We start from the raw sequence: 57,671 nt of genomic DNA on the forward strand, positions 1-57,671 counted from the left end.
TTCGCCGTATTAGCCACCATCCATGTGCTGCGCTCGCTGTTCACCTACTACGTGACCCAGGCCTTCAGCATCCGCTGGCGCGTGTGGCTGACCGAACGCCTGACCGCCGACTGGATGCAGGGCGATGCCTACTACCGCGGGCGCTTCCTTGCCGAGCCGGTGGACAACCCCGACCAACGTATCGAACTGGACGTCAACGCCTTCGTCACCGGCTCCGTGTCCCTGGCCCTGGGTGCGGTCAGCGCGCTGGTTTCCCTGGTCGCCTTCACCGCCATTTTGTGGGGGCTCTCCGCACCGTTGACGCTGGCGGGCATGGAGATTCCCCGGGCGATGGTGTTTGCCGTGTACCTCTATGTCATCGTCGCGACCTGGATCGCCTTCCGCCTCGGGCGCCCGTTGATCCGCCTGAACTTCCTCAATGAAAAACTCACCGCCAACTTCCGTTATGCCCTGATGCGCCTGCGTGAGAATGCCGAGAACATCGCCTTCTACCAAGGGGCCCAGGTGGAGCGGGGCACGCTGTTGGGGCGTTTCGGCGCGTTGATCGTCAACGTCTGGGCGCTGGTCTTTCGGAGCCTGAAGTTCAACGGTTTCAACCTGGGAATCAGCCAGGTCGCGGTGGTGTTCCCGTTCATCCTGCAGGCGCCGCGCTTCTTCAGCGGCGCGATCAAGCTCGGTGACGTCATGCAGACGTCCCAGGCGTTCGGCCAGGTACAGGATTCGCTGTCGTTCTTCCGTGAGTCCTATGACACCTTCGCCCAGTACCGCGCCACCCTGGACCGTCTGACCGGCTTCATCGACGCCAACCAGCAGGCCGGCGCGTTGCCGCGGGTGATCACCGAAGACCAGGCCCGGGCGCTGGATATCCGTGGCCTGCAGGTACTGCGCCCCGATGGCCATCCGCTGATCGCCAACCTCGAACTGCGCCTGCAGGCCGGCCAGGCTCTGTTGATCAAGGGGCCCTCCGGCAGTGGCAAGACCACATTGTTGCGAGCGCTGGCAGGCCTGTGGCCCTATGCCGAGGGCCAGGTCGCGCGGCCGTTGGGCAACCGTGCGCTGTTCCTCTCCCAGCGCCCGTACCTGCCCCTGGGCGACCTGCGCACCGCCATCGCCTACCCGGCGGCCGGTGCTGCCGAGGACGACCCACGCATGCAGCAGGCCTTGCGTCAGGTCAACCTGGCCCACCTGGCCGAGCGCCTGGAGGTCAGTTGCGACTGGTCGCACATCCTGTCGGTCGGTGAGCAACAGCGCCTGGCCTTCGCCCGGCTGTTGTTCAACCGGCCGCAGGTGGTGTTCCTCGACGAGTCCACCTCGGCCATGGATGAGGGGCTTGAACATGCGCTCTATTCACTGCTGCGCAACGAAATGCCCGACACCTTGCTGGTGAGCGTCGGCCACCGCAGCACACTGGCCGCGTTCCACACCCACAGGCTGGAAGTCGATGGCCAGGGTGGCTGGTCGTTGTTCGAGCAGCAAGCGGCCGAGGGCACGCTGGCCTAGTTCTGTCAGCGGTCGATGGCGCCGCGCAACAGGGCCACCCCGGCGAGGGTGGCCGCGGCGAAGAGGGCGCCCAGCAGGAACGTGGCTTGGTAGCCGGCGGCATCCCAGAGCAGGCCGGCCACCACGCTGGCGACCAGCAGCGCCACCCCGGACAGCAGGTTGAACATCCCGAACGCGGTGCCGCGCAAGTCTGCCGGTGCGCTGTCGGCGATCAGCGCGCTGAAGATACCCTGGGTAAAGCCCATGTGCAGCCCCCACGACACCACGCCCAACCCCAGGCCCAGCCAACCCGGTGCCCATGCCAGGGCCAGGTCGGCCGCCACCAGCAGCCCCAGGCCGATCATCAGCATCGCCCGGCGCCCGACCCGGTCCGACAAGGCGCCGGCGGGGTAGGCCGAGAGTGAATAGGCCAGCGACATCAGCACCAGCACAGCGGGCGCCCACAAGGCCGGTAGGCCCATGGCCTGGCCTCGCAGCAGCAGGAAGGCTTCACTGAAGCGTGCCAGGGTGAACACCGTCGCCAGGATGATCAGCCGCCAGTAACGCCCGCCCAGGCGGGCCAGTTCCTTGACCGCCAGGGGTGCGCGCACCGGGGCCGGCCTGCTGGAGGCCTCGGGTTCGCGAACGAAGGCGATGAGCACGAACAAGGCCAGGAAGGCTGGCAGCACGGCTATCCAGAACACTGCCTGGAAATGGCTGGCCGTCAGCCACATCAACAGGATCGCCAGCAACGGCCCGAGAAAGGCGCCCACGGTATCCAGCGCTTGGCGCAGGCCAAAGGCCGCACCCCGCAGCCCGGGTGGTGTGACATCGGCGATCAGTGCATCCCGCGGTGCCCCGCGGATGCCCTTGCCGATCCGGTCGACGAAGCGCGCTCCGACCAGCCACTCCAACCCCGACGCCAGAGGGAACACCGGCTTGGTCAGCGCCGCCAGGCCATAGCCCAGCACCGTGAGCAGCTTGCGCTTGCCCAGCCGGTCGCTCAGCGCGCCGGAAAACACTTTGCTGATCGATGCCGTCGCCTCGGCCACCCCTTCGATGAAACCGACCGCCACCACCGAGGTACCCAATACCGTGACCATGTAGAGCGGTAACAGCGCGTGGATCATCTCCGAGGAAATGTCCATGAACATCGACACGAACCCCAGGGCCCAGACGCTACGGGGGATGGCCTGGAGCGTCTGGCGAGAGGGCGAGGAAGAGGCGTGGTCAGCATTGCTCATCGAGGTCCTCGCAAGCTTGTCATGTCCGACGACGTAATGCTCTTCACTTTAGGACATGAACATGTCGCAGTGCCGACCCGCTGGTTCACGTCGAGCTTGCGATCTACTCAGTCGAGACTGCCGATACGTTCCAGTTCCTGCCCCAGCCGTTCACGGTCCAACTGCTCGAACGGCAGGGCGAAGAAGGCCCTGCAGCGGGTTTCGATGTGCGCCAGGGTGGCATGGAACGCGGCCTGCACCTGTTCTTCGTCACCTTGCAGGTCCGATGGGTCCGTAAGCCCCCAATGCGCCTTGAGCGCGGGGCCGAAGTACACCGGGCAGGCTTCACCCGCCGCCTTGTCGCACACGGTGATGACGATGTCCGGCGGGTTGGCTTCGAAGGCATCGTTGCCCTTGCTGTGCAGCCCTGCGGTGGCGATGCCGGCCTGTTCCAGGGTGTGGAGGCTGCGCGGCAGTACCTGGCCGCGGGGGAAGCTGCCCGAGCTCACGGCTTCGAAGCCTGCCGGGGCCAAGTGATTGAACATCGCTTCCGAGAGGATGCTGCGGCAGCTATTGGCGGTACACATGAACAGGACGCGCATGGTGAAGCTCCAAGGTCAGAGGCTCAGGCGAAGGGCCAGGGCACAGAGGGTGACGAGCAGCACGGGCAAGGTCAGCAGGATGCCGACCTTGAAGTAGTAGCCCCAGGTGATGCGCACGCCCTTGCGCGCCAGCACATGCAGCCACAGCAAGGTGGCCAGGCTGCCGATCGGCGTGATCTTCGGGCCCAGGTCGCAACCGATGACATTGGCGTACACCATCGCCTCGCGTACCACGCCTTGCGCTTCGCTGGCGTGAATGGACAAGGCGCCGATCAGCACGCTGGGCATGTTGTTCATCACCGAGGACAGCAAGGCCGAAATCAATCCGGTACCCAGTGTCGCGGCCCACAGGCCCTGGGCGGCCAGGCGGTCGAGCAGGGCGGTGAGCGAATCGGTCAACCCGGCATTGCGCAGGCCGTAGACCACCAGGTACATACCCAGGGAAAAGACCACGATCTGCCAGGGCGCTTCGCGCAATACGCGGCGGGTAGCGATCACATGGCCACGGGCGGCGACGGCGAACAGTACCGCCGCGCAGGCGGCGGCCACGGCGCTGATGGGGACGCCCAATGGCTCGAGGACGAACAGCCCTGCCAGCAATGCCACCAGCACCAGCCAGCCAACGCGGAAGGTAGCGCGGTCACGGATGGCCATGGCCGGGCTCTTCAGGTCATGGGCTTCATAGCGCCGCGGAATGTCACGGCGAAAATACAGGTAGAGGACGATCAAGGTGGCCGCAACGGCGGCCAGGTTGACCGGCAGCATCACCGCTGCGTACTGGTTGAAGCCCAGCCCGAAATAGTCGGCCGAGACGATGTTCACCAGGTTCGACACCACCAGTGGCAGGCTCGCGGTGTCGGCGATGAAACCTGCAGCCATCACGAACGCCAGGGTGGCCGCCGGAGAAAAGCGCAGTGCCAGCAGCATCGACATGACGATCGGGGTGAGGATCAACGCTGCGCCGTCGTTGGCGAACAGTGCCGACACCGCCGCCCCGAGCAGCACGATGAAGGCGAACAGGCGTCGCCCATCACCCCGTGCCCAGCGGGCCACGTGCAGGGCGGCCCATTCGAAGAACCCTGCCTCGTCCAGCAACAGGCTGACGATGATGATGGCGATGAAGGTGGCGGTGGCATTCCAGATGATCGCCCATACCGTGGGGATGTCGTGCAGCGACACCGCACCGACGAGCAAGGCGAGCAGGGCACCCAGGCTGGCGCTCCAGCCTACGCCCAGGCCGCGGGGTTGCCAGATGACCAGGACCAGGGTGAACAGGAAGACAGCGGCGGCAGGCAGCATCGATCAGCTCCTCAGCAGCAGGCGGCGCGCACGGGGCGGCCATCCATGGTGTGCAGGCGGGCGCTGTCGGCCTTGAGCCATGGGGCATTGGCCGACAGGGTCGTGGTCAGCACCACGCCGGTCCAGGCCGGCAGCTCGGGGTTGAGCCGGTAATACACCCACTGGCCCTGGCGGCGGTCGAGCAACACGCCGGCATTGCGCAGCTGGGCCAGGTGGCGGCTGATCTTCGGCTGGCTGTCGGCCAGGGCGCACATCAATTCGCAGACGCACAGTTCGCCGTGTTCGAGGATGAGCAGCAGCGCTCGGAGCCTGGTTTCATCGGCCAGGGATTTGAAGAAATCGGTTGGGGTGAGCATGGGAGGGTCCTGGCAAGTGGCGCTGCGAATATACGCAAATTCATATATATGGCAAATCGAATGTTTGGATGTCCTGTAGGAGCGGGTTCACAAGTTCCTCCGCCTATCTGTAAATTTCGTAAATAAGATTTAAACACATTTGAGAATCATTATATTCACGATCCCTGTCCGCCCCCGTAATCGTGCGGGGGCCGGGTTATGCCTTTGGCCCATGAACCGCAGGAGATCTGTCGATGCAACCCAGAACCTCACCCAACAGCCTGGCCCTGGCCTTCGTCGCCCTGACGTCGCCGGCCGTGGTGGCGACTGCGGCCCAGGCCGAGCAGAAGCAGGCCGCCGAGGTGCTGGAGGTGCCGGTCGACGGCAACGCGCTGGTGATCCAGGACACCCTGGTTACCGCCGAGCGTGAAGCTCGCCAGGCCCTGGGCACATCGATCATCACTGAAGAGGACATCAAGCGTCATCCGCCGGCCAATGACCTGTCCGAACTCATCCGCCGCGAACCTGGGGTCAACCTGACCGGCAACAGCGCCAGCGGCGCACGGGGCAACAACCGTCAGATCGACCTGCGCGGCATGGGCCCGGAGAACACCCTGATCCTCATCGACGGCAAGCCGTCGAGCGCGCGCAACTCGGTGCGCTACGGCTGGAACGGTGACCGTGATACCCGTGGCGAGACCAATTGGGTGCCGGCCGAGGCGGTCGAGCGTATCGAGATCCTGCGCGGCCCGGCTGCCGCGCGTTACGGTTCCGGCGCCATGGGTGGGGTGGTGAACATCATCACCAAGCGGCCTACCGACGAACTCAAGGGCAGCGTCAGCCTGTTCACCCAGTTGCCCGAGGACAGCGCCGAGGGGGCCAGCCGGCGGGCCAACTTCAACCTCAGTGGCGGCCTGACCGAGAACCTGGGCTTTCGCCTCTACGGCGGCCTGGCCAAGACCGATGCCGACGACCTGGACATCAACGCCGGGCATGCCAACAGCGCCCTGGTGGCCGGTCGCGAGGGTGTGCGCAACAAGGACATCAACGGCCTGTTGAGCTGGAAGCTCAACGACGAGCACCGCCTGGAACTCAACGCCGGCTACAGCCGTCAGGGCAACATCTTTGCCGGCGACACTATGAACAGCAATGGTGGCGGCGACCCGGAATTCGTCGCCGACCTGTATGGCCATGAAACCAACGTCATGCAGCGCAGCACCTACGACCTGACCCATCTGGGCGACTTCACCTGGGGCACCAGCAAGACCGTGCTGGCCTACGAATACGTGCGCAACTGGCGGTTGAACGAAGGCCTGGCCGGGCGCACCGAAGGCGCGCCGAACGACGAGGGGGCCGCGATGTCGCGCCTGCGCAACACGCGCCTGAACAGCGAAGTGAACCTGCCGTTCGCCCTGGGCAGCACCGAGCATGTGCTGACCCTGGGCGGTGAGTACCTCTACGAGTCGCTCAACGACCAAGGCTCGTTCCGCCCGCAAAGCTCCGACCCCACCGGTGACGGTGACGACACGATCATCGGCTTCGACCGCAGCAACACCAAGATGACCGCGCGCAGCTACGCGCTGTTCGTCGAGGACAACATCGTCGTGGGCGATACCACCATCACCCCGGGCCTACGCTTCGACCACCACGAGACCTTCGGCGACAACTTCAGCCCGAGCCTGAACCTGTCGCACAAGATCACCGATGCCCTGAGCGTCAAGGGCGGCATCGCCCGTGCCTACAAGACGCCCAACCTGTACCAGTCCAACCCCAGCTACCTGCTCTACAGCCGTGGCAACGGTTGCAGCGTGCAACAGACCAACAACGGTGGCTGCTACCTGCAGGGCAACGCCGACCTCAAGCCGGAGATCAGCGTCAACAAGGAAATCGGCCTGCTGTACGACCGTGGCACCTGGCGCACCAGCGCGACCTATTTCCGTAACGATTACAAGAACAAGATCATCGGGGGGACCGATGTGGTCTATGACATCAATGGCGGGCGCCGCGTGACCCAGTGGGAGAACGCCGGCAAGGCGCGGGTCGAAGGCATCGAGGGCAACTTCTTCATGGCGCTGACCCCGACCCTGGACTGGAACACCAACCTGACCTGGATGCTCGACAACGACAACCGCGAAACCGGCGAGCCGCTGTCGGTGATCCCCGAATACACCGTCAACACCACCCTCGACTGGCGTGCCACCGACAAGCTGTCGTTCCAGGTGGCCGGGACCTATTTCGGCAAGCAGAAGTCGCCGACCTACAACTACCGCACCCAGCAGGACTACGACAAAGCCGCCCAGCAGGACGTTGAGGCGTATGGCTTGGTGGATGTGAGTGCCGGCTATACGTTCAACGCCAACTATGACGTGCGGGTAGGGGTGAACAACCTCTTCGACAAGCAGATCTTGCGCGGCGGCAACGCCAGCAGCTCGGGGGCCAACACCTACAACCAGCCGGGGCGTGCGGTGTTCGCGGCACTGAATATTTCGTTCTGATGTGAACAGGGGGCCGCGGTGCGGCCCGATCGCGGGGCAAGCCAGCTCTCATAGAACAACGCATAACTCATTGATTTGACAAGGCCTGTAGGAGCGGGCTTGTCCCGCGATCAAGGGCGAAGCCCTTGCCATACAGCCGCGGCGGCTGGGCCGGCCCAATCGCGGGACAAGCCCGCTCCTACAGAAGAAGGCGGCGCTAGCCACTTGTTCTCTGCGCGACAGCGCAGCCCAAAGGGCTGAGTGATCTCCTACAGGGATTGTGCAATACCTGTGGGGGCGGGCTGCGCAGCAATCCCCGTACCCAAGGAGCCCACGATGAGCATCCTCCCCACCAGCCTGGCCATCCTCTCGCGCAGCGCCGCCGCATTGGTCGGCGGCTATGCCTTCACCTACGCCTTCACCGCCTGCCTGGCCCGCCTGTTGCCACTGGCCCCGGCCGACGCAGTGACCGTCGCCACGCTACCGGCCTTCATTTTCTATACCGCCGCCATTCTCTGGGCTTTTGCCAGCGGTGACGCCTTGCGTGCCTGGCTGCCCTTGGCCTTCGCCGCGCCACTGGCACTGGCAGGCTTCTGGCCCCAGGCAATGAGGTGGCTGGCATGAAGAACAGCTTCACCCAATCGATGGCCTGGTTGCATACCTGGGCCGGGTTGATTTTCGGCTGGTTGCTGTTCGCCATCTTCGTCACCGGCACCTTGGCGGTATTCGACAAGGAACTCAGCCACTGGATGCAGCCGGAGATTCCGGCCAGCGAAGTCGCCCAGGCCGACGCCGCCCACCGCGCCATCGCCTATCTGCAGGCCCATGAGCCCACCGCCGGCAACTGGGGTATCAGCCTGCCCACCGAGCGCTCGCCGGGGCTGCGGGTTTCCACCGGCGACCGTCGCCATGGCGTCGGCGTGCAACTGGACCCGCAGACCGGCGAGCCGATCCAAGTGCGTGACAGCGTCGGCGGCAATTTTTTCTTCCGCTTTCATTTCACCTTGGACCTGCCGCGCAACTGGGGCATCTTCGTGGTCGGCGCCTTGGCCTTGGTGATGCTGGCGGCGCTGGTCACCGGTATCGTGATCCACAAGAAGCTCTTCAAGGAGTTCTTCACTTTCCGCCCGGCCAAGGGGCAGCGCTCCTGGCTGGATTTTCACAACGCAAGTGCGGTGCTGTTGCTGCCGTTCCACCTGATGATCACTTATACCGGGCTGGTGATCTTCATGCTCATCTACATCCCGGCCGGGGTCGACGCACTGTTCGACGGCGACACCCGGGCGTATTTCCAGGCCCAGGGCAATGTGCGACCGGAGACGCCGCGCCCGTTGGCCCGGCAGCCTGGTGTACTGGTCGACGTGGCGCCTTTGCTGGCCGACGCCCAGGCCCGTCTGGGGCCCATCGGCGGTCTGAACATTCGTAACCCCAATACGGCCGCGGCGCGCATCGAGATCCGCCCGGAGCTCGGCAACCGTATCGCCCTGACCAAAGGGCATGCCATGGTCTTCGACGGTGTGACCGGCGAATTGCTCGGCGATGTACCCGAGCTGCGCCCGGCACCGCTGACCCAGCGGGTGATGGCAGGCCTGCATTTTGCCCAGTTCGGGGGCTATCCCATGCGTTGGTTGTACTTCGTCTGTGGGCTGGTGAGCTGCGCGATGATCGCCAGCGGGCTGGTGCTGTTCTGCGTCAAGCGCGGGCGCAAGTACGCCAACACGACCGCAGGGGCGTGGCCGCATCGCTGGTACCGGCTGGCCGAGGTGTGCAACGTCGGGTTCGTCAGTGGCCTGCTGCTGGCCTGTGCCGGCCTGCTGTGGGCCAGCCGACTGCTGCCGATGGAGTTGGCGCACCGCGAAGCCTGGGAGGTGCGGGTGTTCTTCGGCAGTTGGTTGCTGGCACTGTTGCACGCAGGCGTGCGACCCGCCAGGCGCGCATGGGTCGAGCAATTGGGCCTGGCTTCGTTGCTGTGCGTCGGGCTTGGCGTATTGGGGGCGGCCAGCGGTGCGGGCAGCAACCTGCGGCTGGGCGTCGAAGCCACCGGCCTTGTTCTGGGCCTGGGGCTGGCCATGGCGGCCTGGCGGGTGGCCTGCGCCGAAGGGGCGCCGGCGAAGCGCCGTACAGCGCGCGGCGTGGAGGCCAACGGATGACGATGATGATGGTGGGCGGCCTGTTGTGGGCCTACGCGGGCATGGTCGGCCTGTGCCAAGGGTTGGAGCGGCACTACAAGCAGGTCTGGGGCAGAGCATGCCCGTCGCTGCTGCGCCGCTCACTGCGAGGCGGTGGCTGGGCAGCGCTGGCCATCAGCCTGCTGCTGTGCGCCGAAGCCTGGGGGTGGGCCATGGGGCCGGTGGCCTGGTTCGGGATGATCTCGCTGGCGGCGGTGGTGCTGGTGCTGCTGCTGCCGTACTGGCCGCGGCTGGCAATCGGGTTGGTGGGGTTGCTGCCGCTCTGGACGGTGTCGATACTCTGAGCACCGCCCCAACGACGAGACCACCTGTGAAAGCCGTTCGCCTGACCCTCATCTGCCATGCCTTGACCCAGAGCCAAAAGGTCGGACGCTTCTCCACTGTCGACGAGGCCATCCTGCCCGTAGGCCAGTGGCCTGCCGCAACCGAGCCGGGTATCCGCATCCTGAGCGCGCCTGAACCACGTGCGCGCCAGACGGCCCTTGGCCTGGGGGCGAAAGTGGATATCGAACCGGCCCTGGCGGATAACGACCTGGGCGCCTGGCAGGGGCTGGCGCTCAAGCCGTTGCAGGCCGAGGCCCCTGAGGCGCTGGGGCAATGGCTCGAGGACCCGCACAGCGCACCCCATGGCGGCGAGACCATCGCCCAGCTCTGCCAGCGGGTTGCGGCTTGGCTGGAAGCATTCGACAGGCCGGGGGAGACGTGGGCGGTGACCCATCCGCAGGTGATACGGGCGGCGTTGGTTCATGTACTGCATAGCCCGTTGGCGGGGTTCCAGCGTATCGATGTGCCGCCGTTGTCGCGGCTGCATTTGAGCCGGGCGGGGCAGTGGCGGTTGCGGTTGGGTTGAGCAACCCGGCGCGCGCAGCGCTCCCGGCTCAGAACGCCAGCTTGTAGCCGATCAGTAACAGCATCGTCGCCAGGCAAGGGCGCAGCACGCGGTCGGAGATGCGCCCGGTGAGGTGGCTGCCCAGGTAGATCCCAGGCAGCGAGCCGAGCAGCAGGTAGCCCAGCAGCGACCAGTCCATGTTCCCCATGCCGGCATGGCCCAGGCCTGCCACCAGGGTCAGGGGCACGGCATGGGCGATCTCGGTGCCCACCAGGCGACGGGTGACGAGGAACGGGTAGAGCAGGAACAGCGCCACGGTGCCCAGGGCGCCGGCGCCGATGGAGGTCAGGGTGACCATTACGCCGAGCATTACACCGGTGAGCACCGTGAGGATGTTCAGGGCGCGGTCGCTGAGATGATAGTGGTCGCCCGCGTGGCGGTTGGCAAACGCCTGCAGGCGGGATTTGAACAAGATCGCCAGGGCGGTGAGGATCAGCACCACGGCCAGGCCCTGCTTGATCACCGCATTGAGCGCCGAGGTATCGGTGTGCAGGGTGCTGAGGAACCACAAGGTCGATGCCGCCGCGGGCACGCTGCCCAGGCTCAGCAGGCCGGTGATCTTCCAGTCGATGTTCTTGTTGCGCCCGTGCACCCAGACGCCACTGGCTTTGGTGATGGCGGCATAGAGCAGGTCGGTGCCCACGGCAGTGGCGGGGTTGATGCCAAACCAGAGCAGGATGGGGGTCATGAGCGAGCCGCCGCCCACGCCGGTCATGCCGACGATGAACCCAACAACCAGCCCCGCGATGGTGAAACCGAAAGAACCTACATCCATACGCTACTCGACGCCCAACTTGCCCGTGATCGGATGGCTGCCAGCATAAAGGTTTTTTTATAACCGAATAGACTTGTTCGTTATTAGGTTATAACCGTCTGCTTTCTGTCTTCGTCTGGATGGATAAGGTGGTGAAGCGGTGGGGGGCGCAGCGGCCCTCAACGGTCGGTCATCACCACCATGACGTGGGCATCCCCGCCATCTTCACTTTCGGACAGGTAGATATGCCCCACCTGGCTGTCGAAATAGGCGGTCTCCTGCGGCCCGATGCTGACCGCCTCGCCGGTCTCGAACAGGATCCGTACGCGCCCGCTCAATACCAGGGCGAACTCCTGGCCGGGATGGCGGATGAAGTCGTCGAACTGGCCGCGTTCGCGGGCGATGATGCGAGCATAGGCGGGCGTCATGCAGCGCTCGGGAAAGGCGCCGGCGAGAGGGTGGTAGTCATAGGTGCCGGTGGAATAGCCGGCCGAATCAGGCAGTGAATCGACCACCACCGTGGCCGGCACGGGCGCGGTCACCGGCCCGCTGGGACGAAACAGCAGGGCAATGTCCACGTTCAAGGCGCGCGCGGCGGCGGCCAGTTTTTCATAGCTCACCGAAACCTGGGCCAGCTCCATCTTCGACAAGGTCGACACCGGCACGCCGCTGAGAGCGGACAGCTCCTTGAGTGTCATCTGCCGGGCCTTGCGCACCTGGCGCAAGCGCGCGCCGACCTCGGCTCGGTCGAGCAGGGGCCGGGCACCGGGTTGGGCATTGGCGCGGGTACGGTCGTCGGGCATCGGCTCTCTCTTGGGCAGCGTTTGGTCGGGCATCTTACCTTGGACACTTGCGCGAGCTGAAATTCTCATATATTAGAATTCTCATAAATGATAATTGGCGCGACAGGAGCGTGCATGGCTCAGATCTACGACACCCTCATCATCGGTGCTGGCATCGCCGGTGCTTCCCTGGGCTACCGCCTGGCCGGGCAGCGCCAGGTGTTGATGCTCGAACGTGAGGCCCAGCCTGGCTACCACTCGACCGGGCGTTCGGCGGCCATGTTCATGGAGGCCTATGGCACGCCGCAGATCCAGGCACTGACCCGCGCCAGCCGTGCCTTCTACGAGCAGCCGCCGGCAGGCTTCTGCGAGCATCCGCTGCTGGAGCCGCGGGGCTGCCTGTATGTCGCCAACACCGAGCAGCGCGACATGCTCGAGGCCACCTATGCGCAGAACCTGGCCAACGGCACCGACGTGCGCCTGCTCGACCGTGACGCCGCCCTGGCCCTGGTGCCCAGCCTGCGCAGCGAGGCCTTGTGCGGTGCAGTGCACGAGCAGGGGGCGATGGATTTGGACGTGCATGCCCTGCACCAGGGCTTCTTGCGCGGCTATCGCGCCGCAGGCGGCGAGCTGCGCTGCAACGCAGCACTCACCCAGGCTTATTACCTGGACGATCTATGGCAGGTATCCCTCGCCGATGGCCGCCATGTACAGGCACGGCAGCTGGTCAATGCCGCAGGCGCCTGGGCCGACCAGGTGGCCGAGCAATGCGGTGTGGCCAAGATTGGCCTGCAGCCGTGCCGACGCAGTGCGTTCACCTTCCCGGGCCCGGCGGAGGAAGATTTCAGCCGCTGGCCCGCGGTCATCGGCGTGGATGAAAGCTTCTATTTCAAGCCCGATGCCGGCCAACTGCTCGGTTCTCCGGCCAATGCTGACCCGGTCGAGCCCCAGGATGCCGCACCTGAGGAGCTGGATGTGGCCCTGGGCATCTATAACATCGAAGCCATGACCACCTTGCAGATTCGTCGTCCGAGCCACAGCTGGGCCGGGCTGCGCTCGTTCGTCGCCGATGGCGACCTGGTCATTGGGTTCGACCCGGGCACGCCAACGTTCTTCTGGCTGGCGGCCCAGGGGGGCTACGGCATCCAGTCCGCCGCCGGGGCATCGCGCCTGGCCGCGGATCTGCTGCTTGGCCAGCCGCTGTGCCCGAGCCTGACGGCCCAGGGCGTCTCCCCTGAACACTTGTCCCCAGCACGTTTGCTGCAACCTTGAGAGGTATTACCCATGAGCAATGACATCCAGCGTTTCCCCAGCAGCCTGCCGTTCCCGTTCTCCCGGGCGGTGAAGGCGGGCGGCTTCCTGTTCCTGTCGGGCCAGGTGCCGATGAGTGCATCCGGCGAAGTGGTGCGCGGTGACATCCAGGCGCAAACCCGGGCGGCCTGCGAGCGCATCGGCGAAAGCCTGGCGGCGTGCGGTGCGCGTTTCGACCAGGTGGTGAAGGTCACGGTCTGGCTGTCGGACATGGCCCATTTCGCCGGTTTCAACGAGGTCTACAAGGCATTCTTCGGTGAGGCGTTGCCGGTGCGTTCGACGGTGGCCTCGGCACTGGCTCTGGATGTGGACGTGGAAATCGAGGTGCAGGCGTTCGTTGGACACGACTGACGCGAACTTGCCGCTCCCACACGGTGAGGGCGGTGGGGTGGCTTAAAACAACAATAATCCAGAGGTGCACATGAAAGAGCAGCTGAAGATCGCCGGGGCTTTCGTCGGCGTGATCGTGGGGGCGGGCTTCGCGTCCGGGCGGGAGCTGTTGCTGTTCTTCGTCGATTTCGGTGTCTGGGGCCTGGTCGGTGCCCTGGTCAGCGCCGCGCTATTCACCTTCCTGGGCATGGCCCTGGCGGGCTTGGGCAACCGCCAGCACGCCACGTCGCACAAGGACGTGATCCAGGCCATCTGCGGCCGTCACCTGGGCCTGTTCGTCGACTGGTTGATCACCTTCTTCATGTTCGCTGTCACCGTGGTCATGCTCGCTGGCGGCGGCGCGTTGCTGGAGCAGCAGTTCGGCGTGCCGGCGCTGGCCGGTAGCGTGCTGGTGACCGTGATGGTGGTGGCTATCGTGTGCCTGGATGTGCAGAAGGTGATCGTCGCCATCGGTGCCGTCACGCCGATATTGATCCTGGTGGCCTCGGCCATCGCGCTGTATGCCGTGGCGAGCCGCGGGCAGAGCTTCGCCGAACTCGACCAGTTGGCCAGCCAGCAGGAGGCCGGTACTCGCCACTGGCTACTCGGCGCGTTCTTGTATGTGTCGTACAACATCGTGGCCGGTGCGCCGATCCTGGCCATTCTTGGCGGTTCGGCCAAGGGCGAGAGAACGGCGGTGTGGGGCGGCCTGATCGGTGGCGCGGCGCTGGGTGGGCTGATGCTGGTGATGAGCGCGGGGCTGTTGTCGCGGTTGGACAGCGTGGCCGAGCTGCCCATGCCGATGCTGTCGATCGCCAATGAAGTGTCGCCGCTGCTGGGTGTGGTGATGTGCCTGATCATCTTCGGGATGATCATCAATACGGCGGTGGGGACGCTGTTTTCCTTCCTGTCGCGCTTGCTGCCGGCGGGGACCCGGCAGTTCCGCTGGGGGTCGGTGGTGACCGGTGTGGTGGCGTTCGTCTGCAGCCTGGTGGGCTTCATCAGCCTGGTGGGGGAGGTGTACCCGTTCTTCGGTTACCTGGGCTTCGTGCTGATGGCGGCGGTATTGCTGGGGTGGCTGCGGCGGGGCAAGGTACGGAAGGTGGCAGTGGCCTGAGCGAGGGGGCTGCCTTGCAGCCCGCTCCTACACGCTTTAGATCCTGAAGCTGCCCACCAGCTGCTTCAAGCGCCCCGCCTGCTGGCTCAGGGCATCGCAATGGCGCAGGGTTTCGTTGAGGTTCTCCACCCCTTGCTGGTTGAGGCTGTTGATCTGGGTGATGTCCAGGTTCAGGCTCTCGACCACCGCGCTCTGCTCCTCGGTGGCGGTGGCCACCGACTGGTTCATGCCGTCGATCTCGCCGATGCGTTGGGTCACGCTGGCCAGCCGCTCGCCGGCCTGATTGGCCACCTGCACGGTCTGCTCGCTGGACACCTGGCTTTCGTTCATGGTGTACACCGCCTCGCGCGAACCCACCTGCAGGCTGGTGATCATACGGTGGATCTCCTCGGCCGACTCCTGGGTACGGTGGGCCAAGGTTGCGCACCTCGTCGGCCACCACCGCGAACCCACGCCCGGCCTCGCCGGCACGGGCCGCCTCGATGGCGGCGTTGAGCGCCAGCAGGTTGGTCTGCTGGGAGATGCCCTTGATCACGTCGAGGATCTTGCCGATCTCGTCGGTGCTGGCGTTGAGCGCCTCGATCTGCTCGCACGACTCGCTGATCTTCTGCGACAGCGCGGTCATGGCGTTGATCGCATCGTCCACCACCTGGCGACCGTCGTTGGCCTGGCCTGGTCGCTGGCGCCGCTGGCATGCTGCGAGGCGTCGGCGGCATTGCGGGCGATTTCCTGGGTGGCGGCGCCCAGCTGGTTGATCGCCGCGGCGACGCTGTTGGTGCGCATGCTCTGTTCCTCGGAGCCGATGATCGAGGCGTTGGAGGCGTGGACCACCTTCTCCGACAGGTCATGCACCAGGCGGGTGGCCGAGGACACCTCGCTGATCGAGGCGTGAATACGCTCGACGAAGCGGTTGAACGAGGTGGCCAGTTCGCCGAACTCGTCCTTGTGCTGCACCGCCAGGCGGCGGGTCAGGTCGCCTTCGCCTTCGGCGATGTCCTGCATGGCGCGGCCCATGGTGGTCAGCGGGCGCATCAGCACCGGGATCAGCAGGCCCAGCAGGCCGGCGATGGCGGCCACGGCGATGAGCATGGCGATGATCGCCGAGGTGCGGAACTGGCTCAGGCCCGCGTAGGCTTTGTCCTTGTCGATGGACAGGCCGATGTACCACTGGGCCGAGGGCAGGCCCTGCACGGGGGCGAAGGAAATGATGCGCTCCTGGCCGTTCAAGGTGACGTCCTGCATGCCGGGCTCGACCTTCAAGGCGGCATCGGGGTAGATGTCCTTGAGGTTCTTCATCACCTGGTCCTGGTCAGGGCTGACGATCACCTGGCCGTTGCGGTCGGCGAGGAAGGCGTGGCCGATGCCGCCGAAGTCCACGGCATTGATGATGTCCACCAGGGTATTGAGGCTCAGGTCGCCGCCGACCACGCCGAGCAGCTCACCGCTGGCCTTGGCCTTGACCGGGATGGCGATGGTCACCACCAAGCCGCCCACCGACGCCTGGTAGGGTGGGGTCAGCAAGGTCTTGTCGGCCGTTACGGCGGCGGTGTACCAGGGCCGCTGGCGCGGGTCGTAGCCGTCGGGCATCTTGGCGTCCGGCCGCTGGGTGAACACGCCGTTGTTCTGGCCGAAATAGGTGAACTGGAAGTTGTTGGTGTACGACGGCTGGTCGACCAGCCCGGGCAGGGTCTCACCGGCACCTTGCTGAGCAATGTCCTGGGCCAGGTTCTCGAGCACCAGGATGCGCCCGCTCATCCAGTTCTGCACGCTGCCGGCGGTCTGCGCCCCTGCCTGGCGTACGGAGGATTCGATGTTCTGGCGCGTGGTGGTGCGCTGCAGGTAGTCGTTGTAGAGGGTGAACAAGGCGAATGCCAGGACAACGACGCCGCAGGCACTGAGCAGGATCTTGTGGCGGAATTTCAGGTTCATGTTTCGAGACCTTGGGCCGGTGAGGGGAGGACGCCGCGCGCTCGTGGCACGCAGGGCGACACCTGTCACCACGTTATCGGCCGGGCCTTGGAAATATTAAGAACTAGGCGTGGTGGGCTGCCAGCAGCTCCACCAAGGTCCGGGCCGCCAGGTGCAGGGGCTGCTGCTTGAGCCAGAAGGCATGCACGGGCAGCTCCAGGGCGTTCTGGGTGTTGCGAAAGTCCAGGCGCACCAGGCGACCAGTGGCGATCAGCGGCGCCACTCGGGACAAGGGAAAGTTGCCCCAGCCCAGGCCGGCTTCGACCATCTGCAAGGCCAGGTCCAGGCTGTTGCTGCACCAATGGGTCGCAGCCACCAGCGGACGCGGGTCGGACAGCGGCAGGTCGATGCTGCGGACCAGGACCTGGCGCACGTTGAACAGGTCCTCCAGGTAGTGAATGCGCCCGCTCCCCAATGCCGGATGGTGCGGTGAAAGGGTGGCTACCAGCGACTCCATGGCGATGTGCTGGAAGCTGCGCCGAGGGTCCACATGCAAACCCGCGAAGGCCAGGCACAGGCTGACCCGACCGCTGTCGAGCAATTGCAGGGCTTCTTCCTGGGGGGCGCTGAGCAGCTCGATATCCAGCAGTGGGTGGCGTTCGCCGAGCACGGCAATGGCGGCGAGCAGTGGGGTCTGGTCGATATCCGGCACCACGGCGATGGCCAGGCGGCTTTCCAGGCCTTGGGACAGTTCCAGCGCATGCACCTGCAGCAGCCCCAGCTGCTCGGCGATCAGTCGGGCATGGGGCTCCAGGGCGCGCGCCTGGGGGGTTGGGCGCGCTTCGCGCGAGCCGCGTTCGAACAGCGGGTAGCCCAGCTCCGCCTCGAGGTTGGCGATGGCCATGCTCACTGCCGAAGGGACACGCCGCAGGGCCCGGGCGGCTGCGGAAAACGAGCCGCGGTCAAGCACGGCGAGAAACAGCTGGATATTGTCGCTGGAAAAGTTCATAGGTGGTCTCCTTTCAGTAAATCTGAAAGGTGTCGACTTTTTCTGTCAAGAAGAGTGATTCATCCTGGCCGCTTTCATGAAACATCCAGAGATAAAAGTTGTGCAAGGAATCAAACGCAAACTGGTCTATGTGACCTTCTATGAACTGATCGGCCTGTGCATGTCGACCTTGGGCCTGGCCTACCTGTCCGATACACAAGCCTCCCATACCGGGCCGCTGGCGGTGATGATCACCACCATCGCCATGCTTTGGAACCTGATCTACAACAGCCTGTTCGAATGGTGGGAAAGCCGCCAGACCAAGCGTGGCCGCAGTGTGGCCCGGCGCATCGGGCATGCCGTCGGCTTCCAGCTGACGTTGGTGGTGTACCTGATCCCGCTGATCGCCTGGTGGCTGGACATGACCTTGGTGGAAGCGTTCCTGGTGGACCTGGCGTTCATCATCCTGGTGCCGTGCTACACCTTCGTCTACAACTGGACGTTCGACCGGATCTTTGGGTTGCCGACATCGGCGTTGGCAACTGCCTGAAAGGCTGGCGCAGGACCTGTGGGCGCGGGCTTGCCCCGCGATGGTGTCAAGGCGGCAAGCGAATCAACAGCGGCTCCTGCACCTGCTCCCCGGGCTTTGGCTGGCTGCCCAGCAGGCTGTCCTCGACCTGCCCTGACAGGTAGTAGACACCGGACATCGCGCCGCTCTGGCGGTTCTCCATCAGGTCCCGCCATTCTTCGTTCAGCGCCACGTTGAGGATCACCCGCAGTTGCTCGACCATCTGTGGGTGTTCCTGGTCGTGGCTGACCATGCCGTACCCTGCCACCGCGACCGAAAGCAACGTCCCAGCCGCCTTGCCTACCGCCGCCGCGATCGCACTGGCGATGCCGCGCGGCGCCAGGGTAGCGCCGAGCTTTTCACTGGCCCGGTTGGCCACCGACGATAGCCCGGCCTGGGTCTGCCCGGGCGCTTTGGCGGCCTGTTGGTGCAGGTGCTGGCGCAAGGCCTGCCAGGCCGGTTGCTGGTCCAGGGACTTGGCCCTGAGCAATTGATAGAGTGTGGCGTCCCGGGCTGCTGGGGGCCCCAAGGCGATGATCCTGATGCGGTTCAGGCGCTGGCTGACCTGCTCGGGTGGGGCGTTGTAGCGCCGGATGATGGCGGGCAACTGCTGGCCGAACAGTTGCAGATACAGCTCGCTGGCCCGGTCACGGATGCCCTCGGGGTTGATCTGCTCGGCCACAGGTTCGATCACCCGCCGGTGATACTGTTCTTGCAGGTACAGCGCCAGGCGCCGTTCGGGCGGCTCGGCGCCATCGCCGCTGTTCATCTTGTACCAGGCCACCTTGAGTGCCAGCCATTGCTGGGTCCAGTAGCCGGTGAACCATGGGATGAAGTCGCTTTCGGTGCGCTGTTGCACCTGGTCCTTCCATACCCGCATGGAACGTCGGGCGTAGTCGTTGGCCGAGCCGGTGGCGGCTACCGATGCCTCGATCAGGTCCTGGTCGATGCGCTGCCAGGTGGCCGGGGTGAGTACCGCCGGTGGCGGCGGGGCAGGCGGGCGCTTGCCGGCGCACCCGGCCAGGGCCAGTAACAGGCAGAGCAGCAGAAGCAGGATGCGCCGGTTCACGCGGCTGGCCTTCCTGGGGTAGGGAGGAGATGGTTATCCGAGTATAGGCATGATGTTCGCGATGCTGTGGGAGCGGGTTTACCCGCGAAGAACGTCACGCGGTGTTCCCGGGTAAACCCGTTCCACAGTGCCTTATGCGCCTGTGCCTTGATCCAGGTCCAGCTTGGCTTCCAGATGATCCAGATGGTCATGCATCAGTGCCAGCGCCGCGTTCACGTCACCCTTTTCCACGGCATCGATGATCGCCGCGTGCTCCTGCCAGGCGCAGTGGTCGCAGCAGGGCGATTCGTAGCGGGCGATGATGAGCGAGGTCATCGGCACCAGGCCGTTGAGGAAGCGGGCCAGGGGCGCGTTGGCGGCCATCTGCGCGAGCTTGAGGTGGAACTCGCCACCCAGGCGGATCGCTGTGCAGCGCTCGCCACGCTCATGGTGAAGGCGCTCGCGCTCGACCAATTGGCGCAATTGGCGGATCTGCGCCGGGCGCGCGCGTTGGGTGGCCAGGCTGATCAGCGTGGTCTCGGCCAGGCGGCGGGCACTGAGCACCTGGCGGGCCTGTTGTGGGTCCGGGGTGGCCAGGTGTGCGGTGTGGCTGGGCTTTTGCACCACCACCTGCTGGTCGGACAGGCGCCCAAGGACCCGGCGGATCACCGTGCGGCTGACGCCAAAGGCATTGCCCAGGGCCTGCTCGGGCAGGGCGCTGCCCGGGGGCAGGCGTTGTTCGAGGATGGCATCGAACAGGCGTGGGTAGATCTGTTCGGCCGAAAGGCGGGTCTCGCCGTTGGCGAGCAGGGCTGGCAGGCGAGGGGAGGCGTGGGCACAGGCGGTCATGGTCGCGCTCCTTGGGTCATTGACCCGAATGCTCATCGGGAATGTTCAGTTCGATGCCCATGCGCTGGCCTTCCTCGAGGATATGCCGGCGCATCTGGGCACTGGCCTGGGCGCTGCTCTTGTCGCGGATGGCGCGGACCACCGCTTCGTTTTCCTTCAGTCGCGCGGCCAGGTGTTCGGGCGAATTGCGCAGCATCTCGGTGCTCTGCTTGAGGGCATTGCCGGTCTGTTGCACCACGCTCTGGAAGATCGGGTTGGTGGTCAGGCCGAACAGCGCTTCGTGGAAGGCGATGTAGGCATTGACCCCGGCTTCGCTGTCCCCGGCCTCCAGCGCTTCGCGCATGTCCATCAGGATCAGGCGCAACTGGCCGATGTCCTGGCTGTTGGCCGATTGTGCGACCAGCCCGACGATGAACGGCTCGAGGGTATAGCGCAGTTCGAGCACGTCGGCCAGGCTGGCCGCGGCGACGGCCTCGACGGCCGGTTCCTGGGGCGAGGCCTCGATATCGAGCACCAGCACGCCCTTGCCCGGCATCGAGCGCACCAGGCCCAGGGTTTCCAGTACGGTCACCGCTTCGCGCAGGCTGGGGCGGCTGATTCCAAGTTGTTCTGCCAGCTCACGCTGGCCGGGCAGCATTTCGCCGCTGCGCCACTGGCCGCTGGCCAGGGCCTGGCGGAGTTTCTCCACCACTGAGTTGACGACGGTTGATGAGCTGATCACGGTTCGCTCCATGGTTACAAATTACTGCAGTGCGGCCGACGCATTGCGCCGGCCGCGGGGTGTTCAGAATTCCTGCTGGTGGGCCTGTGGGGGTTGCTTGCGCGGCGTGCTGGTGAAGCCAGGCTTGCCGGACAGCACGTTATTCGCCCGTTCCATGTCGATATCCCGCTCCCAGCGGGCAATGGCCACGGTGGCGACGCAGTTGCCGATCAGGTTGGTCAGTGCCCGGCCGATGCCCATGAACCAGTCCACTGCCAGCACCAGCACCAGGCCTACCACCGGGATGGCCGGTACCGCCGTCAGGGTGGCGGCGAGGATCACCAGGGCAGAGCCGGGGATGCCGTGGGCACCCTTGGAGGTCACCAGCGACACCAGCAGGATGGTCAGCAGGTCGGTCATGGCCAGCGGTGTGCCGGTGGCATTGGCGATGAACACGATGGCCAGGGTCAGGTAGATCGAGAAGCCATCGAGGTTGAAGGAATAACCGGTGGGGATCACCAGGCCCACGGTGGAGCTGCCGATGCCCAGGTGCTCGAGCTTGCGCATGATCTGCGGCAGCACGGCGTCGGAGGAAGCGGTGCCCAGGACGATGGTCAGTTCTTCACGCAGATACTTGATGAACGGCAGCAGTTTCAGGCCTGACAGGCGCATGACGGTGCCAAGGATGATCAGCACGAAGCCTGCACAGGTCAGGTAGAAGAGCGCCACCAGGCCGCCCAGGTGCTGCAGCGACTCCAGGCCATATTTGCTGGTGGTGAAGGCGATGGCGCCGAACACGCCCAGCGGTGCCAGGCGCACGATCATGCCCATGATGCGGAACACCACGTGGCTGAGCTCGTTGATCAGCCGCGAGATGCCGGACGCCGACTCGCCCACCAGGTTCAGGGCGCTGCCGAACAGCACCGAGAACAGCAGGACTTGGAGGATATTATTGTCGGCAAAGGCCCCGATCACCGAGGTAGGGATCAGGTCCATGAAGAATGCCGTGGCACCATGGATATGCTGGCCGCGCTCGGCCAGGCTGCTGGCATCGGCGCTGGAAAGCTGGTCCAGGTGGATGTTGGCGCCGCTGCCGATACCGCTGGTGAAGGCGAATACCAGGCCGATCACCAGCGCGATGGTGGTCAGGATTTCGAAGTAGATCACGGACTTCAGGCCGATGCGCCCGACTTTCTTCAGGTCGCCGGCACCGGAAATGCCACTGACCACCACACAGAACACGATCAGGCCGATGAGCATCTTGATCAGCTTGATGAACCCGTCACCCAGGGGTTTGAGCTGCAGAGACACTTCGGGAAAGCTGAGGCCGCAGGCGATGCCGAGGGCAAGGCCCAGCACCACTTGGAGGAAGATCGAACGCGAGCACCATTTGAGCATGGGAGGGATCTCTGGTCGGTGTCCTTGCTTCGGTGCCGGCGACGGCGAAAGAGCGCAGGACTTAATTATTGTGGTCTTACCGGTTTGTTCAGCGCCCGCTCATAAAACTCCGATTCTTACCCTTTTGCAAGCATTTTTGGCCTTACCGGTCTGACCAGTTGCGGCGGTCACCTCCCTCTGGTTGCAACCTTCTCCTGGAAAGCAATTTAACCCACTGATTTCAAACGACTCCATGGGAGCGGGTAAACCCGCTCCCACAGGGGCGCACGCCCGGCGGGCATTTCACTGGCGTGGCAGATAGGTCTGGGTCATGCCCTCGGTGAGCTGTGCAACCAGGTTTGCGTAGGCTTCGTTTCGCGTCTGCAGGAGCAGCTCGCTGGCCCGAAGATAAAACGCGCCTTCGTCTCGATAGCGGCCGGACACCAGGTCGATCCGCAGCAGCGTGCCATCGCGTCGCCAGGCGATGTCGGGCCGTTCCTGCGCCAGGGCATCGATGAACGCCGGCGGCACTGCGGGGCCGTCATAGGCGACCTGATCCCCTGCTTCGCTGAGCGTATCGAAGTAGACGCTGGCACCATTCCAGGCCTCGCTGAGGCCGGTGAATGCCTGCGGGTGCAGGCGGCGCAGCCAGGTCTCCCAGAACGGTTGTTCGATGGCCCATTGCACGACGGCCGGCTGGCTGGCAAGGCCTTCGACGCCCAGGGCCAGCCGTTCCAGGGTGGCTGGGCTCAAGCGGGCGAGATAGTCGAAACTGATCTCGCTGGGTTGCGGTGGCAACCCCAGGCGTTGTAGCAGCCGCATGCGTGCGTGCAGGGCCATCTCCATCTCATCGAGCAAGAAGGTCGGCTCGCTGAGCAGCTCGTCGCTGATATCGTCATCGGGGTGCAGCGCAGGCGCCTCATCGGCGGGTGTACTGTTTATCAGTGCACGGCGCCTGGCGACACGTGCGTCATAGAGGGTGGCGATACGCTCATCGAGCAGGTGCTGGCGCAACAGCGAACTGACGACCGCCACGGCCACCGATTCGCTGTTCTGATCCGCCGCGGCCAGCAGTACCTGCTGCCACACCAGGACTTCGACCTCGACCTGCTGAAACAGCAGGGTGGTCTGGTCGACGCAACCTTGGGCCGCCTCGTTGAGCACGTCGATGATGCGTTGCTGCACCTGGGCTTGCCCCCAACGTTCGTTGGCGCCTGCCTGGCCGGGTGTGGTCAGTTGTTCGAGGAGGGTCTGCATGCGCCGGCGCATGGCGCCCGGGCTGCTGTGGTACTGCTGGGTGTCCTCCATACGGTTGAATAGCTCGTACAGCGGTTGCCATTCAGGCGCTTCGAAGGTGTCGGAAATATGGTCGCGCAAAGCCTGTGGGAAATCGGCGAGCCAGCCGACCCCATGCGCTTGCGCAGCGGTGGGCAGCCCCGCGTCATTCAGGCTCTGCACGGTTTGTGCGTCGAGTGGGTTGTTCTGGAAGGAATAATAGATATCGCTGTCGGCCGCCCTGACGCTTGCGGCGAACGCGGTATCGCGCAGGTCCGGCACATGGTGCAGCTGGTTGTTGCTCAGATCGACCGCGCGCAATGCCAGGGGCTGCTGGTCCATGAGGGCAGTCAGGCCGGTCGGCCATTGGGCGATGCCGGTCTGCTCCAGGTCGAGCCGTTCCAGTCGCGTCCAGCCGGTGAGGTCGGGCTCCAGGTCCAGCGGGTTTTCATGCAGGAACAAGATGCGTAGACGGTCGAGGCCTGCCAGTGCGGCGCGGGAGGCTGGGGTCAGGGTAATGTCGTTCTGGCCCAGGCTCAGCTCGGTCAAGGCAGGCCAGCGCTGCAGCGCCTGGAAGTGCTCCTGCTCGAGAAACAGCTCGTTCATTTCAGCTTGCAGGCCGCTCAGCTCCGGGAGTTGCGCCATTCGCTCCAGGGCCGTGACCGGCAGGTCCGCAACCGCAGCGGTAAGATTGAGGCTGCGCAATCGCGTCAAGCGGCACAAGGTCGCCAGGTTGGATTCGCTGTTCATGTCCAGGTTGTTTTCCGACAGGTCCAGCGAGGTCAGCTCCGCCAGCTCGCCCAGCTGTGTTGGCAGCAGCGTCAGGCCATTTTCGATGAGCTCCAGTTCTCGCACCCCCGGAAAGGCCGCCAGGAATACGCCGAGGCTGTCGCTGCCTGTACGCCACAGACCGTGGAGGGAAAGCCTGCGTATATAGGGCAATTGCACCCCAAGGGCTGGCAGGGCACCGACATGTTCGCCATCCAGGCTCAGGATCACATGGTCCAGGCTGCCATCAGGGTCGGTGTTTTCCCGACGCCATGCCTGGCGCAGGCGTTCGGCCAGGGCTTGGCGTGCGGCGCGCCGCTGTTCGACGAGGTCGGCGGCTACCGCTTGGGTGTCCTGGGCCCATGCTTGCAGCGTTGCGTCGAGTTGCCGGTATTGTTGATGGAGCTCGTGCATCAGTTGGCTGAAGGCGGCAGGGTCGTTACCACTTTGCTGGCGCAGTCGGGCACGCAGGCTCTCGCGATCGTTATCCTGGCTGGCGGGAAACAACTGATCGAACATTTCGTCCGGGGTCTGCAAGCCCCGACCTCGGCCGCTCAGCGGGTAGCCGATACCCTGGTCGCCGGGCAGTCGCGTTGGCAAGCGGTACATCGGGCGCACTGGCAACAAGCCCAGGTCGCGGACCGTTTGTTCACGGTCTGCGCTCAACCGTGCGAGCAGTTGGTCGCGCAGTGTGTCGGGGTCATGGATGTTCAAGCCCAGCGCATCGCGTTCACTGTCGGGCAGGGCCTGGAGGATGCTCTGGAAAAGGCTCACCGGACTGGACAGGGTTTCGCCGACCTGGTCGAAGGGCTGGTAGCCGCTGCCTAGGCGCACAAGGGTCTTGGTCACGGTGCCCACTGGGCCTGTCTCGCCCAGCAACTGGCCGGTGAAGCGCTCGGCGCGCAATTGCAGGCGGACCTCGCCGGTCCAGCCTGGCAAGCGCTGGAGGGCCGCCAGGGCCAACAGGTCGCGGTCGGCCATGGCACCGTTGGCGTGATAGAACCCCAGCAAGGCGCGATTGATACGGGCGTCGCGCAGGTATAGCCGCGCCGTTTCACCTAGGGAAAGCGGCAGGCGGCCAGTGCGTTGCAGTTCCCGTAGGTCGCGAGGTTGTGCCCGATCGAGAATTTCTCGGCGGGCATGCCTGCCCAGTGTCGGGAAGTCCCGCGCCAGGAGCGCCTCGCCCGGGCGGACGGCAGGTGCTGCGTATTCCACGCCCAAGCCCTCGAGGCAGTCGAGCAGAGAAGCGGGGAGCGGCAGCCGATCGGTGAATACCCGGCGCAAGGTGGCGGCGTCGTAGCCACTGCAACGCATGGCCAGGGCCAGGGTAGTATCATCCAGACCGGCGCGAGCTGGGCCCAGGCGCCGGAGCAATTGTTCGGTTGACCATGTCAGGGGGCGTTCATGGTCCAACAGCCAGGGCCCGTCGCTCGCGCCCCGCAGCGTGGGCTGGTGACGGTGCCCGGCCGCCCGGGCCAAGCGCCACTGGCCATCGGGCCCAGGTTCGACCGGGTAGCTTTGGTTTTCCCGCGACAGCCAGTGACGCTCCTGCAAGGCATAAAGGCCGCCGCGTGGTGTAGCCATGGCCGAGCGAGGCCTGGCGAAGGGTTCGAGCCCGCCATGCCAGAGCCGCTGTTCATCGTTGTGGCCGATCTTGTACCAGTCATGCAACGCACCTTGTGGCAGGCTGAAATGGGTGGCGGCACTCAGCGCCGCCACTTGGGCCAGGTTCTCGAACACTTCGAACAGGTGGCCGATCGCGGCATCCGCATCCCCCTCGTTCGCGGCATGCACACCCTCGAGAAATTCGTCGACCAATTGCGCGCCGCCGACCACGATCATCAGCTCACCCAGCCCCGGCACGAACAGGCCGGCCACGTTCAGCACCGACAGGCCCATGCTTAGCCACCCTTCGATGTGGGCGAGCTGGGCCTCGGCATCCCGTTGCGCCACCGGCACGGCGATCGCGGCAGCATCGGCGAACAAGCGTTGGACGTGATTGCGCGCGCGCGCGGCGAAACAATCGTCCGGCCAGCGCGTGGACGCCAGGGGAAGCCGTGCATTCTTGTCCAGGGTCGCCTGCCAGAGGTCGCGAGGGCCGGGGAACAGGCGCTTGAACCAGCTGACGGTATCGCCTTCCTCGAGCACGGGTGGGGTGGTTTGCACGCTGGAGTAGGGGTAGTACGGGTACAACGTCTTGCGTAGCCGGGATACGAACGCGGGGCGCTGGGTTTGGCTGGCGTAGCGGCTGAAGAACGCCCGTTCGCTGTCTTTCCAGAGCAGCCGGGTCAAGGCTTTGCCGGCGGCCTTCAGCGAGGCGTATTGACGTAGCGGCTGGCGCGGATGCCCAGGCAGGTAGAGAAGGCAGGGCTCGATGTCGTCCAGTGGCTCGCGACGGATCAGCAGCGGGCCATCGAGCGGTATGTCGAACAGGCTCAGGTAGCTGCACTCCAGAGGCGCCGGCTTGCCGTCCTCATCGAGCAGGAATGGGTCGCCTGCCAAGGCGGCATGCGCCAATGCACGCCCATGGGCATCGATATGGCCTTGCAGTTCGGCGTGGCCTGCGTCGGCGGCGAAGGCGGCGCGGTCTTGCGCGCACAACAGCGTGCGAAAATCCGACGTGGCGACATGGTCCGAAAGGTGATTGCGGTAGCGCTGCCCCAGATCGAGGTTGCGTACGCCTTTCACGAACCGGGCGCTGTCCAGCTGCATTGGGGCTTGGTCGGTGCTGGAGAAATACAGCTCGACCTGCGCATCGGCGTCGAAATTCTGCAAGGCCGCCTCCAGCCACGATTGGCCGCGTTCGGCACGACCGGTGCGCAGCCATCCTTGGTCGACGGTTGGCAGCTCGCGGTCGTCGAACCAGTGGACCATCGCATCGTCCAGCAGCGGGCGACAGAACGCCTCGATCGGCTGCACCTGGGCCAATGCCGCTTGCACCCGTCGGGTGGCGCGATGGCTGTCGCGGATCAACCGTTCCAGTCGCTGGCGCTGCGCCGGGGTGGCTGCTTTCAGCCAGGTGGGCATTTGGGTGTGGATGAACGCGAGATGGGAAGTGCTCATGGCTGAACCTCTGGTGAAGGAACAGCGAGCCTAGTGAGGTGAGGCGTGCAGTGGGGCTAGATAGATACCGCAAGGGGCCTGCTGGGGCTGCTTTGCAGCCCATCGCGGCACAAGGCCGCCCCTGCAACAGGGCATGTAAGCCCATACAGGAGCGGCCCGGTCGCTTTACTTGTGCAGCGTTTCGGCCGCGTAGAGCGTGTTTTCCAGCAGGCAGGCCCGGGTCATCGGGCCAACGCCGCCTGGCACCGGCGTGATCCAGCCGGCACGGGGCAGGGCGGTTTCGAAGACCACATCGCCCACCAGCTTGCCGTCTTCCTGGCGGTTGATGCCGACGTCGATGACGATGGCGCCTTCCTTGACCCATTCACCCTTGACCAGGCCCGGCTTGCCGGCGGCGACCACCACCAGGTCGGCACGGCCCACATGGCCGGCCAGGTCCTGGGTGAAGCGGTGGCAGACGGTGACCGTGCAACCGGCCAACAGCAGTTCCATGGCCATCGGGCGGCCAACGATGTTGGAAGCGCCGACGATCACTGCGTTCATGCCGTACAGGTCCTGGCCGGTGCTTTCGAGCAGGGTCATGATGCCCTTCGGGGTGCACGGGCGCAGCAACGGGATGCGCTGGGCCAGGCGGCCGATGTTGTAGGGGTGGAAGCCGTCGACGTCTTTGTCCGGGCGAATGCGCTCGAGCAGCAGCGACGCATCCAGGTGCTCAGGTAGGGGCAGCTGCAGGAGAATGCCATCGACGGCCGGGTCGTCGTTGAGGCGGTCGATCAGGTCGGTCAGGGCTTGCTGCGTGGTCTCGCTGGGCAGGTCATAGGCCTGGGAAATGAAGCCGACCTCTTCGCAGTCCTTGCGCTTGTGCGAGACATAGACTTGGGAGGCGGGGTCGGTGCCGACCAGGATCACCGCCAGGCCCGGCGTACGCAGGCCTTGCTGGCGACGCTCCACGACACGTTGAGCGATCTGCTGGCGCAGGTTGGCGGCGATCGCCTTGCCATCGATTAGGTGTGCAGTCATAGACGCGTGATTAACCATCGAGAAGGGAACATAAATGAGGGCGCATTCTCGCACGACACGGCCCAAGGGCAAAGGCGGGTGGTCGGCCAAATCCCCTAACCCCTTAAATAAACTAAATTTTTTTGAAAAAAGTGTTGACGACCTGCCGGCTCGTCTATAACATTCGTCGCACTTGTCGGGCAGAGCCTAGCACTGGTTAGCAAGGTCAGGCAGAATGAGCGGATTTGCTAGCTTGTTCGGTACGGCTGAAAAGTTGATTTGCAATCGTAACAGAAAGCAGATTGAATATGCGCCCGTAGCTCAGCTGGATAGAGCATCCGCCTTCTAAGCGGATGGTCGCAGGTTCGAGTCCTGCCGGGTGCGCCATTAGGCAGCTTTGGCACAGCAAGTAACGTTGTACTGCAATATGGTGGGCGTAGCTCAGTTGGTAGAGCGCTGGATTGTGATTCCAGTTGTCGTGGGTTCGATTCCCATCGTCCACCCCATATTCTCGAAGGCGCCTTGATTGTATAATCTGGCGCCTTTGCTTTAACTGCTCCACGCGGACGTGGTGAAATTGGTAGACACACTGGATTTAGGTTCCAGCGGCGCAAGCTGTAAGAGTTCGAGTCTCTTCGTCCGCACCATGCATAGTTTCGCCCATTGCGCGAAACGCCCGGAAAAAGCCGCCTAGAGCGGCTTTTTTTGTGCGCGCGTATCGGCCTTCCTCCTCGCGCTGCCAGCTTCCGTGCAATCCACTGGTGGCGCCCTGATGAAAGCTGATAGATTTCAGTCGGTTGAAACACCGGCCAAGGGGTCGGCAGAGGAATCGTCATGATTGCAAAAGAAGCCCGCCAGGCCCTGGCATTGCAACGCTTCGCGCAAGCCAACCCGCAGTTGCTCGAAGACATTCGCGAGCTGGATGAACATGAGCAGGCCCAGCAGATCCAGTGGGCGTTCGAAGATGCGGCTGATGAGCAGGGTATCGAACCCTGGGAGCTGGCCTTGCAACTGATCGCGGAAAACCCCGAAGAGCTGCAGGCCATGCGTCTTGAGGTGCACCGTGAGGTTGCCGAGGCGCTGGGCATGAGCTGGGAGGCGTACTGCCAGTTCAACGAGGTCGCTGGCCGATAAGTGCCTGCTTTTATATAGCTGCATTTGTTTAACAAGTTTTTACAGCCAGCGCGAGGTGCATCCACTGTCGCGCGGTACCGAACCGTAAAGCGCCCCACGGCACGCCGCCTGGGCCTTTCAAGGAAATCGACCGGCGTGGTTTCCCGTCGTCCCGGGTGGGGTGACTTCTGGTGCGTGAGTCACTAGAATGCTTGCCCTTGATTCTGGAGTCGGGCAATCGCCGGCTAACGTCTGTGCAACGAGGAATATCCATGCAAGTTTCTGTTGAAAACACTTCCGCTCTCGAGCGTCGCATGACCATCGCCGTTCCGGCCGAGCGCGTCGAGAACGAAGTCAACAAGCGTCTGCAACAGACTGCCCGTCGCGCCAAGGTTCCAGGCTTCCGTCCTGGCAAAGTGCCGATGAGCGTGATCCGTCAGCGTTACGAAGACGCAGCCCGCCAGGAAGCCTTCGGTGACCTGGTCCAGGCTTCCTTCTACGAAGCCGTGGTCGAGCAGAAGCTGAACCCGGCCGGCGCCCCTGCCGTCGAGCCGAAGTCCTTCGAAAAGGGCAAGGACCTGGAGTTCGTCGCGATCTTCGAAGTCTTCCCGGAGTTCACCGTTGGCGGCCTGGAGTCGATCAATGTCGAGCGCCTGAGCGCCGAAGTGGCTGACGCCGACCTGGACAACATGCTGGAAGTGCTGCGCAAGCAGAACGTCCGCTTCGAGGCTGTCGAGCGCGCCGCGCAGAACGACGACCAGGTCAACATCGATTTCGTCGGCAAGATCGACGGTGAAGCCTTCGCCGGCGGTTCGGCCAAGGGCACCCAGCTGGTGCTGGGCTCCGGCCGCATGATCCCGGGCTTCGAAGACGGCCTGGTAGGCGCCAAGGCGGGCGAAGAGCGCGTTGTCAACGTGACCTTCCCCGAGGACTACCAGAACCTGGACCTGGCCGGCAAGGCCGCCGAGTTCACCATCACCGTCAACAGCGTCTCGGCCCCGCAGCTGCCTGAGCTGAACGAAGACTTCTTCGCCCAGTTCGGCATCAAGGAATCGACCCTGGAAGGCTTCCGCGCCGAAGTTCGCAAGAACATGGAGCGCGAGCTGCGCCAGGCCATCAAGGCCAAGGTCAAGAACCAGGTCATGGACGGTCTGCTGGCCGCCAACCCGGTCGACGTGCCGAAGGCCCTGCTGGAAAACGAAGTCAACCGTCTGCGCGTGCAGGCTGTCCAGCAGTTCGGTGGCAACATCAAGCCTGAGCAGCTGCCGGCCGAACTGTTCGAAGAGCAGGCCAAGCGCCGCGTGGTCCTGGGCTTGATCGTCGCCGAAGTGGTCAAGCAGTTCGAGCTCAAGCCGGACGAAGCCAAGGTCCGCGAAATGATCGAGGAAATGGCCTCGGCCTACCAGGAACCAGAACAGGTCATCGCCTGGTACTACAAGAACGACCAGCAGCTGAACGAAGTCCGTTCGGTTGTGCTGGAAGAACAAGTTGTAGATACTGTCCTGCAGAAAGCGACTGTGACCGACAAGTCGGTCTCGTACGAAGAAGCTGTCAAGCCAGCACAGGCACCTGCCGCCGCTGAGTGATAGGTCTTCTCTCGTAGGAAACCCCACAAGCCAGCCTTCGAGCTGGCTTGTGCGTATTCAAGCCATGACTATTTGGGAGTGAGTGCAGGACATGTCCCGCAATTCTTATATTCAGCAGAGCTCCGACATCCAGGCCGCGGGCGGTCTGGTCCCGATGGTTATCGAGCAGTCCGCCCGTGGCGAGCGCGCCTACGACATCTACTCCCGCCTGTTGAAGGAGCGAGTGATTTTCCTGGTTGGTCCCGTCGAGGACTACATGGCCAACCTGGTGGTGGCACAACTGCTGTTCCTTGAAGCGGAAAACCCGGACAAGGATATCCATCTGTACATCAACTCGCCGGGTGGTTCGGTGACTGCGGGCATGTCGATCTACGACACCATGCAGTTCATCAAGCCGGACGTCTCGACCATCTGCATCGGCCAGGCCTGCAGCATGGGCGCCTTCCTGCTCGCGGCCGGCGCCGCTGGCAAGCGCCACTGTCTGCCGAACTCGCGCGTGATGATCCACCAGCCATTGGGCGGCTTCCAGGGCCAGGCGACCGATATCGAGATCCATGCCCAGGAAATCCTCAACATCAAGGCGCGCCTGAACGAGCTCTTGGCCTACCACACCGGCCAGGACCTGGAAACCATCAAGCGCGACACCGAACGCGACAACTTCATGAGCGCTGCACGCGCGGCCGAGTACGGCCTGATCGACTCGGTCTACGACAAGCGGCAACTGGCGTCCTGAACCAAGGTGCCAGAGCGGGTGGGCGCCGAAAGCGCCTACCTGCGGACTTGAAAAAGCCCGCAATTGCCTTCATCTTGTGTTTCATGCCTACCGGATTGGATCGATCGAATGACTGACACCCGTAACGGCGAGGACAGCGGCAAATTGCTCTATTGCTCCTTCTGCGGCAAAAGCCAGCACGAAGTGCGCAAATTGATTGCCGGGCCCTCGGTATTTATCTGCGACGAGTGCGTCGACCTGTGCAACGACATCATCCGTGAGGAGGTGCAGGAAGCCCAGGCCGAAAGCAACGCGCACAAATTGCCATCGCCGAAAGAAATCAGCGGCATCCTGGACCAGTACGTCATTGGCCAGGAGCGCGCGAAGAAGGTGCTGTCCGTAGCGGTGTACAACCACTACAAGCGCCTGAACCAGCGTGACAAGAAGGGCGACGAAGTCGAACTCGGCAAGAGCAACATCCTGCTGATCGGGCCCACCGGCTCGGGCAAGACCCTGCTCGCCGAAACCCTCGCACGCCTGTTGAACGTACCGTTCACCATTGCCGACGCCACCACCCTGACCGAAGCCGGTTACGTGGGTGAGGATGTCGAGAACATCATCCAGAAACTGCTGCAAAAGTGCGACTACGACGTGGAAAAGGCCCAGATGGGCATCGTCTACATCGACGAGATCGACAAGATCTCGCGCAAGTCGGACAACCCCTCCATCACCCGTGACGTTTCGGGCGAAGGCGTGCAGCAGGCGCTGTTGAAGCTGATCGAAGGCACCGTGGCCTCCGTGCCGCCGCAGGGCGGGCGCAAGCATCCGCAACAGGAATTCCTGCAGGTCGATACCCGCAATATCCTGTTCATTTGCGGTGGTGCATTCTCGGGCCTGGAAAAGGTCATCCAGAACCGCTCCACCAAGGGTGGCATCGGTTTTGGTGCCGAAGTGCGCAGCAAGCAGGAAGGCAAGAAAGTCGGCGAGTCCCTGCGTGAGGTCGAACCGGACGATCTGGTCAAGTTCGGCCTGATTCCGGAGTTCGTCGGCCGCCTGCCGGTGTTGGCGACCCTCGACGAGCTGGACGAAGCGGCGCTGATGCAGATCCTCACCGAACCGAAGAACGCCTTGACCAAGCAGTATGCCAAGCTGTTCGAGATGGAAGACGTGGATCTGGAGTTCCGCAGCGACGCGCTCAAGGCCGTTGCACGCAAGGCCCTGGAGCGCAAGACCGGCGCCCGTGGCCTGCGCTCGATCCTCGAGGGCGTGCTGCTCGACACCATGTACGAGATCCCTTCGCAGAAGGATGTCAGCAAGGTGGTGATCGACGAGAGCGTCATCGATGGCACGTCGCAGCCGCTGCTGATCTACGAAAACAGCGAGCCGCAAGCCAAGGCCGCGCCTGACGCCTGAGTCGGGTAAGCCAAGCGCGCAAGAAAGGGGCCTACGGGCCCCTTTCTGCTTTTCCGATCTGAACGCTTGTATTTTTACAGACCTGCCCCCACATTAGGTCCAAGCATCATTTCCACCGGTTTCCGGCCATTAAGGGCCGCTGTAGAGGCGAAATCATGAAGACCACCCTCGACTTGCCTCTCTTGCCATTGCGCGATGTCGTTGTCTATCCGCACATGGTCATCCCACTGTTCGTGGGGCGCGAGAAGTCCATCGAAGCCCTCGAGGCCGCGATGACGGGCGAAAAGCAGATCCTGCTGCTGGCCCAGAAGAATCCTGCCGATGACGATCCGGGCGAAGATGCCCTGTATCGCGTCGGTACCGTTGCCACCGTCCTGCAATTGCTCAAGCTTCCCGATGGCACCGTCAAGGTGCTGGTCGAGGGCGAGCAGCGCGGTGCGGTAGAGCGTTTTACCGAGACCCAAGGGCACGTCCGTGCCGAAGTGTCCCTGATCGATGAAGCTGAAGCGGCCGAGCGCGAATCGGAAGTCTTCGTGCGCACGCTGCTGTCGCAGTTCGAACAGTACGTCCAGCTGGGCAAGAAGGTTCCGGCCGAAGTCTTGTCCTCGCTCAACAGCATCGAGGAGCCAGGGCGCCTGGTCGATACCATGGCGGCCCACATGGCGCTCAAGATCGAGCAGAAGCAGGAGATCCTCGAGATCGTCGACCTGCCGGCCCGGGTCGAGCATGTCCTGGCGCTGCTGGATGCCGAGATCGACCTGCTGCAGGTCGAGAAGCGTATCCGTGGCCGGGTCAAGAAGCAGATGGAGCGCAGCCAGCGCGAGTACTACCTGAATGAGCAGATGAAGGCCATTCAGAAGGAGCTCGGCGACGGCGACGAAGGCCATAACGAAGTCGAAGAGCTGAAAAAGCGCATCGAAGCCGCAGGCCTGCCCAAGGATGCCCTGGCCAAGGCCCAGGCCGAGCTGAACAAGCTCAAGCAGATGTCGCCGATGTCCGCCGAGGCAACGGTGGTGCGTTCCTACCTGGATTGGCTCGTGCAGGTGCCGTGGAAGGCCCAGAGCAAGGTACGCCTGGACCTGGCCAAGGCCGAGGAAATCCTGGATGCCGACCACTACGGCCTGGAAGAGGTCAAGGAACGTATCCTGGAATACCTCGCTGTCCAGAAACGCGTGAAGAAGATCCGTGGCCCGGTGCTGTGCCTGGTCGGCCCGCCTGGCGTCGGCAAGACCTCCCTGGCCGAGTCGATCGCGGCCGCGACCAACCGCAAATTCGTGCGCATGGCCCTTGGCGGTGTGCGTGACGAGGCCGAGATCCGCGGCCACCGCCGTACCTATATCGGCTCGATGCCGGGCCGCCTGATCCAGAAGATGACCAAGGTGGGCGTACGCAACCCGCTGTTCCTGCTCGACGAGATCGACAAGATGGGCAGCGACATGCGTGGCGACCCGGCCTCGGCATTGCTCGAGGTGCTCGACCCCGAGCAGAACCACAACTTCAACGACCACTACCTGGAGGTCGACTACGACCTTTCGGACGTGATGTTCCTGTGCACCTCGAACTCGATGAACATCCCGCCGGCGCTGCTTGACCGTATGGAGGTCATCCGTCTGCCGGGCTACACCGAGGACGAGAAGATCAACATCGCGGTCAAGTACCTCACGCCCAAGCAAGTGAAGGCCAACGGCCTGAAGAAGGGCGAGCTGGAGATCGACGTCACTGCGATCCGCGACATCATTCGCTACTACACCCGCGAGGCGGGGGTGCGTGGCCTGGAGCGCCAGATCGCCAAGGTCTGCCGCAAGGTGGTCAAGGAGCATACCGGCGAGAAGCAGCTCAAGGTCAAGGTGACCGGCGAGCAGCTCGAGCACCTGCTCGGCGTGCGCAAGTTCCGCTACGGCCTGGCCGAGCAGCAGGACCAGATCGGGCAGGTCACCGGCCTCGCCTGGACCCAGGTGGGCGGCGAGCTGCTGACCATCGAGGCGGTGGTCATCCCCGGCAAGGGCCAGCTGATCAAGACCGGCTCCCTGGGCGACGTCATGGTCGAATCGATCACCGCCGCGCAGACCGTGGTTCGCAGCCGTGCCCGCAGCCTGGGTATCGCTGCCGACTTCCACGAGAAGCATGATGTGCACATCCACATGCCCGAGGGCGCCACGCCCAAGGACGGCCCGAGCGCGGGCATCGGCATGTGCACCGCGCTGGTCTCGGCCCTGACCCAGATCCCGGTGCGCGCCGATGTGGCCATGACCGGCGAGATCACCCTGCGTGGCCAGGTGCTGGCCATCGGCGGCCTCAAGGAAAAACTCCTGGCGGCGCATCGGGGCGGGATCAAGACGGTGATCATTCCCGAGGAGAATGTCCGCGACCTGAAGGAGATTCCGGAAAATATCAAACAGGATCTTCAGATCAAACCGGTCAAATGGATTGACGAAGTCCTGCAAATTGCGCTGCAATACGCCCCGGAGCCCTTGCCAGATGTGGCTCCGGAGATTGTCGCGAAAGATGAAAAGCGCGACGGCGATGCTAAGGAAAGAATCAGCACGCACTAGTACGTATTTCGCTGGGGGGCTTTCCTTGACAGTTTTTTCGGGGCCTTGCTATAAAACGGCACGCCAGTGTCAATAGGCCGCCCAGTGCTCGTTTCATAAGCTTTTCATTACATACTTAGAAACAAACTCAATAGAGATATAAGGGGACTTAGAGTGAACAAGTCGGAACTGATTGACGCTATCGCCGCATCCGCTGACATTCCGAAAGCTGTAGCTGGCCGTGCGCTGGACGCAGTCATCGAATCCGTCACCGGCGCCCTGAAGCAAGGTGATGATGTTGTACTGGTTGGCTTCGGTACCTTCTCGGTCAAGGAGCGCGCTGAGCGCACCGGCCGCAACCCACAAACCGGCAAGGCGATCAAGATCGCTGCCGCCAAGGTTCCAGGTTTCAAGGCTGGCAAGGGCCTGAAAGACGCCGTCAACTAAGTCGTCTCTTTCAGCCGGGCTTGGCCATGCCAGGCCCGACCGCGTGACGGCGGGGCCGCAAACGTTCCCGCTGGCACGCTCGCTTTGAAAAGGCGCATCCCACAGGATGCGCCTTTCTTCTATCAGGACTCTACCCACGCTCCACGGTTGTCGACGCAGTGGTACAACCGTTTCTGGGGGACGCATGCTGCAGAATATCAGGGACAATTCACAAGGTTGGATTGCCAAGACCATCATCGGCCTTATCGTTGTGCTGATGGCGCTGACCGGCTTCGAGGCCATTTTCCAGGCCACCAGCCATAGCCAGGATGCTGCCAAGGTGAACGACGAGACCATCAGCCAGAACGAGCTGAGCCAGGCCGTCGACTTGCAGCGCCGTCAGCTGATGCAACAGCTGGGCAAGGATGTCGACCCAGCGCTGCTGGACGATAAAGTGCTGCGCGAAGCCGCGCTCAAGGGGTTGATCGAGCGCAAGCTGCTGTTGCAGGGCGCCAAGGATGCCAAATTCTCCTTCTCCGAGGCCGCATTGGATCAAATGATCCTGCAGATGCCGGAGTTCCAGGTTGACGGCAAGTTCAACGCCGAACGCTTCGACTCGGTCATTCGCCAGCTGGGCTATGGCCGGATGCAGTTCCGCGAAATGCTGACCGAGGAAATGCTCATCAGCCAGCTGCGCGCGGGCCTGGTCGGTAGCAGCTTCGTCACCGACAAGCAGGTCGAGTCCTTCGCCCGCCTGGAGAAGCAGACCCGCGACTTCGCCTCGCTGACCTTCAAGGCCGACCCGGCCGCGGTCAAGGTGAGCGACGAGGAGGTCAAGGCGCACTACGACCAGCACGCCAAGGAGTTCATGACGCCGGACCAGGTGGTCATCGACTATATCGAGCTGAAGAAGTCGGCGTTCTTCGACCAGGTCGAGGTCAACGAAGACGAACTCAAGGACCTCTACGAGAAGGAAGTCGCCAACCTGGCCGAGCAGCGCCATGCCGCGCACATCCTGATCGAGGTCAACGATAAGGTCTCCGACGACCAGGCCAAGGCCCGCATCGAAGAGATCCAGCAGCGCCTGGCCAAGGGGGAAGACTTCGCCGCCCTGGCCAAGGAGTTCTCCCAGGACCCGGGGTCGGCCAACAACGGCGGTGACCTTGGTTTCGCAGGCCCCGGTGTCTATGACCCGGCCTTCGAGGAGGCTCTGTACAAGCTGAACCAGGACCAGGTATCGGCACCGGTGCGCACCGAGTTCGGCTACCACCTGATCAAGCTGCTGGGCGTCCAGGCGCCGGAAGTGCCGACTTTCGCCAGCCTGAAGGACAAGCTGACCCGCGAGCTGAAGACCCAGCAGGTCGAACAGCGTTTCGTGGAAGTGACCAAGCAGCTCGAGGATGCCGCCTTCGAAGCCTCCGACCTGGCCCAGCCGGCCCAGGACCTGGGCCTGAAGGTACAGACCTCGGCAGCGTTCGGGCGCGAGGGCGGCGAAGGCATCACCGCCAACCGTTCGGTGGTCCAGGCCGCGTTCAGCGAAGAAGTGCTGGAAGAGGGCGCCAACAGCAACGCCATCGAGCTGGATCCGGAAACCGTGGTCGTGCTGCGGGTCAAGGAGCACCGCAAGCCATCGCAGTTGCCGCTGGAGGCCGTGGCCAGCAACATCCACGACCACCTGGCCAAGGAGAAGGCGATCGCCGAGCTCAAGGCCAAGGCCGACAAGCTGATCGCTGGCCTGCGTGATGGCTCGGTCGCCGCTGATGCGGCCCACGAGGGCCAGGCGTGGAAAGTCCAGGAAGCGGTCACTCGCGGCCAGGACGGTATCGACCCGGCCGAGCTGCAGGCGGTGTTCCGCCTGGGCAAGCCTGAGTCCAAGGACAAGCCGGTGTACGGCAGCGTGGTCCTGGGCGATGGCAGTCTGGTGGTGCTGCAGCTCAAGGGGGTCAACGAAGGCGCTGCGGCCACTGACGAGGAGAAGGCGTACATCCGTCGCTACCTCGCCTCCCGTGCCGGCGAGCAGGACTTCGCCGCCTACCGCAAGCAGCTGGAAGCCAACGCGGACGTCACTCGCTACTGAGTGCCCACCCCTCGCAACGAAACAGGCCGCCCGTGCGGCCTGTTTCGTTTTTGAGCTTCGCTCGAACCGGTAGGCGCGGGCGATTCGTGCATTGCAGCCTAGGCAGCACACCCAGGCGCCTAGCGCCGCTCGCCTTCATAGTTATCCAGCGTATCCCGCGCAATCTCCCGGCCCAGCGCAATCAGCTCCGGCGCCTTGTAGAACTCGAAGAACCGGCATACCCGCTTGGGCACGTTGATCAGCACATCCGGCGGATAGCCTGCGATCTTGTATTGGGCCAGGGACGTCTGCATCACCTCGAAGCTCTGGTTGATCAGGTCGAGCAACGAGGCAGGTCCGACGTTGTCGATGATGAACGAGCCCGTGGCCGACTTGGGCGCGCCCTCGCGCTCCGGCGCAGCGGCAGGTTGCTGGCTTTCCGGGTCGGCCGATTCACCCAGCCAGGGGTCATGGGATGCCAGGCCTTCGGAGGCGATCTCCTGCTCGATGCGTATCAATTGTTCGGCCGGCTTGCGGCGGAAGGGCATGCGCGAACCCAGCGAACTGATCAGGGCATCGAAGCGCATCTTGAACGCTGCCGGGCGCTCGATGACCGGCAACTGGTACTGCTTCTGGTTGGTGGCGTTGAGGTTCACTGCGATGATCAGGTCGCAGTGGCTGGAGACCACCGGGACGATCGGCAATGGGTTGAGAATGCCGCCATCGACCAGCATCCGGTTGCCCTGCATCACCGGCGTGAACAGGCTGGGAATCGCTGCCGAGGCGCGCATGGCCTGGTGCAGGCAGCCTTCCTGGAACCAGATCTCCTGCTGGTTGGTAAGGTCCGCCGCCACGGCCGTGTAGGGAATGGATAATTGCTCGATGTTCACCTCGCCGACGATTTTGCGGATCTGACCGAACACCTTGTCGCCGCGGATCGCGCCGAGACGAAAGCTCACATCCACCAGGCGCAGCACGTCCAGGTAGTCCAGGCTTTCGATCCAGCCGCGGTATTCGTCAAGCTTGCCGGCTGCGTAGATGCCACCGATCACCGCGCCCATCGAACAACCGGCGATGCAGGCGATGTCGTAGCCTCGTCGTTCGATCTCCTCGATCACGCCGATGTGCGCGTACCCCCGGGCACCGCCCGATCCTAGTACCAATGCCACGCGTTTGCTCATGATCGTCCCCTCACTGCTGTGCAACCATGGTCCAACAATGCACCCATTGCTGCATATGCTTCAATGTAGACCGCGCTGGGCTACGCTGAGCAGGGCACTTTTCGCTTGCCTGAGCGTCGAACGGCCACTCCATTCGTTTGTTCAATTTCGAGGTATTACCGATGAAAGCATGGATCTGCCTTCCCCTCCTGGCCCTGGCCCTGGCTGGCTGCGCAGGCAAGACGGCTTATCGTGACAGCTGTGCGAACCAGCTCGATGCCGCCTGGAAGGAACTGGACCTTGCCAAGGCCGAAGGCTTCGCCGGCACCGTCAGCTATTCCAAGGCCCTGTCGCTGCTGACCGGCGCCAAGACCCAGCAACAGTTCGAAGCCTTCGAAGGCTGCTCGCGCAAGGCCGAGAAGGCACGCTTCTACATTCGTGAGTCCCGCGCGGGGCGTTGATTCTGGAGTGACGTATGGCTGCCATGCTCGACCATGTGGTTGCCCAGGTGCTGGCCGTCCAGGTGCGCCTGCTGGCGTGCCGTGAGCGGTTGGCTGCGGATGTCGACAGCGAAGCGCTGCATGACCTGCGTATCAGCCTGAGGCGCCTGCGCAGCCTGCTGCGGCCCTTGCGCGGCCTGCCGGGCGTGGAGCAGCTCGAGGATGCGGCGAAGGCCTTGGGCACCTTGACGACCCCCCTGCGTGATCGTGAGGTGCTGGCGGCGCACCTGATCGGGCGGGGCCATGAACAGGCCGGGCGCCAACGCCTGCAGGGCAGGGCTGAGACCTTCGCCAGCGTGGCCGCCAGCCGCCAGCTCACCCGGGTGCTGGCCATCGTCGATAACTTCCCGTTGTTCCTGCGGGTCAGTGACCGCGAAGGCCTGGTGGACGAACTGGGCAAACGTATCGACAAGCGCCTGCGCAAGCAGTGGCGCAAGCTGGAAAAGGCCCTGGCCGACCCGGCCCACGACCGTCATCGCTTGCGCCTGCTGATCAAGCGGGCGCGTTACGGCGACGACGCTTACCCACAGCTAAGGCATGCCGGCAAGAAGCTGCAACGGCTGCTCAAGCAGGCCCAGGGCGACCTGGGCGACTGGCACGACCGCGTCCAGTGGTTGTTGCTGGCGCGCGAGCACGCCGACCTTGCGCCCTTCAAGGCGACCTGGACGCGCGAACTGCACGAGGCCGAGGGCAAGGCCGATATCACGCTGCAGGCCCTGCAGGTGGCCCTGGCGCGTCGTTAGCGCGCGTCATCGGTGATGCTTACGGCGTTCGCGCCAGGCACGCCACCAGGCACCACTGATAACGAAGCGCGGAAAGGTGATGAATTGCTCGGTCAGAAGACGCTGCAGGGCATCCTTGCGGTTGGCGAACGGCTCCGGTTGTTCGGCTTCCAGGCGATGCCCCTGGCGCTGCAGACCTAGGCCCGCGGCCAGGGCGATCACGCCGACGGCGACCTGGCTCAGGTCCAGGCCGAACAGGCCCGAGAGCACCAGCAGCGCCCCGAGGATGAACAACGGCACGGCGATCAGGTGCAGCACCAGGTTGGTCGGGTGCCGGTGGTTGTGGTGGTAGCCACGCCATTGCCAGGCGGGCAGGTTGGGCAGGCGTTTGCTCATGGGCATTTCCTCGTCAGTCATGCCCAAAGCTTAGTGCGCCCCCTTGGCGGGGGCCAATCGAAGCGGGTTATCGACCCTATAGCTTGAGCTGGCCGATGGCCTTGTTCAGCTGTGCGGCCAGGCTCGCCAGTTCGCTGCTGGTGGTGGCCGAGTCGACCGTCTGTTGAACGGTCTGTTCGGTGACATCGCGGATGCTGACCACCGCCCGGTTCATTTCCTCGGCGACCTGGCTCTGCTGTTGCGCGGCCACCGCGATCTGGGTGTTGCTCTCGCGCATCTGCGCCACGGCACTGGTGATCTCTGCCAGTGCTTCGCCGGCCTCCTGGGCCTGCTTGACGCAGTCATCGGCCTTGTACGAACTCTCCTGCATGAAGTCCACCGCATCCCGGGTGCCGGCCTGCAAGGCCGCGACCATGCCGGTGATTTCATCCGTGGAGCTTTGCACACGCCTGGCCAGGTTGCGCACCTCGTCTGCCACCACGGCGAAGCCACGGCCCAGGTCGCCGGCCCGGGCGGCCTCGATGGCTGCGTTCAAGGCCAGCAGGTTGGTCTGCTCGGCGATGCTGTGGATCACCCCGACCACGCCGTTGATGCGCTGGCTGTCCTCGGCCAGTTGGCGGATCATCTCGGCGGTCTGCTGGACTCCGCCGGACAATCCGGCGATCGAGCCCTGTACCCGGCTGACCACGGCCTGGCCGCTGCCGGCCAGGGTGTCGGCGCTCTGGGAGAGGTCGCGGGTGGCGCCGGCGTGCTGGGCGATATGGTGCACAGTGGCAGACATTTCATTGATGGCCGTGGCTGCCTGGTCGGTTTCGCTCTGCTGGCCGATCATGCCGTGGCGCACCTCATCCATGCTCGCGGCCAGGCGCGCGGCGCCGGCGTCCAGCTGCGCCGCCGTGTGCGCCACGGTGCTGACGATGCGGTGGTAGGTGGTTTGCATGGCATTGAAGGCGCCTGCCATCTGGCCGACTTCATCGCCGCAGGACAGCGGCACGCGAGCGGCCAGGTCGCCGGTCTTCTCCACGTGGAGCATCACGTCCTTGAGGGTGTTCAGCTGGCTGAGCAAGAAGCGGATGAGCAACTGCGAGGCACAGAGCATCGCCAGCATCAGGATCAGCACGCATAGGGCATAGCGACTGAAGCGCTCGAAGAATACCTGGCGCAGGCTCGGCGCCTGGGCCAATACGGCGACTTGCTGGTCGCCATGGCGCACGACCTGGGCGCCCAGCAGCGGGGTGTCGCCCAGGAGCCAGGCATGGGGCAGCGGGACCCAGCCCTGGGCGTTGGCCAGGGCCTCGCGTGGTTGTTCGGCGATGACCGGGACCTGGCCGATCTGCCAGGTCACCAGGTTGGGCTGCACGGGTAGGGCCTGCCCCGCAGGCCAGGCGTCGATCAGCTTGGCCTGGGCGGCGGCCGTGTCGCGGGCGCCCTCGGCGCGCGCCTGCTGTTCCAGGTGCACCGCGTAGAGCACCAGCAGCAAGGTAGTGATGAAGGCCACCGCATTGACGGCCCAAAACTTGTATCTAAGGGAAATATTGCTAAGCCAGGCACCCATGGACAGGTCTTCTCTGAGTTGAGCGGAAACAACATTGGCAAGGTGCCATCATTGTGCCGGCTCACCCCAGGGCATGCCTTGATATGCGTCAACAAAGGCCGGGCTTTACACCAGCCGGAAGAACGCCTGCGCCGTGGCGGTGGTATGGGCTGCCGTCTCTTCCGAACCTTCGCCCCGATGCAGCGCCACCTCGCGCAACACCTCGGGCAGGAAGGCCGGCTCGTTGCGCCCACTCTTGGGCTTGGGCCGCAGGCTGCGCGGCAGCAGGTAGGGCGCGTCGCTTTCAAGCATCAGGCGGCCTTTGGGGATGTTACCGACCAGCGGGTGCAGGTGGGTGCCGCGGCGCTCATCGCAGATCCAGCCGGTGATGCCGATGTGCAGGTCCAGGTCCAGGTAGGCGAACAAGGCCTCGCGCTCGCCGGTGAAGCAGTGCACCACGGCGGCGGGCAGGTGGTCGCGGTAGTCCTGGAGGATCGCCAACAGCCGCTCGCTGGCATCGCGCTCGTGAAGGAACACCGGCAATTGCAGGTCGGCGGCCAGGGCCAGTTGTGCATGCAGGGCTTTTTCCTGGAGCGGGCGAGGGGAGAAGTCGCGGTTGAAATCCAGGCCGCATTCGCCAACGGCGCGCACGCGCGGCTGCGCCAGGAGCTGGCGCAATCGATCCTCGCTGGCGCTGTCCCAGGTGCTGGCATCGTGGGGGTGGACGCCTGCGGTGGTGAACAGGTGGTGGCCTTCCGGGTCCAGCTGCAAGGCCAGTTCCATGGCCTGTTCGCTGACACCCAGGCTGGTGCCGGTGACGATCATCTGCACCACGCCCGCTTGCACGGCGCGTTCGACGACGGCGGCCTGTTGGTCATGGAAGCTGCTGTTGGTCAGGTTGACGCCGATATCGATCAGTTGCATGGTGCTACCTCGTGCCGCGGGTCGGCCAGCATAGCAAAAATCGGGAATTTCCAATAAATCCCAGAACTTCAAGCGGTTGTCGTGGTCTTTTGGCGTCATTTGTCATGGGTTGGATGCGCCATGGCGCCGGCCCACCGCCCATGGACAGGTTCTCGCATGCTGCGATCGCTGCTGATTTTCCTGCTGACCCTCGGCCTGACCCTGGCCGGGCCAGCCAATGCCCGTTTGCCTGGCCCGCAGCAACACGTCCCGGTCAGTCAGGTGCGGGACCTGGCGCAGATCCGCAGCAGCAAGGTGCTCAGGGTCCTGGTGAACCAGAGCCGCAACAGCTCGGGCGAGGTCAAGGGCGAGCCGGTGGGCGTCGAGCATCATCGCCTGCGAAGCCTGGAGCATTACCTCAATGCCCGCGCCCGGGATGGCCAGGAAATCCGCCTCAAGCTCATTCCGCGGGCCAAGGAGCAGCTGCTCGCCGCCCTGCAGCGGGGCGAGGGCGACCTGGCGGCGCCGGGCGAACTGCTGGACCCTTCGCTGGTGCGCGGCGTCAGCGGCAGCGCCCCGGTGCGCGACCAGGTGCAGCTGATGCTGGTAGGGCGCAAGGGTGAGCGCAGTTTCAGCCGCGTCGAGCAGTTGTCCGGGCGTACCGTCGCCCTGACCAGCGCCAGTGCCGGCGGAGCGGTGATCGAACAGCTCAACCAGCAACTGGCCTTGCGCAAGCGCGCTGCGATCAAGGTGGAGTGGGTGGACCCGAGCCTGGCCGTCGAGGATGTACTGGAAATGGTCCAGGCCGGCATTTACCACCTGACCGTGGTGGAGCGCCCGATCGCCCAGCGTTGGGCGCGGGTGATGCCGCGTCTGCGCCTGGACAGCCGGGTCCACCTGGGCCAACCCCAGGCGATGCGCTGGTATGTCCGGCGTGATGCCAGCATGCTGCTGGCCACCGTGGACCGCTTCCTCCAGGGCTATCGTGCCCCGGCGAACCAGGACGCGGCCTTCGAGCGCATCTACCGGCGCCAGTACCGAGTACACGACCCGTTGGCACGCAAGAGCCGCAAGCGCCTGGAGTCGGTGCGTGCGGTGTTGCAAAAGCATGGCGCTGCGCAGCAGATCGACTGGCTCAACCTGGCGGCGCTGGCCTTCAAGGAGTCGACGCTCAACCCGGCGGCGCGGGGCAGCGGTGGCGCCCATGGGTTGATGCAGATCACCCCGTCGGCGGCCCGCCGCGTGGGGGTGAGTAACACCGCGACGGTCGATGGCAATGTCCAGGCTGGTGCACGCTACCTGGCGCTGATCCGCCGCAAGTTCTTCGCCAGCCCCCAGCTCAACGAGCGCGAGCGCATGGCGTTCGTGCTGGCGGCCTACAACCTCGGGCCGGAGCGGGTCCAGGCCATGCGGGCCGAAGCACGGCGCCGCGGGCTCAACGGCAACCAATGGTTCTTCCAGACCGAGCGCATCGCCATGGAGCAGGTCGGCATGGGGCCGGTCAATTTCGTCAACAGTGTCAACAAGTACTTCCTGGCGTTCAACCGGCAGCGGCAATCGTTGGAGCGTGTGGCCAAGCGCTGAAACCTTTACAGGTGGCTTGTAAGTTGCCGCTCGAGCCTCTAGCATACCGTCTGCGCCGATTTAAACAGCTACTTGCGGGGCGCGGGAGAAGCCCCCTCTGGGTCATCCGAAATACCGCTAAAGCGCTGGTTCGGTGACGCCTCCCACCGCTGCCCAGCGGGATTCGCGAGGCGCAGAGATATCTCCATGAGTTGTCCACGTACCAGTGTTTGCTTGAGCCCATTGCCTGCCGACCAGGCGTCCCGTACACCGCGCATCCTGCTCGGTGGCCAGCATCAACCCACGCTTCTACGCAACCTCGATGGCCTTTCACGGCGCAAGGGTCAGGCACGCGCATTCCTCGTCCAGTTCGCCGAAACCTGCGATGGCCTGGCCGAGTTCGCCAATGACCGTTTCGACCTGGCGGTCATCCAGGCGCCGCTGGCCGACGAGGCCGCTGAAGTGATCGGCCAGCTCACCCGCATCGCCCGCCAGGGCTTGATCACCCGCCGTTGAGGCGCGTGTAGCGTCGCGGATTTTTCGTTAAGCTCGGGGCCACGGCGGGCTTGCGCCTGCCGTGGATGCACTGAGGAGAATACGGCTTGAGCACCAACATCATCACCACCGAAGGTCACGAGGCCCTGAAGAAGGAGCTCGACCACTTGTGGCGGGTCTATCGCCCCGAGATCACGCAAAAGGTCACCTGGGCAGCCTCCTTGGGTGATCGCAGCGAGAATGCCGATTACCAGTACAACAAGAAGCTGCTGCGCGAGATCGACCGCCGAGTACGCTACCTGCGCAAGCGTCTGGAAGACGTCAAAGTCGTTGCCTATTCACCGCAGCAGGAAGGCAAGGTGTTCTTCGGCGCGTGGGTGGAGATCGAGAACGACGAGGGCGAGATGTTGAAGTTTCGTATCGTTGGCTACGACGAGATCCATGGCCGCAACGACTACATCTCGATCGACTCGCCCATGGCACGGGCGCTGTTGAAGAAGGAAGAAGGGGATGAGGTGGTGGTGAACACACCTACCGGTGAAGCCACCTGGTATGTCAATCGTATCCATTACGGCCAGTAGCGGCGCTTGGTGCCCAGCCAAGGGCTTGCCCCTCGATCGCGGCACAAGGCCGCTGCCACAGGGGTTGGCAGCAAGCGCTCGGACCCGCGCTCGCCGCCGAATCGATCAGTCGCGGTACTCGCACAGGTAGGCGGTGTCGACTGCCACTTTCAGCTGGAACTTGCTGTCGGCCGGCACGTTGAACTGGCTGCCCGCCTTGAACACTTCCCAGTTGTCGCTGCCTGGCAGCTTGACGGTCAGCGCACCGGAAACCACGTGCATGATCTCGCGCTTGGCGGTGCCGAACTCGTACTCGCCCGGCGCCATGACGCCCACGGTCGCCGGGCCTTCCTCGCCTGCGAAGCCGATCGACTTGACGGTGCCATCGAAGTATTCATTGACCTTGAACATGAAGCGACTCCTGAAAGAAGGGTGGAAAAGGGCTGGCCAGTATGCCCAAGCCCCCACACGCCGTCATCTGAATTCACGTGCCGGTGGCCGGAAGGCTCAAGGGCAGCAGTCGAGCGGTGTTGCGGGCGTCCTCCAGGGCGCGGTGCTGCTGGCCGGTGAACTGCAGCCCGGCCAGTTGCAGGGCACTGTTTAGCCCCAGCGGGCGTTGCAGGTGGCGGGCCTTGGCGAAGCGTTGTTTGAGGTTGATATGGGGCAGGGTCTGCAGCAGGCTCGTGACCTGGTGCTGTTGCCATTCCTGGTTCAGTTGCTGGCGGTCATAGTCGCCCCAGCTGACCCAGGCCTGCAGACGTTCACGATGGTGGCCCAGCCAGCGTTCGAATTGCGCCCACACGTCGGGAAAGGCCGCCGCGCCATCGACGCTGGCCTGGCTGATGTGAGTCAGGGCGCGGCAGAAGGGCGTCAGTTGCGGCCGCCGCCGGGGGCGCACGAACCGTTGGAAGTGATCGACCTCGCGACCTTCCCGGGTCACCAGGCTCGCACCGATTTCAATGATTTCCATCTCCGTGACGGGCCAGCCCCCGTCGTCGGTGGTGGCCTCCAAGTCAATCACCAGCCAATGGCCCATACCAGGGCTCCCTTCAAGACGCAGCATCTGCGTGGTCGCTAGAGCGTAGCCAATGTCCGCGCCGAGGGCATCCCCTGGCATTTTGGCATAAGCTGTTGTTGTGCCTTGGCGGGAAAACGCCTAGGTTAGTTGGATCCCGTTCGAACCGTGACGAGTGTCCTTCCCTTGATTCGCGTACCCGGCCTCAAGGCCCTGTCCTGTTTGTTGATCTCTGCTGCGTTGTCGCAGGCCTCGCTCGCGCAGGCGGGCCCGGTGGTGGAGGTGAGGGTCGGCGGCGCGCATTTCCCCCCTTATACCGTGCGCCCCGAACAAGGCACCGAAACCGGCTTGCTGCCGCAGATGCTCAAGGCGCTCAACCAGTTGCAACAGCAATACCATTTCGTGCTCGTGCCTACGTCCGTGCCGCGGCGCTTCGGCGATTTCCAGCAGGGGCGTACCGACATCGCCATGTTCGAGAACCCCAAGTGGGGTTGGGACCGCTTTCCCCATCAAAGCGTGGACCTGGGCCTGGAAGATGCCGAGATCTTCGTCGCCCGCCGCCAGACCGGGCGCGACCAGCAGTACTTCGAGAACCTGCAAGGCAAGCGCCTGGCCCTGTTCAACGGCTACCACTATGCATTCGCCAACTTCAATTCCGACCCGTACTACCTGGGCGAAACCTACGATGCGATCCTGACCTACTCCCACGACAGCAACCTGTTGATGGTCGAGCGCGGGCGGGTCGATATCGCCTTGGTCACGCGCTCCTACTTCATTGATTTTTGCGCCCGCCACCCCGACATCGCCGACCAGTTCCTGGCCTCCGAACGCATCGACCAGCGTTATCGCCACTACGCCATCCTGCGTCCCGAGTCGCCCATCGACGCCAAGGCATTTGCCGCGCTGATACGACGGTTGCACGACAACGGCCAGATGCTGCGTATCTTCCAGCCGTATCGCGTCAAGGTGGTGCGCCCGCCCAACGACTAAATTCCCTTGTGCAGGTCACGTCTACCGGATTGAACCCTACCGTCCTTTTCGTGAGCCGTGACCATGCCGTTCGATGCCGCTTCGCTGCCTCTTTCCTTGCCCCGCTGGCGCAGCCTCAGTGCCGATGAAGGGGATACCCGCTTGAGCCTTACACTCGAAGGCCGCCCGTTGATCCAGGTGCGCCTGGCCCCAGGCGCTACCCTTGACGTGCATGTGGAGCGACTGTGCCCGGAGCGCCCCGAACAGGCCTTGTGGGCGGCATGCTATTGGCTGCTGTCGCGCGACCCGGCCTGCCAGCGCCTGGCCTGGCACCTGCCCGAGGCGCTGCCCCAGGCGCTGGCCAGCGGGCTGCTGGTGCCCGGCGAGCGCCCGGGCCTGTACCTGTGCGAGCGCGGGATGTTCTGGCAATTGCCTCAGCCCTGGCTTGGCGATGCGGCGGCCGATCACTACCCCCAGCAGATGATGTTCCGCGACGGCAAGCGCCACCCCAGGCGCCCGCCCAAGCCGCGTGGTGAGGTGTACCGGCGTTTCGATGCGCGCCTGGGCGCCTGGGTGTCATTGCGCACCCTGGAGATCGATCACGACCTGGCCCGTTTCAACCGTTGGCAGAACGACCCGCGCATCGCGCAGTTCTGGCAGGAGGCCGGTACCCTTGAGCAGCATCGTGAATACCTGGCGAAACTCGAGGCCGACCCGCACACCCTGACCCTGGTCGGTTGCTTCGATGATGAGCCGTTCGCCTACTTCGAGGCCTACTGGGCCAAGGAAGACCGGATCGCACCGTTCTACCCGGCTGGCGACTACGACCGCGGTATCCACATGTTGGTAGGCGAGCAGGCGCATCGTGGTCCGCACAAGGTGGCCAGCTGGTTGTCGGCGCTAGTGCACTACCTGTTCCTGGACGACCCACGTACCCAGCGGGTGGTCGCCGAGCCACGTGCCGACAACGGCAGGATGATCGGCTACCTGCATGGGCAGTGCTTCCATTGCGAGAAGGAATTCGATTTCCCGCACAAGCGGGCGGCGTTGATGATCCTGGGGCGGGAGCGGTTCTTCGATCGCTGTTCGTTGGTCTGATACGTCAGTCGCTGTGGGAGCGGGCTTGTCCCGCGATAGGGGGGGGCGCGCCGCGCCCCCCAGGGGGCTCAGCCCTGGCGGCTGTGCTTGCGGCAATGGATCAGCGCATCGCGGATCATGAAGTTCACCAGTGTCGGCGATACGCCCAGCTCCTTGGCGATGTCCTTTTGCGGCACCCCGTGCAGGCGATACATCTCGAAGGCATAGCGGGTACGCTGGGGCAACTCGCCCAGGGCTTCGGCGATGTGCTCGAGGGTGGCAAGGTTGATGTGGGTGGCTTCGGGTGAGGCGTTCTGCAGGACGACATTGAGGCCTTCCTCTTCGCTGCCCGAATACTTGAGTTCCATGGCTTGCTTGCGGTAGTGGTCGATCGCCAGGTTGCGCACGATCTGGAACAGGTAGCTGAGCTGGGCCTTGAACGAGGATGTGATCTGCGGTGCGGCGCTGAGCCGGAAGAAGGCGTCCTGCACCACGTCTTCGGCCCGCGAGCGGCAGCCGGTGATGCGCGCGGCGATCTTGACCAGGATGCTGCGGTTGTCGACGAATGCCTGGAGTAAGGGTGAATCGCACTTACTTGTGGATAGTTGTTCCGCCATGGAAATCACCTTGTCTCGAAGAGAGGAGGGAGCACACCTGAGTGGGACGCTTCCTACGACGTGCGACAAGCTATTCTCAGTGATAATGATTGTCAAATGCGAAATAGAATTGATATCGAGTAAAAGTCGTATAAGCGCCGGAGCGTGAACCGGTTCACTTTCCGCGTTTGCACATCGCGTCCACCGCGGCTTCGGCGCCGCGCGGCTGTCTAATTATTTCCCCGGCCCATCCGTCCCCTGTGTACACCCAGCTGCCGAACGCTGCCTGCCGACCGGCGTGGCACCGCCCCGGCGCGACCCACCCAGACACTGGCAGGAACCCCCCATGACGGACGCCTTCGAACTCCCGCTCTCGCTGGTCCAGGCCCTGGCGCAACGCGCCGCGCAGACCCCGGACCGGATCGCCTTGCGCTTTCTGGCCGATAATCCCGACGAGCAGGCCGTGCTCACCTATCGGGACCTGGACCTGCGCGCCCGCGTCATCGCCGCGGCCTTGCAGGCACGGGCCGGCCTTGGCGACCGGGCAGTGCTGCTGTTCCCCAGTGGCCCGGACTACGTCGCGGCGTTCTTCGGCTGCCTGTATGCCGGCGTCATTGCCGTGCCGGCCTACCCACCGGAGTCTTCGCGCCAGCATCACCAGGAACGCTTGCTGTCGATCATCGACGATGCCGAGCCACGCCTGCTGTTGACGGTGCAGGCGCTGCGCAGCAGCCTGCAGGACCTGGCCGGTGGGGCTGCGCCAGGCCTGCTGGCGGTGGATGAGTTGGACCCGGCCCTGGCTAGCCAATGGCGCGAGCCGGCATTGACCGGCGAAGACATCGCGTTCCTGCAGTACACCTCAGGCTCCACCGCGCAGCCCAAGGGCGTGCAGGTCAGCCACGGCAACCTGGTGGCCAACGAACAACTGATTCGCCACGGCTTCGGGATCGACTTGAACCCAGACGATGTCATCGTCAGCTGGTTGCCGCTGTACCACGACATGGGCCTGATCGGTGGGCTTTTGCAACCGATCTTCAGCGGCGTGCCCTGCGTGCTGATGTCGCCGGGCTATTTCCTCGCCCGGCCGTTGCGGTGGCTGCAGGCGATCAGCGAATACGGCGGCACCATCAGCGGTGGCCCGGACTTCGCCTACCGTTTGTGCAGCGAGCGGGTCAGCGAAGCGGCCCTGGCCGGCCTGGACCTGAGCCGCTGGCGCGTGGCGTATTCGGGCTCCGAGCCGATCCGCCAGGACAGCCTGGACACCTTCGCCGACAGGTTCCGCCCCTGCGGTTTCGACCCGGCCAGCTTCTTCGCCAGCTACGGCCTGGCCGAGGCGACGCTGTTCGTCAGTGGCAGCCGGCGTGGCCAGGGGATCGCCGCCCTGGCGCTGGATGCCGAGGCGCTCGCCGCCAACCGCGCCGAGCCGGGGCAGGGCAGCGTGCTGATGAGCTGCGGCTACCCACAGCCCGGGCATGTCGTGCGTATCGTCGACCCGCTCCGCCTGCAGGCCCTGGGCGACAACCACATCGGAGAGATCTGGGCCGCCGGCCCGAGCATTGCCCTGGGCTACTGGCGCAACCCCGAGGCCAGTGCCCGGACCTTCGTCGAGCAGGATGGCCAGCGCTGGCTGCGCACCGGCGACCTGGGCTTCCTGCGTGCAGGCGAGGTGTTCGTCACCGGGCGCCTGAAGGACATGCTGATCGTGCATGGGCAGAACCTCTACCCGCAGGACCTGGAAAGGACCCTGGAGCGTGAAGTCGAAGGTTTGCGCAAAGGGCGCGTGGCGGTGTTCGCGGTCGACGACCAAGGCGAGGAGGGCATCGGCGTGGCGGTGGAGGTCAGCCGCAAAATGCAGAAGGCGATCAAGCCCCAGGACCTGATCCGTACCCTGCGCCAGGTGGCTGCCGATGCCTGCCGCCAGGCCCCGGCAGTGGTGTTGTTGCTCAACCCCGGTGCCTTGCCCAAGACCTCCAGCGGCAAGCTGCAACGCTCGGCGTGCCGCCTGCGTATGGCCGACGGCAGCCTGGATTGCTACGCGCGTTTCCCCGGCACCGAGGCGCAGGCCGCACCGGCAGCAAGCGGTGACGACCTGCAGCGGCGCATCGCCGCGATCTGGCGCGAGCGGCTCGATGTCGAATCGGTGGCCCCGGACGACCACTTCCTGCTGCTGGGCGGTAACTCGATCGCCGCCACCCAAGTGACGGCGCGTCTGGCCGATGAGCTGGATATCGACCTGGGCGTGCGCACCCTGCTCGAGGCGCCGACCCTGGCCGCCTACCGCGATGCGGTGGCTGCCGTGCTGGCCAAGGGCGGCCCTGGCAGGCAAGCGATCACCGCCCTGGGCCCTGCCCAGGCCCATCCGCAAACCCTGGCGCAGAACCGCCTGTGGCTGCTATGGCAGCTGGAGCCGCAGTCCGCCGCCTACAACATCCCCGCCGGCTTGCACCTGCGCGGCGAGCTGGACGAGGCGGCATTGCAGGCCAGCTTCCAGGCATTGGTGGCGCGACACGAATCGTTGCGCACGCGTTTTTACGAAGTGGACGGCCAGGGCCTGCAGCAGGTCATGCCTGAGGCCGCCTTCGACCTGCAGCGCATCGACCTGCAGGGGCTCGATGCCGAACAGGTGGCGGCCCGTCGCGAGGTCGAGGCCCGCCAACCCTTCGATCTCACCCAGGGGCCGCTGCTGCGGGTCACCCTGGCGCGACTGGGCGATGACGATCATCAATTGTGGGTGACGCTGCACCACATCGTGGCCGATGGCTGGTCGCTGAATATCCTGCTCGACGAGTTCGCCAGGCTGTATGCCGCCCAATGCCAAGGCCTGCAGGCCGAGCTGGCACCGTTGCCCCTGGGCCATGCCGACTATGGCCAGTGGCAACGCCAATGGCTGGCGGGCGGTGAGGCTGCCCGGCAGTTGGCCTATTGGACGGCGCGGCTGGGCGACGAATCGAAGGTGCTGGACCTGTGTCCCGACCACCCGCGTTCCGCGCAGCGCGAGCCCCGGGCGGCTCGTTTGAGTGTCAAGGTGCCGGCCAGGTTGACGGCAGCCCTGGGCACGCTCGCACAGGAGCGGCACGCCAGCCTGTTCATGGTGTTGCTGGCTGCCTGGCAAGGCTTGCTGTACCGCTACACAGGCCAAGACGATATCCGTGTGGGCGTGCCCAATGCCAACCGCCCGCGCCTGGAAACCCAAGGCATGGTCGGCTTCTTCATCAACACCCAGGTGCTGCGCGCCCAGGTCCATGGCCGCCTGCCATTCGACCAGTTGCTGGCCCAGGTGCGCGATGCCACGCTGCACGCCCAGGCCAACCAGGACCTGCCGTTCGAGCAACTGCTCGAGGCATTGCCCGACGCCCGCGAGCAGGGCTTGTTCCAGGTCATGTTCAACCACCAGCAGCGGGACCTCTCGGCCCTGCGCCGCTTGCCGGGCCTGCTCGCCGAAGAGCTGCCCTGGCATAGCCGCGAAGCCAAGTTCGACCTGCAATTGCACAGCGAGCAGGACCACCAGGGGCGGCTGAGCCTGGCCTTCGACTATGCCGCCGACCTGTTCGAAGCAACCACCATCGAGCGCCTGGCCGGGCAGTTGCTGGCCTTGCTGGAGCAGGTCTGCGCCAACCCGCAGCTGGCCTTGGGCCAGATTTCATTGCTCGACGAGGCCGATCGCGCCCAGTTGCTGGCCTGGGGGCAGGCGCCAGCACCGAAGGCACACCGCCTGCTGGTGGAGCAGCTCAACGACCAGGCACGCCTGACACCGACCCGCACCGCCCTGGCGTGGGACGGCGGCAGCCTCGACTATGCCACGCTGCACCAGCAGGCCAATCGCCTGGCCCATTACCTGCGCGACAAGGGCGTTGGCCCTGATACCTGCGTGGCCATCGCCCTGGAGCGCTCGCCACACCTGCTGGTCGGCCTGCTGGCCATCCTCAAGGCCGGCGGTGCCTATGTACCCTTGGACACCGATTACCCGACTGAGCGCCTGGCCTACATGCTGGCCGACAGCAAGGCCGGCCTGCTGCTCAGCCACAGCGACCTGCTCCCGCGCCTGCCTCGGGCGGCCGGGGTCGGCACCCTCGCTCTGGACCAGCTGCACCTGGACAGCTGGCCGAGCCACACCCCAGGCCTGCACCTGGACGGCGACAACCTGGCCTATGTGATCTACACCTCCGGCTCCACCGGCCAACCCAAGGGCGTGGGCACTACCCATGCGGCCCTGGCCGAGCGCCTGCAATGGATGCAGGGCACCTACGCCCTGGATGACAGCGACGTCCTGATGCAAAAGGCGCCGATCAGTTTCGACGTGTCGGTGTGGGAGTGCTTCTGGCCGCTGGCCCAGGGGTGCACGCTGGTGCTGGCGGGCCCCGGCGAGCATCGCGACCCCCGGCGTATCGCCGAGCTGGTGCAAGCCCATGGCGTGACCACGCTGCATTTCGTACCGCCGTTGTTGCAGGTGTTCATCCAGGAGCCACGGGTGCGTGGCTGCGCCAGCCTGCGCCGGGTGTTCTCAGGTGGCGAGGCACTCTCGGCCAACCTGCGCGACCGCGTACTGCAAGTGCTGCCGCAGGTGCAGTTGCATAACCGCTACGGCCCGACCGAGACCGCGATCAACGTCACCCACTGGCATTGCCGAGCACAGGATGGCGAGCGCTCACCCATCGGCCGCCCGCTGGGCAACGTGTTGTGCCAGGTGCTGGATGCTGAGCTGGAACTGACCGCCCCCGGCGTGCCAGGTGAGCTGTGCCTGGGCGGAGCGGGCCTGGCCCGCGGTTACCTGGGCCGCCCAGGGCTTACTGCCGAGCGCTTCGTGCCCCGGCCGGACGGCAACGGCGAGCGCCTCTACCGCAGTGGTGACCGTGCCCGCTGGCTGGTGCAGCTCGGCGCCCTGGAGTACCTCGGGCGCCTCGATCAGCAAGTGAAGGTACGTGGCTTCCGGGTCGAGCCCGAGGAAGTCCAGGCCTGCCTGCTGGCCCACCCTGGGGTCGACCAGGCGTTGGTGCTGATCCACCAGGATGAAGTCGGCGCACAACTGGTGGGCTACTACAGCGGTGTCGAACAGTCCGAGGCGCTGCTCGCCGCGCTGACGGCGCGCTTGCCGGCCTACATGGTGCCGGCGCAACTGGTGCATCTGGCTCGAATGCCCCTGGGGCCGAGCGGCAAGGTCGATCGCAAGGCGTTGCCGGCACCGGTCTGGCAGCAGCGTGCCCATGTCGAGCCGCAAGGTGCCTTGCAACAACAGGTGGCGGCGATCTGGCGTGAGGTGCTGAAGTTGCCGCGGGTGGGCGTGCAGGATGACTTCTTCGCCTTGGGCGGGCACTCGCTGCTGGCCACCCAGATCGTTTCGCGCACGCGCCAGGCGCTGGATATCGAGCTGCCGCTCAAGGCCTTGTTCGAGGCCCGCGAACTGGGCGCGTTCTGCGCCGAGATCGCGCGCATCCAGGCGGCCGGCGGGCACGACCGGCAAGGAGCCATCGCCCGGGTCGACCGTCGCCAGGCGGTGCCGCTGTCGTACTCGCAGCAGCGCATGTGGTTCCTCTGGCAGATGGCGCCGGACAGCCCGGCCTATAACGTCGGTGGCATGGCGCGGCTGCGCGGCGTGCTGCATGTGGATGCGTTCGAGCGCGCCTTGCAGGCGCTGATCGTGCGCCATGAAACCCTGCGCATGACCTTCCCCAGTATCGATGGTGTGCCTTGCCAGCGCGTGGCCGAGGACCGCCCGCTGCCTGTGCACTGGCATGACTTCTCGACGCTGGCCGCCGAGGTTCGCCAGCAGCGCCTGCGCCAGCTGGCCGACGAGCAGGCGCACCAGCCGTTCGACCTGGAGCGCGGCCCACTGTTGCGCGCCTGCCTGGTCAAGGCCGACGAGCGCGAGCACTACTTCGTGCTGACCCTGCACCACATCGTCACCGAAGGCTGGGCCATGGACATCTTCGCCCGCGAGCTGGGCGAGCTGTACGAAGCGTTCGTCGACGAGCGCGAATCGCCGCTGGCGCCGTTGCCGGTGCAATACCTGGACTACAGCGTGTGGCAGCGCCAATGGCTGGAAAGCGGGGAAGGGGAACGCCAGCTGGCCTATTGGAAAGCCCGCCTGGGTGACGACCACCCGGTGCTGGCGCTGCCCTCGGACCGACCGCGCCCCGCCGTGCAGAGCCACCGCGGCGCGCTGTACCGCTTCGACCTGGACCCTGCTTTGGTCGCACGCGTGCACGCCTTCAACCGTGCGCGTGGCCTGACCCTGTTCATGACCATGACGGCGACCCTGGCCGCTGTGCTGCACCGCTATAGCGGCCAGCACGACCTGCGCATCGGCGCGCCGGTGGCCAACCGTATCCGCCCGGAAAGCGAAGGCCTGATCGGTGCCTTCCTCAACACCCAGGTGCTGCACTGTGAGCTGGACGGGCAGATGACCGCCGCCGAATTGCTCGAGCAGGTGCGGCGCACGGTGATCGAAGGCCAGTCGCATCAGGACCTGCCTTTCGAGCAACTGGTCGACGCGTTGCAGCCGCCACGCAGCAGCGCCTACAACCCGCTGTTCCAGGTCATGTGCAACGTGCAGCGCTGGGCCTTCCAGCAGAGCCGCACGCTGTCGGGCATGACCGTCGATTACTTGGTCAATGATGCCAGCGCCACCAAGTTCGACCTCTACCTGGAGATCACCGACCTGGATGGGCGCCTCGGCTGCTGCCTGACCTACAGCTGCGACCTGTTCGACGAACCGCGCATCGCCCGCATGGCCGAGCACTGGCAACAGGTCTTGGTCGGCCTGCTCGACGACCCGAGCCTGCGCCTGTGCGAGCTACCGATGCTGGGTCGCGCCGAGCAGCAGGCGCTGGTCAGCCAGCTCCAGGGCGAGCAGGCATTCGAGCCCGGCCAGACCCTCCACGGGTTGTTCGCCGCCCAGGCCGTGCGCACCCCGCAGGCCCGCGCGCTGACCTTCGCCGGCGAGCACCTGAGCTATGCCGAGCTGGACCAGCAGGCCAATCGCCTGGCCCGTGCCCTGCGCGAGCGCGGTGTCGGCCCACAGGTGCGCGTAGGCCTTGCACTGGAGCGCTCGCTGGAAATGGTCGTGGGCCTGCTGGCGATCCTCAAGGCTGGGGGGGCCTATGTGCCGCTGGACCCCGAGTATCCGCTCGACCGCCTGCGCTACATGATCGAGGACAGCCGCATCGGCCTGCTGCTCGGCCAGCGTGCGCTGCTCGACGCCCTGGGCGCGTTGCCGCACGGTGTGACGCAATGGTGCCTGGAGGACGATAGCGCATCGCTGGCCGGCTACAGCGATGCGCCGCTGGACAACCTCAACCTGCCGCAACACCAGGCGTACCTGATCTACACCTCCGGCTCCACCGGCAAACCCAAGGGCGTGGTGGTCAGCCATGGCGAGATCGCCATGCACTGCCAGGCGGTGATCGCGGCGTTCGGCATGCGCAGCGACGACTGCGAGCTGCATTTCTATTCGATCAACTTCGATGCCGCCACCGAGCGCCTGCTGGCGCCATTGCTCTGCGGTGCCCGGGTGGTGCTGCGTGGCCAGGGCCAGTGGGGCGCCGAGGACATCTGCCAGTTGGTGCGCGAGCAGCAGGTGAGCATCCTGGGCTTCACGCCCAGCTATGGCAGCCAGCTGGCCCAGCACCTGGCCGGGCAGGGCGAGCGCCTGCCGGTGCGCCTGGTCATCACCGGCGGCGAGGCGTTGACCGGCGAGCATCTGCAGCGCATCCGCCAGGCATTCGCGCCTCAGCAGTTCTTCAACGCCTACGGGCCGACCGAGACCGTGGTCATGCCACTGGCTTGCCTGGCGCCCGAGCAGTTGCCCGTGGACGCCGGCAGCGTACCCATCGGCCGGGTGATCGGTGCGCGCACGGCGTACGTCCTCGACGAGGACCTGGCCTTGCTGCCCCAGGGGGGCATCGGTGAGCTGTATGTCGGTGGCGTCGGCTTGGCCCAGGGCTATCATGACCGGCCGGGGCTGTCGGCCGAGCGCTTCATT

General features: G+C 64.7%; 45 protein-coding genes, 3 tRNA genes and 1 pseudogene (2 of these 49 running past the window's edge). 28 read left to right on the top strand and 21 right to left on the bottom strand.

What is annotated here, in order from left to right; translation table 11 throughout:
- Positions 1-1,500, top strand: partial view of an ABC transporter ATP-binding protein/permease gene (locus K8374_RS07705; protein WP_224458534.1) — the 3' portion only. 318 nt of this gene lie to the left of the window's left edge; only the last 1,500 of its 1,818 coding nucleotides appear in the window; its start codon lies beyond the left edge, outside the window; its stop codon occupies positions 1,498-1,500.
- Positions 1,501-1,505: 5 nt separating this feature from the next.
- Here the strand turns inward: K8374_RS07705 and K8374_RS07710 are convergent, their stop codons facing one another.
- The 4 genes from K8374_RS07710 to K8374_RS07725 form a co-directional block, all read right to left on the bottom strand.
- Positions 1,506-2,723 (bottom strand): MFS transporter, encoded by a 1,218-nt coding sequence (locus K8374_RS07710; RefSeq protein WP_224458535.1) that lies wholly within the window; start codon positions 2,721-2,723, stop codon positions 1,506-1,508.
- 107 nt (positions 2,724-2,830) lie between these two features.
- Complete coding sequence (locus K8374_RS07715; protein WP_224458536.1) at positions 2,831-3,304, bottom strand: arsenate reductase ArsC; 474 nt, start codon at positions 3,302-3,304, stop codon at positions 2,831-2,833.
- A 15-nt stretch (positions 3,305-3,319) separates the two neighbouring features.
- Positions 3,320-4,603, bottom strand: a complete 1,284-nt coding sequence (locus K8374_RS07720; protein WP_224458537.1) for an arsenic transporter — start codon at positions 4,601-4,603, stop codon at positions 3,320-3,322.
- An 11-nt stretch (positions 4,604-4,614) separates the two neighbouring features.
- Positions 4,615-4,959, bottom strand: coding sequence for a metalloregulator ArsR/SmtB family transcription factor (locus K8374_RS07725; RefSeq protein WP_224458538.1), 345 nt, complete (start codon positions 4,957-4,959; stop codon positions 4,615-4,617).
- 233 nt (positions 4,960-5,192) lie between these two features.
- Here K8374_RS07725 and K8374_RS07730 point away from each other — a divergent pair, with 233 nt between their 5' ends.
- From K8374_RS07730 to K8374_RS07750, 5 genes are all read left to right on the top strand, one after another.
- Complete coding sequence (locus K8374_RS07730; protein WP_224458539.1) at positions 5,193-7,433, top strand: TonB-dependent siderophore receptor; 2,241 nt, start codon at positions 5,193-5,195, stop codon at positions 7,431-7,433.
- A gap of 315 nt (positions 7,434-7,748) precedes the next feature.
- Positions 7,749-8,036, top strand: a complete 288-nt coding sequence (locus K8374_RS07735) for an iron transporter (protein ID WP_224458540.1) — start codon at positions 7,749-7,751, stop codon at positions 8,034-8,036.
- A complete protein-coding gene (locus tag K8374_RS07740) occupies positions 8,033-9,562 on the top strand; it encodes a PepSY-associated TM helix domain-containing protein (protein WP_224458541.1) in 1,530 nt (509 codons plus the stop codon). Before K8374_RS07735 ends, K8374_RS07740 begins: the two co-directional genes overlap by 4 nt.
- The gene (locus K8374_RS07745) at positions 9,559-9,885 is read left to right on the top strand and encodes a DUF3325 domain-containing protein (RefSeq protein WP_224458542.1); all 327 of its coding nucleotides are present in this window, start codon (positions 9,559-9,561) and stop codon (positions 9,883-9,885) included. The genes K8374_RS07740 and K8374_RS07745 overlap by 4 nt, the downstream gene beginning before the upstream one ends.
- A gap of 26 nt (positions 9,886-9,911) precedes the next feature.
- Positions 9,912-10,451: a histidine phosphatase family protein gene (locus tag K8374_RS07750; protein ID WP_224458543.1), complete on the top strand. Its 540-nt coding sequence runs from the start codon at positions 9,912-9,914 to the stop codon at positions 10,449-10,451.
- Between the two features lie 28 nt (positions 10,452-10,479).
- Here K8374_RS07750 and K8374_RS07755 read toward each other — a convergent pair whose 3' ends face one another.
- Positions 10,480-11,265: a sulfite exporter TauE/SafE family protein gene (locus K8374_RS07755; protein WP_224458544.1), complete on the bottom strand. Its 786-nt coding sequence runs from the start codon at positions 11,263-11,265 to the stop codon at positions 10,480-10,482.
- Positions 11,266-11,423: 158 nt separating this feature from the next.
- Positions 11,424-12,047, bottom strand: a complete 624-nt coding sequence (locus tag K8374_RS07760) for a helix-turn-helix domain-containing protein (protein ID WP_224458545.1) — start codon at positions 12,045-12,047, stop codon at positions 11,424-11,426.
- A gap of 114 nt (positions 12,048-12,161) precedes the next feature.
- Here K8374_RS07760 and K8374_RS07765 point away from each other — a divergent pair, with 114 nt between their 5' ends.
- The 3 genes from K8374_RS07765 (at position 12,162) to K8374_RS07775 (ending at position 14,823) form a co-directional block, all read left to right on the top strand.
- Positions 12,162-13,298, top strand: a complete 1,137-nt coding sequence (locus K8374_RS07765) for an NAD(P)/FAD-dependent oxidoreductase (protein WP_224458546.1) — start codon at positions 12,162-12,164, stop codon at positions 13,296-13,298.
- 12 nt (positions 13,299-13,310) lie between these two features.
- Complete coding sequence (locus K8374_RS07770; protein ID WP_224458547.1) at positions 13,311-13,688, top strand: RidA family protein; 378 nt, start codon at positions 13,311-13,313, stop codon at positions 13,686-13,688.
- Positions 13,689-13,758: 70 nt separating this feature from the next.
- Positions 13,759-14,823 (top strand): hypothetical protein, encoded by a 1,065-nt coding sequence (locus K8374_RS07775; protein WP_224458548.1) that lies wholly within the window; start codon positions 13,759-13,761, stop codon positions 14,821-14,823.
- Positions 14,824-14,859: 36 nt separating this feature from the next.
- Here K8374_RS07775 and mcpA read toward each other — a convergent pair.
- Together mcpA and K8374_RS07785 are read right to left on the bottom strand one after the other, a co-directional pair.
- Positions 14,860-16,752, bottom strand: a pseudogene (gene mcpA / locus K8374_RS07780) (methyl-accepting chemotaxis protein McpA).
- 103 nt (positions 16,753-16,855) lie between these two features.
- Positions 16,856-17,740 (bottom strand): LysR family transcriptional regulator, encoded by an 885-nt coding sequence (locus tag K8374_RS07785; RefSeq protein WP_224458549.1) that lies wholly within the window; start codon positions 17,738-17,740, stop codon positions 16,856-16,858.
- 100 nt (positions 17,741-17,840) lie between these two features.
- On the opposite strand from K8374_RS07785, the gene K8374_RS07790 reads away from it, so the two are divergent.
- Positions 17,841-18,269, top strand: coding sequence for a PACE efflux transporter (locus tag K8374_RS07790; RefSeq protein WP_224458550.1), 429 nt, complete (start codon positions 17,841-17,843; stop codon positions 18,267-18,269).
- Positions 18,270-18,315: 46 nt separating this feature from the next.
- Here K8374_RS07790 and K8374_RS07795 read toward each other — a convergent pair whose 3' ends face one another.
- The 6 genes from K8374_RS07795 to folD form a co-directional block, all read right to left on the bottom strand.
- Positions 18,316-19,356: a hypothetical protein gene (locus K8374_RS07795; protein WP_224458551.1), complete on the bottom strand. Its 1,041-nt coding sequence runs from the start codon at positions 19,354-19,356 to the stop codon at positions 18,316-18,318.
- A 132-nt stretch (positions 19,357-19,488) separates the two neighbouring features.
- A complete protein-coding gene (locus tag K8374_RS07800) occupies positions 19,489-20,184 on the bottom strand; it encodes a GntR family transcriptional regulator (protein ID WP_224458552.1) in 696 nt (231 codons plus the stop codon).
- 16 nt (positions 20,185-20,200) lie between these two features.
- Positions 20,201-20,905: a FadR/GntR family transcriptional regulator gene (locus tag K8374_RS07805; protein WP_224458553.1), complete on the bottom strand. Its 705-nt coding sequence runs from the start codon at positions 20,903-20,905 to the stop codon at positions 20,201-20,203.
- Positions 20,906-20,968: 63 nt separating this feature from the next.
- A complete protein-coding gene (locus K8374_RS07810) occupies positions 20,969-22,282 on the bottom strand; it encodes a C4-dicarboxylate transporter DctA (protein WP_084859354.1) in 1,314 nt (437 codons plus the stop codon).
- A 282-nt stretch (positions 22,283-22,564) separates the two neighbouring features.
- Positions 22,565-27,367: a dermonecrotic toxin domain-containing protein gene (locus K8374_RS07815; protein WP_224458554.1), complete on the bottom strand. Its 4,803-nt coding sequence runs from the start codon at positions 27,365-27,367 to the stop codon at positions 22,565-22,567.
- Positions 27,368-27,532: 165 nt separating this feature from the next.
- Positions 27,533-28,387 (bottom strand): bifunctional methylenetetrahydrofolate dehydrogenase/methenyltetrahydrofolate cyclohydrolase FolD, encoded by an 855-nt coding sequence (folD, locus tag K8374_RS07820; protein ID WP_084859350.1) that lies wholly within the window; start codon positions 28,385-28,387, stop codon positions 27,533-27,535.
- A gap of 289 nt (positions 28,388-28,676) precedes the next feature.
- Here folD and K8374_RS07825 point away from each other — a divergent pair.
- The 10 genes from K8374_RS07825 (at position 28,677) to K8374_RS07870 (ending at position 38,224) form a co-directional block, all read left to right on the top strand.
- Positions 28,677-28,753 (top strand) — tRNA-Arg (locus tag K8374_RS07825).
- A gap of 43 nt (positions 28,754-28,796) precedes the next feature.
- Positions 28,797-28,872: transfer RNA gene (locus K8374_RS07830), tRNA-His, on the top strand.
- A 56-nt stretch (positions 28,873-28,928) separates the two neighbouring features.
- A tRNA-Leu gene (locus tag K8374_RS07835) sits at positions 28,929-29,013 on the top strand.
- A gap of 187 nt (positions 29,014-29,200) precedes the next feature.
- A complete protein-coding gene (locus tag K8374_RS07840) occupies positions 29,201-29,500 on the top strand; it encodes a DUF6388 family protein (RefSeq protein WP_224458555.1) in 300 nt (99 codons plus the stop codon).
- Positions 29,501-29,751: 251 nt separating this feature from the next.
- Positions 29,752-31,065, top strand: a complete 1,314-nt coding sequence (gene tig / locus K8374_RS07845) for a trigger factor (protein ID WP_084854803.1) — start codon at positions 29,752-29,754, stop codon at positions 31,063-31,065.
- Between the two features lie 91 nt (positions 31,066-31,156).
- Positions 31,157-31,798 (top strand): ATP-dependent Clp endopeptidase proteolytic subunit ClpP, encoded by a 642-nt coding sequence (gene clpP / locus K8374_RS07850; protein ID WP_084854802.1) that lies wholly within the window; start codon positions 31,157-31,159, stop codon positions 31,796-31,798.
- A gap of 108 nt (positions 31,799-31,906) precedes the next feature.
- Positions 31,907-33,190, top strand: coding sequence for an ATP-dependent Clp protease ATP-binding subunit ClpX (gene clpX, locus K8374_RS07855; RefSeq protein ID WP_043213487.1), 1,284 nt, complete (start codon positions 31,907-31,909; stop codon positions 33,188-33,190).
- A gap of 155 nt (positions 33,191-33,345) precedes the next feature.
- Positions 33,346-35,742, top strand: a complete 2,397-nt coding sequence (gene lon / locus K8374_RS07860; protein ID WP_224458556.1) for an endopeptidase La — start codon at positions 33,346-33,348, stop codon at positions 35,740-35,742.
- A 153-nt stretch (positions 35,743-35,895) separates the two neighbouring features.
- Positions 35,896-36,168, top strand: a complete 273-nt coding sequence (gene hupB, locus K8374_RS07865; RefSeq protein WP_011533117.1) for a nucleoid-associated protein HU-beta — start codon at positions 35,896-35,898, stop codon at positions 36,166-36,168.
- A gap of 184 nt (positions 36,169-36,352) precedes the next feature.
- Positions 36,353-38,224 (top strand): SurA N-terminal domain-containing protein, encoded by a 1,872-nt coding sequence (locus tag K8374_RS07870; protein ID WP_224458557.1) that lies wholly within the window; start codon positions 36,353-36,355, stop codon positions 38,222-38,224.
- Positions 38,225-38,343: 119 nt separating this feature from the next.
- Here K8374_RS07870 and K8374_RS07875 read toward each other — a convergent pair whose 3' ends face one another.
- On the bottom strand, positions 38,344-39,384 hold the full coding sequence (locus K8374_RS07875; RefSeq protein ID WP_224458558.1) for a patatin-like phospholipase family protein: 1,041 nt from the start codon (positions 39,382-39,384) through the stop codon (positions 38,344-38,346).
- A gap of 161 nt (positions 39,385-39,545) precedes the next feature.
- Here K8374_RS07875 and K8374_RS07880 point away from each other — a divergent pair, with 161 nt between their 5' ends.
- Both K8374_RS07880 and K8374_RS07885 read left to right on the top strand, forming a co-directional pair.
- Positions 39,546-39,824, top strand: coding sequence for a hypothetical protein (locus tag K8374_RS07880; RefSeq protein WP_084854798.1), 279 nt, complete (start codon positions 39,546-39,548; stop codon positions 39,822-39,824).
- Positions 39,825-39,838: 14 nt separating this feature from the next.
- Positions 39,839-40,606, top strand: coding sequence for a CHAD domain-containing protein (locus tag K8374_RS07885; RefSeq protein ID WP_224458559.1), 768 nt, complete (start codon positions 39,839-39,841; stop codon positions 40,604-40,606).
- 6 nt (positions 40,607-40,612) lie between these two features.
- Here the strand turns inward: K8374_RS07885 and K8374_RS07890 are convergent, their stop codons facing one another.
- The 3 genes from K8374_RS07890 to K8374_RS07900 form a co-directional block, all read right to left on the bottom strand.
- Entirely contained in the window at positions 40,613-40,981 is a 369-nt protein-coding gene (locus tag K8374_RS07890) for an Mpo1-like protein (protein WP_224458560.1), read from the bottom strand.
- A gap of 76 nt (positions 40,982-41,057) precedes the next feature.
- Positions 41,058-42,536: a methyl-accepting chemotaxis protein gene (locus tag K8374_RS07895; protein ID WP_224458561.1), complete on the bottom strand. Its 1,479-nt coding sequence runs from the start codon at positions 42,534-42,536 to the stop codon at positions 41,058-41,060.
- 105 nt (positions 42,537-42,641) lie between these two features.
- A complete protein-coding gene (locus tag K8374_RS07900; RefSeq protein ID WP_224458562.1) occupies positions 42,642-43,439 on the bottom strand; it encodes a TatD family hydrolase in 798 nt (265 codons plus the stop codon).
- Positions 43,440-43,595: 156 nt separating this feature from the next.
- Here K8374_RS07900 and K8374_RS07905 point away from each other — a divergent pair, with 156 nt between their 5' ends.
- The 3 genes from K8374_RS07905 (at position 43,596) to greB (ending at position 46,057) form a co-directional block, all read left to right on the top strand.
- Positions 43,596-45,002, top strand: coding sequence for a transglycosylase SLT domain-containing protein (locus K8374_RS07905; protein ID WP_224458563.1), 1,407 nt, complete (start codon positions 43,596-43,598; stop codon positions 45,000-45,002).
- A 186-nt stretch (positions 45,003-45,188) separates the two neighbouring features.
- On the top strand, positions 45,189-45,497 hold the full coding sequence (locus tag K8374_RS07910; protein WP_084854792.1) for a hypothetical protein: 309 nt from the start codon (positions 45,189-45,191) through the stop codon (positions 45,495-45,497).
- Between the two features lie 86 nt (positions 45,498-45,583).
- Complete coding sequence (greB, locus tag K8374_RS07915; RefSeq protein WP_224458564.1) at positions 45,584-46,057, top strand: transcription elongation factor GreB; 474 nt, start codon at positions 45,584-45,586, stop codon at positions 46,055-46,057.
- Positions 46,058-46,162: 105 nt separating this feature from the next.
- On the opposite strand, the gene K8374_RS07920 is transcribed toward greB, so the two are convergent.
- Together K8374_RS07920 and K8374_RS07925 are read right to left on the bottom strand one after the other, a co-directional pair.
- Positions 46,163-46,447, bottom strand: coding sequence for a pyrimidine/purine nucleoside phosphorylase (locus K8374_RS07920; protein ID WP_196145727.1), 285 nt, complete (start codon positions 46,445-46,447; stop codon positions 46,163-46,165).
- A 73-nt stretch (positions 46,448-46,520) separates the two neighbouring features.
- Positions 46,521-47,072, bottom strand: a complete 552-nt coding sequence (locus K8374_RS07925; protein WP_224458565.1) for an exonuclease domain-containing protein — start codon at positions 47,070-47,072, stop codon at positions 46,521-46,523.
- A gap of 165 nt (positions 47,073-47,237) precedes the next feature.
- Here K8374_RS07925 and K8374_RS07930 point away from each other — a divergent pair, with 165 nt between their 5' ends.
- Together K8374_RS07930 and K8374_RS07935 are read left to right on the top strand one after the other, a co-directional pair.
- Positions 47,238-48,041, top strand: coding sequence for a substrate-binding periplasmic protein (locus K8374_RS07930; RefSeq protein ID WP_224458566.1), 804 nt, complete (start codon positions 47,238-47,240; stop codon positions 48,039-48,041).
- A 63-nt stretch (positions 48,042-48,104) separates the two neighbouring features.
- Positions 48,105-49,118: a GNAT family N-acetyltransferase gene (locus tag K8374_RS07935; RefSeq protein WP_224458567.1), complete on the top strand. Its 1,014-nt coding sequence runs from the start codon at positions 48,105-48,107 to the stop codon at positions 49,116-49,118.
- 68 nt (positions 49,119-49,186) lie between these two features.
- Here K8374_RS07935 and K8374_RS07940 read toward each other — a convergent pair whose 3' ends face one another.
- Positions 49,187-49,714, bottom strand: coding sequence for an RNA polymerase factor sigma-70 (locus tag K8374_RS07940; protein WP_084854786.1), 528 nt, complete (start codon positions 49,712-49,714; stop codon positions 49,187-49,189).
- Between the two features lie 325 nt (positions 49,715-50,039).
- On the opposite strand from K8374_RS07940, the gene K8374_RS07945 reads away from it, so the two are divergent.
- Positions 50,040-57,671, top strand: partial view of a non-ribosomal peptide synthetase gene (locus K8374_RS07945; protein ID WP_224458568.1) — the 5' portion only. The gene runs 5,313 nt beyond the window's last position; 7,632 of the gene's 12,945 nt are visible here — the first part of the coding sequence; it begins with the start codon at positions 50,040-50,042; the stop codon falls past the right edge of the window.

Source organism: Pseudomonas sp. p1(2021b), from assembly GCF_020151015.1.
GTDB classification, from domain to species: Bacteria; Pseudomonadota; Gammaproteobacteria; order Pseudomonadales; family Pseudomonadaceae; genus Aquipseudomonas; species Aquipseudomonas putida_K.

Bases quoted from the DNA above. Each gene is read 5' to 3' on its own strand.
- K8374_RS07710 (WP_224458535.1), bottom strand. From the start codon at position 2,723: ATGAGCAATGCTGACCACGCCTCTTCCTCGCCCTCTCGCCAGACGCTC.
- K8374_RS07715 (WP_224458536.1), bottom strand. From the start codon at position 3,304: ATGCGCGTCCTGTTCATGTGTACCGCCAATAGCTGCCGCAGCATCCTC.
- K8374_RS07720 (WP_224458537.1), bottom strand. From the start codon at position 4,603: ATGCTGCCTGCCGCCGCTGTCTTCCTGTTCACCCTGGTCCTGGTCATC.
- K8374_RS07725 (WP_224458538.1), bottom strand. From the start codon at position 4,959: ATGCTCACCCCAACCGATTTCTTCAAATCCCTGGCCGATGAAACCAGG.
- K8374_RS07730 (WP_224458539.1), top strand. From the start codon at position 5,193: ATGCAACCCAGAACCTCACCCAACAGCCTGGCCCTGGCCTTCGTCGCC.
- K8374_RS07735 (WP_224458540.1), top strand. From the start codon at position 7,749: ATGAGCATCCTCCCCACCAGCCTGGCCATCCTCTCGCGCAGCGCCGCC.
- K8374_RS07740 (WP_224458541.1), top strand. From the start codon at position 8,033: ATGAAGAACAGCTTCACCCAATCGATGGCCTGGTTGCATACCTGGGCC.
- K8374_RS07745 (WP_224458542.1), top strand. From the start codon at position 9,559: ATGACGATGATGATGGTGGGCGGCCTGTTGTGGGCCTACGCGGGCATG.
- K8374_RS07755 (WP_224458544.1), bottom strand. From the start codon at position 11,265: ATGGATGTAGGTTCTTTCGGTTTCACCATCGCGGGGCTGGTTGTTGGG.
- K8374_RS07760 (WP_224458545.1), bottom strand. From the start codon at position 12,047: ATGCCCGACGACCGTACCCGCGCCAATGCCCAACCCGGTGCCCGGCCC.
- K8374_RS07765 (WP_224458546.1), top strand. From the start codon at position 12,162: ATGGCTCAGATCTACGACACCCTCATCATCGGTGCTGGCATCGCCGGT.
- K8374_RS07770 (WP_224458547.1), top strand. From the start codon at position 13,311: ATGAGCAATGACATCCAGCGTTTCCCCAGCAGCCTGCCGTTCCCGTTC.
- K8374_RS07775 (WP_224458548.1), top strand. From the start codon at position 13,759: ATGAAAGAGCAGCTGAAGATCGCCGGGGCTTTCGTCGGCGTGATCGTG.
- K8374_RS07785 (WP_224458549.1), bottom strand. From the start codon at position 17,740: ATGAACTTTTCCAGCGACAATATCCAGCTGTTTCTCGCCGTGCTTGAC.
- K8374_RS07800 (WP_224458552.1), bottom strand. From the start codon at position 20,184: ATGACCGCCTGTGCCCACGCCTCCCCTCGCCTGCCAGCCCTGCTCGCC.
- K8374_RS07810 (WP_084859354.1), bottom strand. From the start codon at position 22,282: ATGCTCAAATGGTGCTCGCGTTCGATCTTCCTCCAAGTGGTGCTGGGC.
- K8374_RS07815 (WP_224458554.1), bottom strand. From the start codon at position 27,367: ATGAGCACTTCCCATCTCGCGTTCATCCACACCCAAATGCCCACCTGG.
- folD (WP_084859350.1), bottom strand. From the start codon at position 28,387: ATGACTGCACACCTAATCGATGGCAAGGCGATCGCCGCCAACCTGCGC.
- K8374_RS07840 (WP_224458555.1), top strand. From the start codon at position 29,201: ATGATTGCAAAAGAAGCCCGCCAGGCCCTGGCATTGCAACGCTTCGCG.
- tig (WP_084854803.1), top strand. From the start codon at position 29,752: ATGCAAGTTTCTGTTGAAAACACTTCCGCTCTCGAGCGTCGCATGACC.
- clpP (WP_084854802.1), top strand. From the start codon at position 31,157: ATGTCCCGCAATTCTTATATTCAGCAGAGCTCCGACATCCAGGCCGCG.
- clpX (WP_043213487.1), top strand. From the start codon at position 31,907: ATGACTGACACCCGTAACGGCGAGGACAGCGGCAAATTGCTCTATTGC.
- lon (WP_224458556.1), top strand. From the start codon at position 33,346: ATGAAGACCACCCTCGACTTGCCTCTCTTGCCATTGCGCGATGTCGTT.
- K8374_RS07870 (WP_224458557.1), top strand. From the start codon at position 36,353: ATGCTGCAGAATATCAGGGACAATTCACAAGGTTGGATTGCCAAGACC.
- K8374_RS07875 (WP_224458558.1), bottom strand. From the start codon at position 39,384: ATGAGCAAACGCGTGGCATTGGTACTAGGATCGGGCGGTGCCCGGGGG.
- K8374_RS07880 (WP_084854798.1), top strand. From the start codon at position 39,546: ATGAAAGCATGGATCTGCCTTCCCCTCCTGGCCCTGGCCCTGGCTGGC.
- K8374_RS07885 (WP_224458559.1), top strand. From the start codon at position 39,839: ATGGCTGCCATGCTCGACCATGTGGTTGCCCAGGTGCTGGCCGTCCAG.
- K8374_RS07890 (WP_224458560.1), bottom strand. From the start codon at position 40,981: ATGAGCAAACGCCTGCCCAACCTGCCCGCCTGGCAATGGCGTGGCTAC.
- K8374_RS07895 (WP_224458561.1), bottom strand. From the start codon at position 42,536: ATGGGTGCCTGGCTTAGCAATATTTCCCTTAGATACAAGTTTTGGGCC.
- K8374_RS07900 (WP_224458562.1), bottom strand. From the start codon at position 43,439: ATGCAACTGATCGATATCGGCGTCAACCTGACCAACAGCAGCTTCCAT.
- K8374_RS07905 (WP_224458563.1), top strand. From the start codon at position 43,596: ATGCTGCGATCGCTGCTGATTTTCCTGCTGACCCTCGGCCTGACCCTG.
- K8374_RS07910 (WP_084854792.1), top strand. From the start codon at position 45,189: ATGAGTTGTCCACGTACCAGTGTTTGCTTGAGCCCATTGCCTGCCGAC.
- K8374_RS07920 (WP_196145727.1), bottom strand. From the start codon at position 46,447: ATGTTCAAGGTCAATGAATACTTCGATGGCACCGTCAAGTCGATCGGC.
- K8374_RS07925 (WP_224458565.1), bottom strand. From the start codon at position 47,072: ATGGGCCATTGGCTGGTGATTGACTTGGAGGCCACCACCGACGACGGG.
- K8374_RS07935 (WP_224458567.1), top strand. From the start codon at position 48,105: ATGCCGTTCGATGCCGCTTCGCTGCCTCTTTCCTTGCCCCGCTGGCGC.
- K8374_RS07940 (WP_084854786.1), bottom strand. From the start codon at position 49,714: ATGGCGGAACAACTATCCACAAGTAAGTGCGATTCACCCTTACTCCAG.